Origin of the sequence: Mycobacterium sp. 360MFTsu5.1, from assembly GCF_000383495.1 — a bacterium.
GTDB classification, from domain to species: domain Bacteria; phylum Actinomycetota; class Actinomycetes; order Mycobacteriales; family Mycobacteriaceae; genus Mycobacterium; species Mycobacterium mucogenicum_B.
On sequence record NZ_KB911472.1, the window covers coordinates 172,598 to 221,300 of the forward strand.

Annotated in this window: 35 protein-coding genes and 1 pseudogene (1 of these 36 only partly in view); 17 read left to right on the forward strand and 19 right to left on the reverse strand. The window is 67.5% G+C overall.

From position 1 onward, the window contains the following. Positions 1-10,678: the 5' portion of a type I polyketide synthase gene (locus H289_RS0124580; RefSeq protein ID WP_020103502.1), read on the reverse strand. 377 nt of this gene lie to the left of the window's left edge; the window shows 10,678 of its 11,055 coding nt (coding positions 1-10,678); it begins with the start codon at positions 10,676-10,678; the stop codon falls past the left edge of the window. 344 nt (positions 10,679-11,022) lie between these two features. Here H289_RS0124580 and H289_RS0124585 point away from each other — a divergent pair, with 344 nt between their 5' ends. Genes H289_RS0124585 through pe form a run of 3 tightly spaced genes read left to right on the forward strand, consistent with a single transcriptional unit; the run spans position 11,023 to position 16,629 of the window. Continuing rightward, the gene (locus H289_RS0124585; protein ID WP_029105696.1) at positions 11,023-12,462 is read left to right on the forward strand and encodes a condensation domain-containing protein; all 1,440 of its coding nucleotides are present in this window, start codon (positions 11,023-11,025) and stop codon (positions 12,460-12,462) included. Positions 12,463-12,493: 31 nt separating this feature from the next. Further along, entirely contained in the window at positions 12,494-15,469 is a 2,976-nt protein-coding gene (locus H289_RS0124590) for an MMPL/RND family transporter (protein ID WP_029105697.1), read from the forward strand. Then, the gene (pe, locus tag H289_RS0124595; protein ID WP_020103505.1) at positions 15,466-16,629 is read left to right on the forward strand and encodes an acyltransferase PE; all 1,164 of its coding nucleotides are present in this window, start codon (positions 15,466-15,468) and stop codon (positions 16,627-16,629) included. Before H289_RS0124590 ends, pe begins: the two co-directional genes overlap by 4 nt. 3 nt (positions 16,630-16,632) lie before the next feature. On the opposite strand, the gene H289_RS0124600 is transcribed toward pe, so the two are convergent. Together H289_RS0124600 and H289_RS0124605 are read right to left on the reverse strand one after the other, a co-directional pair. Then, positions 16,633-17,274, reverse strand: a complete 642-nt coding sequence (locus tag H289_RS0124600; RefSeq protein ID WP_020103506.1) for a GAP family protein — start codon at positions 17,272-17,274, stop codon at positions 16,633-16,635. A gap of 9 nt (positions 17,275-17,283) precedes the next feature. Then, the gene (locus H289_RS0124605; protein WP_020103507.1) at positions 17,284-18,996 is read right to left on the reverse strand and encodes an AMP-binding protein; all 1,713 of its coding nucleotides are present in this window, start codon (positions 18,994-18,996) and stop codon (positions 17,284-17,286) included. A gap of 315 nt (positions 18,997-19,311) precedes the next feature. On the opposite strand from H289_RS0124605, the gene H289_RS0124610 reads away from it, so the two are divergent. The 6 genes from H289_RS0124610 (at position 19,312) to H289_RS0124635 (ending at position 25,656) form a co-directional block, all read left to right on the forward strand. Continuing rightward, positions 19,312-20,187 carry a CDP-diacylglycerol diphosphatase gene (locus H289_RS0124610; protein ID WP_020103508.1) on the forward strand — a complete coding sequence of 292 codons (876 nt, stop codon included), beginning with the start codon at positions 19,312-19,314 and terminating at the stop codon, positions 20,185-20,187. A 77-nt stretch (positions 20,188-20,264) separates the two neighbouring features. After that, positions 20,265-21,776, forward strand: a complete 1,512-nt coding sequence (locus H289_RS33935; protein ID WP_081633542.1) for a serine/threonine-protein kinase — start codon at positions 20,265-20,267, stop codon at positions 21,774-21,776. 36 nt (positions 21,777-21,812) lie between these two features. Next, positions 21,813-22,682, forward strand: a complete 870-nt coding sequence (gene rfbA / locus H289_RS0124620) for a glucose-1-phosphate thymidylyltransferase RfbA (RefSeq protein ID WP_020103509.1) — start codon at positions 21,813-21,815, stop codon at positions 22,680-22,682. Then, positions 22,682-23,680 carry a dTDP-glucose 4,6-dehydratase gene (rfbB, locus tag H289_RS0124625; protein WP_020103510.1) on the forward strand — a complete coding sequence of 333 codons (999 nt, stop codon included), beginning with the start codon at positions 22,682-22,684 and terminating at the stop codon, positions 23,678-23,680. Before rfbA ends, rfbB begins: the two co-directional genes overlap by 1 nt. A gap of 14 nt (positions 23,681-23,694) precedes the next feature. After that, the gene (gene rfbD / locus H289_RS0124630) at positions 23,695-25,101 is read left to right on the forward strand and encodes a dTDP-4-dehydrorhamnose reductase (RefSeq protein WP_029105698.1); all 1,407 of its coding nucleotides are present in this window, start codon (positions 23,695-23,697) and stop codon (positions 25,099-25,101) included. 69 nt (positions 25,102-25,170) lie between these two features. Beyond that, positions 25,171-25,656 carry a flavin reductase family protein gene (locus H289_RS0124635; RefSeq protein WP_020103512.1) on the forward strand — a complete coding sequence of 162 codons (486 nt, stop codon included), beginning with the start codon at positions 25,171-25,173 and terminating at the stop codon, positions 25,654-25,656. 1 nt (position 25,657) lies between these two features. On the opposite strand, the gene H289_RS31295 is transcribed toward H289_RS0124635, so the two are convergent. The 5 genes from H289_RS31295 to H289_RS0124660 form a co-directional block, all read right to left on the reverse strand. Continuing rightward, positions 25,658-25,837 carry a hypothetical protein gene (locus H289_RS31295; protein WP_020103513.1) on the reverse strand — a complete coding sequence of 60 codons (180 nt, stop codon included), beginning with the start codon at positions 25,835-25,837 and terminating at the stop codon, positions 25,658-25,660. 190 nt (positions 25,838-26,027) lie between these two features. Then, positions 26,028-26,780 carry a succinate dehydrogenase/fumarate reductase iron-sulfur subunit gene (locus H289_RS0124645; protein ID WP_020103514.1) on the reverse strand — a complete coding sequence of 251 codons (753 nt, stop codon included), beginning with the start codon at positions 26,778-26,780 and terminating at the stop codon, positions 26,028-26,030. Between the two features lie 2 nt (positions 26,781-26,782). Further along, positions 26,783-28,687: a fumarate reductase/succinate dehydrogenase flavoprotein subunit gene (locus H289_RS0124650; protein WP_020103515.1), complete on the reverse strand. Its 1,905-nt coding sequence runs from the start codon at positions 28,685-28,687 to the stop codon at positions 26,783-26,785. 62 nt (positions 28,688-28,749) lie between these two features. Further along, entirely contained in the window at positions 28,750-29,577 is an 828-nt protein-coding gene (gene sdhC, locus H289_RS0124655; RefSeq protein WP_020103516.1) for a succinate dehydrogenase subunit SdhC, read from the reverse strand. Between the two features lie 94 nt (positions 29,578-29,671). Then, positions 29,672-29,956 carry an Rv0250c family protein gene (locus H289_RS0124660; protein WP_020103517.1) on the reverse strand — a complete coding sequence of 95 codons (285 nt, stop codon included), beginning with the start codon at positions 29,954-29,956 and terminating at the stop codon, positions 29,672-29,674. A 145-nt stretch (positions 29,957-30,101) separates the two neighbouring features. Here H289_RS0124660 and H289_RS0124665 point away from each other — a divergent pair, with 145 nt between their 5' ends. From H289_RS0124665 to nirD, 4 genes are all read left to right on the forward strand, one after another. Beyond that, a complete protein-coding gene (locus H289_RS0124665) occupies positions 30,102-30,860 on the forward strand; it encodes an isocitrate lyase/PEP mutase family protein (protein WP_029105699.1) in 759 nt (252 codons plus the stop codon). Then, complete coding sequence (locus H289_RS0124670; protein ID WP_155944254.1) at positions 30,851-31,123, forward strand: hypothetical protein; 273 nt, start codon at positions 30,851-30,853, stop codon at positions 31,121-31,123. The genes H289_RS0124665 and H289_RS0124670 overlap by 10 nt, the downstream gene beginning before the upstream one ends. A 137-nt stretch (positions 31,124-31,260) precedes the next feature. Next, positions 31,261-33,777 carry a nitrite reductase large subunit NirB gene (nirB, locus tag H289_RS0124675; RefSeq protein WP_020103520.1) on the forward strand — a complete coding sequence of 839 codons (2,517 nt, stop codon included), beginning with the start codon at positions 31,261-31,263 and terminating at the stop codon, positions 33,775-33,777. A gap of 13 nt (positions 33,778-33,790) precedes the next feature. Continuing rightward, positions 33,791-34,180: a nitrite reductase small subunit NirD gene (gene nirD, locus H289_RS0124680; RefSeq protein WP_020103521.1), complete on the forward strand. Its 390-nt coding sequence runs from the start codon at positions 33,791-33,793 to the stop codon at positions 34,178-34,180. Between the two features lie 108 nt (positions 34,181-34,288). On the opposite strand, the gene H289_RS31300 is transcribed toward nirD, so the two are convergent. The 8 genes from H289_RS31300 to H289_RS0124720 form a co-directional block, all read right to left on the reverse strand. After that, positions 34,289-35,101 (reverse strand): hypothetical protein, encoded by an 813-nt coding sequence (locus H289_RS31300; RefSeq protein ID WP_020103522.1) that lies wholly within the window; start codon positions 35,099-35,101, stop codon positions 34,289-34,291. A gap of 65 nt (positions 35,102-35,166) precedes the next feature. Continuing rightward, on the reverse strand, positions 35,167-35,850 hold the full coding sequence (locus H289_RS0124690) for a sirohydrochlorin chelatase (protein WP_020103523.1): 684 nt from the start codon (positions 35,848-35,850) through the stop codon (positions 35,167-35,169). Continuing rightward, positions 35,847-36,995, reverse strand: a complete 1,149-nt coding sequence (locus H289_RS0124695) for a uroporphyrinogen-III synthase (RefSeq protein WP_020103524.1) — start codon at positions 36,993-36,995, stop codon at positions 35,847-35,849. Before H289_RS0124695 ends, H289_RS0124690 begins: the two co-directional genes overlap by 4 nt. 137 nt (positions 36,996-37,132) lie before the next feature. Next, positions 37,133-37,699, reverse strand: coding sequence for a GNAT family N-acetyltransferase (locus tag H289_RS0124700; RefSeq protein ID WP_020103525.1), 567 nt, complete (start codon positions 37,697-37,699; stop codon positions 37,133-37,135). Positions 37,700-37,748: 49 nt separating this feature from the next. Beyond that, positions 37,749-38,642 (reverse strand): 5-oxoprolinase/urea amidolyase family protein, encoded by an 894-nt coding sequence (locus H289_RS0124705; RefSeq protein ID WP_020103526.1) that lies wholly within the window; start codon positions 38,640-38,642, stop codon positions 37,749-37,751. Positions 38,643-38,652: 10 nt separating this feature from the next. Next, positions 38,653-39,315 carry a 5-oxoprolinase subunit B family protein gene (locus tag H289_RS0124710; RefSeq protein WP_020103527.1) on the reverse strand — a complete coding sequence of 221 codons (663 nt, stop codon included), beginning with the start codon at positions 39,313-39,315 and terminating at the stop codon, positions 38,653-38,655. A 74-nt stretch (positions 39,316-39,389) separates the two neighbouring features. Beyond that, positions 39,390-40,085, reverse strand: coding sequence for a queuosine precursor transporter (locus H289_RS0124715; RefSeq protein ID WP_020103528.1), 696 nt, complete (start codon positions 40,083-40,085; stop codon positions 39,390-39,392). A 28-nt stretch (positions 40,086-40,113) separates the two neighbouring features. Further along, on the reverse strand, positions 40,114-41,103 hold the full coding sequence (locus H289_RS0124720) for an ABC transporter substrate-binding protein (protein ID WP_020103529.1): 990 nt from the start codon (positions 41,101-41,103) through the stop codon (positions 40,114-40,116). Positions 41,104-41,579: 476 nt separating this feature from the next. On the opposite strand from H289_RS0124720, the gene H289_RS31305 reads away from it, so the two are divergent. Then, the gene (locus H289_RS31305; protein WP_155944255.1) at positions 41,580-42,251 is read left to right on the forward strand and encodes a hypothetical protein; all 672 of its coding nucleotides are present in this window, start codon (positions 41,580-41,582) and stop codon (positions 42,249-42,251) included. A gap of 164 nt (positions 42,252-42,415) precedes the next feature. Further along, the gene (locus tag H289_RS0124730) at positions 42,416-42,832 is read left to right on the forward strand and encodes a DUF732 domain-containing protein (RefSeq protein ID WP_081633538.1); all 417 of its coding nucleotides are present in this window, start codon (positions 42,416-42,418) and stop codon (positions 42,830-42,832) included. A gap of 13 nt (positions 42,833-42,845) precedes the next feature. Here the strand turns inward: H289_RS0124730 and H289_RS0124735 are convergent, their stop codons facing one another. Continuing rightward, the gene (locus H289_RS0124735) at positions 42,846-43,904 is read right to left on the reverse strand and encodes a patatin-like phospholipase family protein (RefSeq protein ID WP_020103532.1); all 1,059 of its coding nucleotides are present in this window, start codon (positions 43,902-43,904) and stop codon (positions 42,846-42,848) included. Positions 43,905-44,232: 328 nt separating this feature from the next. Here H289_RS0124735 and H289_RS0124740 point away from each other — a divergent pair. Further along, positions 44,233-44,964: pseudogene (locus tag H289_RS0124740) on the forward strand (L,D-transpeptidase); the annotation flags it as partial. Positions 44,965-45,125: 161 nt separating this feature from the next. After that, a complete protein-coding gene (locus H289_RS0124745) occupies positions 45,126-45,347 on the forward strand; it encodes a hypothetical protein (RefSeq protein ID WP_131810278.1) in 222 nt (73 codons plus the stop codon). 363 nt (positions 45,348-45,710) lie between these two features. Here H289_RS0124745 and H289_RS0124750 read toward each other — a convergent pair whose 3' ends face one another. Both H289_RS0124750 and H289_RS32640 read right to left on the reverse strand, forming a co-directional pair. Then, positions 45,711-48,605: an MMPL/RND family transporter gene (locus H289_RS0124750; RefSeq protein ID WP_020103535.1), complete on the reverse strand. Its 2,895-nt coding sequence runs from the start codon at positions 48,603-48,605 to the stop codon at positions 45,711-45,713. Then, on the reverse strand, positions 48,602-48,703 hold a 102-nt coding region (locus H289_RS32640; protein ID WP_036421349.1), incomplete at its 5' end, for an MmpS family transport accessory protein. The genes H289_RS32640 and H289_RS0124750, both read right to left, overlap by 4 nt.

Sequence of the window (48,703 nt, forward strand, 5' to 3'; positions counted from 1 at the left end):
GCTGGGCGTCCGGAATCTCCTGCAGCTGCCGCAGCAGCTCGCTGTCGCCGGCGGCCGCCGTGTCGCTGGTCGGCAACACCTGGTCGAGCAGCGGCGGACGGATGCCGCCGAGCATCTTGGCGGCCCGCTGCCAATTGGCCTTGAGGACCGTCGCCTGCGCGGCGCCGTGCCGGATCACCTCGCCGAGAGCGGCCAGCGCCGCCGACGGCTCGAGCGGCATCATGCCCTGCGCGCTCAGGTTCGCGGTGGCCGCCTGCGAGCTGGCCATGCCGCCCCGGCCCCACGGACCGAAGTTGACGGCCGTCGCCGGCAGGCCGAGGGCCCGACGGTGCGCGACGAGGCCGTCGAGCAGCGCGTTGGCCGTGGCGTAGTTGGCCTGCGCCGGTGAACCCAGCACCGCCGACGCCGACGAGTAGACGATGAAGAAGTCCAGATCGTCGTCCTGCGTCAGCTTGTGCAGGTGCAGCGCGCCGAAGGCCTTGGGGCCCAGGGTCTTCCGGAAGCGCTCCAGATCCTGCTGGGGCAGCAGCGCGTCGTCGAGCACACCCGCCAGGTGGGCCACGCCGGCCAGCGGCGGCAGTTCCGTGCGGATCCGGTCGAGCAACGCCGCAACCGAGGACTCGTCACCGACGTCGCCGGAGAAGACGTGCACCCGGCAATGGAAGCGCTCCATCATGGCGTCGATCGCGCGCTGCGCCTCGCCATCCGGCTCACGCCGGCTGGTCAGCACGATGTCGCCGGCACCCAGCTGGGCCAGGTACGCCGCCGTGTGCAGACCCAGCGCTCCGAGGCCACCGGTGACCAGGTAGGTCCGATCACCATGCGGCTGCAGCGGTTTCGGCATCTGCACCACGATCTTGCCGATGTGCCGCGCCTGCTGCATCCGGCGGAACGCGGTCTTGGCCTCGGTCAACGGGTAGACCTCGGCCGGCACCGGCGTCCACTCACCCTTGGCCAGTCCGTCGGCCACCTCTTCCATGAGGCGCTGGATGTGCGCCGGATCGGTCATCATCGTCACGTCCAGCGCGACGATCTCGTAGTTGATGTCCGGCCGTGCCTCTGCCATGCGCTCAGGGGTCCAGATGTCGCGCTTGGCGATCTCGGCGAACCGGCCACCCTGGGCGGTCGCCCGCACCGTGGCCTCGACGAAGCCCTCGTTGGTCAGGCTGTTGAGCACCACGTCCACACCCTCGCCGTTGGTGTCGGCGAGAATCTGGTCCGCGAAATCGGTTGTGCGCGAGTCGTAGACGTACTCCACACCCATCTTGCGCAGCGTCGCGCGCTTGTAGGTGCTGGCGGTGGCGAAGACGACCGCGCCCTTCTGGCGCGCCATCTGCACCGCCGCCAACCCGACACCACCACTGGCGGCGTGGATCAGCACGCGGTCGCCCGGCTTGAGCTGCGCCCAGTCGAACGCCAGCCGGACCGTCAGCGCGGCTGCGGGCAGAGTCGCCGCGTCGACCGGGTTGATGCCCTCGGGGACCACGGCGAGCAACTGCTCCGGCACGTTGAGGCGGCTGGAGAAGGCGCCCTGCATGGAGCCGAAGACGCGCTGCCCGACCTCGAATCGGGTGACCTCCGAACCCAATTCGGTGATGACACCGCACAGGTCGCCACCGATGGGCCCCGGATCGCCCGGGTAGAGCCCGAGCACGTTGAGCACGTCGCGGAAGTTGAGGCCGGCGGCCTCGATCCGGACCTGCACCTCGTGCGGCGCCGGCGGCGTCACGTCCTTCTCGGTCAGCCGCAGGTTGTCGATCGCACCGCGCTCGGTGGGAGCCAGCACGTAGTCGTCGGACCGCGGCATCGGCAGGTGGCCGCTGCGCGCCCAGTGCATCAGCCGCGGCACGAGGAACTTGCCTTGCCGCAGCGCGAATTCCGACTCGGTCGCCGGAGTGCCCAGGATGCCGGTCAGCCAGTTGGTGGCGTTGTCGTCGGCGCCGTCGAGGTCGACGAGCTTCAGACGCAGCGTCGGCTGCTCATTGATGACGGTGCGCCCCAGGCCCCACAGTGCGGCCTGTACGGGGTCGACGGGTTCACCGGGCTCGGTGGCCACGGCACGCTCGGTGACGATCCAGAGGCCGCCCGTGAGGTTCAGCTTCTCCTCGGCGAGCGCGGTCTGCATCGCGCTGAGCACGGTGCCGACCTCGGTCTCCAGGCGAGCCGCGACATCCGCGTCCTCGTACCCCGAAGCGCGCCAGACGATTCCGGTGACGGGCGCGCCGCCCTCGGCGGCCGTCGTGATCGCCTGCTGCCAGGCCGCGGCGTCCAGCGTCTGGTCAAGCTTGACGGCACCGGGCAGGCCGGCGGCCAGCTCGTCGAAGCCGGCGACGAGCCAGGTGCCCGCGGTCTTGGCTTCGGCGTCGTCCGCGGCGACCGGCGTCGCACCCTCCTGCCAGCCCAGCGTGTAGAGCAGGCGGGTGGTGTCGCCACCGAGCCCCCGCAGCAGCGCCTCACGTGGCGCCCGTTTCACGGTGAACTCGGTGATGCCGCCGAGCCGCTTGCCATCGCGATCGAGGAAGTCGATGTCGAAGACCTGCGTCTCGTTGGTCAGCTCACTGGTGTGCCAGCGGGCCCGGGCGTAGAAGCGCCGTGGCATCTTCTCGCGCAATTCGACCTGGCCGTACCGCAGCGGCAGGAACAGGTCGTGCATGCCGTGTTCGGCGGCCAGCAGCGCGGGGAAGGCCGGGAAGGCCACACCGGTGCAGAGGTCCAGTAGGACGGGGTGGATGGGCTCGCTGCTGAGGTGCTCGGCGAGCTCGTCGCCAACGGATACATCGCCGATGGCCATGCCGTCGCGGACCCACAGCGACTTGAGCGACGTGGACCACGTTGGGCCCCAGGCCAGTTCCATGTCGTTGAAGGTCTCGAACAGCTGCTGCGGGCGCAGTCGCTCCATGCGCTCGACGACGTCCTCCATCGAGCCGGCGACGTTGTCGGACGCGTCGGCCTCGTCGGCGCCGGCCAGCAGGGTGCCGTCGGCGTTCAGTGACCACTCGGCTTCCCGTACGCCGTTCGGGCGGCTGTGGACCTGGAACTTCCAGCCTTCGCCGCCCTCGAGGGCGCGGATGGTCAGCTGGGTCTCACGAGACGCCTTGTCGGGCAGGATGATCGGCTCGTAGAAGAAGACTTCCTTCACTCGCGCCGGCGCGCCGACCGAGGCCAGCGCCATCGCTGCGTACGTCGCACCCGGCACCACGACGGTGCCGTAGATGACGTGGTGCGACAGCCACGGCTGCGTCTTGACCGACAGCACATTGCTGTAGATCGTGTCGCCGGTGGCCAGATCCTTGGCGCTGCCCAGGATTCCGGACGTGGCGGCGGACCCGCCGGAGCTCATGCCCACGACGTTCGCGGTCTTGGGCCAGAAGCGGCGCCGCTGGAACGGATACGTGGGCAGCTCGACGCGGTGTCCGCGGTTCTTGACCGAGAAGTCCGGCCGGTGTCCGCAGATGTACGTCGTCGCAAGCGCTTCGGTGATCTGTCGCTGGGCGTTGGCGCCCTTGCGCAGGGACACGATGGCGCGCGGGGTCTCGGCGCCCTCGGGCCAGCACTGCAGCGCGGCTGCGGTGAGGATCGGCTGGGGGCCGATCTCCATCAGCACCGAGCAACCCAGCGCGGCCACGGTCTTGACGCTCTCGGTGAACTGCACGGGCTGACGTGAATGCCGCCGCCAGTACTGCGCGTTGATGGGCGTCTCGGCGGTGAGGACCGCGCCGGTGCGGTTGCAGATCAGCGGCAGGGTCGGCACCGCGAACTGGAACTGCGTTGCGAAAGACTCGAATTCGTCGAGCACCGGGTCCAGCAGCTCCGAATGGAAGGCGTGGCTGGTCTCGAGCCACGTGCAGCGCGTGGCGTCTTCACTGCAGGCGGCGACGATCTGCTCCAGATCCTCACCCGGACCCGACAGCACGGTGTTGCGGCCGTTGTAGGCGCCGACCGACACCCGCGGGAACGCCTCGGCGGCGCGCTCCACGTACTCGGGATCGGCGAACACCGCGACCATGCGGCCACCGGCGGGCAGGCTGCCGAACAGCCGGCCGCGCTCGGCGATCAGGCGGGCGCCGTCCTCCAGGCTGAACACCCCGGCCACACAGGCCGCTGCGTACTGGCCGACGCTGTGGCCCAGCACCGCGTCGGGCTCGATGCCCCACGACTGCCACAAGCGGGCCAGGCCCATCTCGACGGCGAAGATCGCGGGTTGCGCGAACGCGGTGTTGCGCAGGGTCTCTGCCGCTTCCCGATCGTTGCCGAACATGACCTCCAGCAGCGGGCGCGGCAGCATCGGGTCGACGGCCTGCGCGCATCGGCGCACGACGTCGGCGAAAACCGGTTCGGTGTCGAACAATTCGCGCGCCATGCCCGGGTACTGGCTGCCCTGGCCGGGGAAGAACCACGCGGTGGTCGGCGGGTCGGCGCATTCGCCCTTGAGGACGCCCGGCCGCAGCTTGTTCGCCACCAGGTCTTCCAGCAGGTTCTTGGCGTCGTGGACGGTGTTCGCGACCACCGCGGCGCGGTGCTCGAAGTGCGAACGTCCCGAGCCGGCGGTGAAGCAGACGTCGGCGATCGAGGCGTCGGGGTGCGCTTCGAGCCAGTCGCGGTACCGCTGCGCGAGCGCCGTCAGGCCCTGGGCCGAGCGGGCCGACAGCGGTAGCACGCTGATCGGTTCGGCGGCAGGGGCTTCCGGCGTGGTCTCCGAGGCGACGTCCTCGTCGGACACCACGACCGGCGCCTCTTCCAGCAGCACGTGCGCGTTGGTGCCGGTGAATCCGAAGGAGCTGACGCCCGCGCGGCGGGGCCGGCCGTCGGTGTGCCACGGCGTGGGCTTGTCGACCACCTGGACGGGCAGCGAGTCCCACGGGATGTGCGGCGACGGCTTGTTGAAATGCAGCGTCTGCGGGAGCATTTCGTGCTCGAGCGACAACACGACCTTGACCAGGCCGGCGACGCCGGCGGCGGACTCGAGGTGCCCGATGTTGGTCTTGGCGGTGCCCATGAGCAGCGGCCGGTTGGCATCACGGCCGGCGCCGTACGCGGCGGCTGCGGCCTGGACCTCGATCGGGTCGCCGAGCGGGGTGCCGGTGCCGTGGGCTTCGAGGTAGTCGACGTCGCCGCCGCTGAGACCGGCCCGGGCCAGCGCGGTGTTGATGAGTCGTTGCTGCGCACCGCCATTGGGGACGGTGAGACCGCTGGACGCGCCGTCCTGGTTGACCGCGGTGCTGCGGATGATCGCGGCGATGCGGTCGCCGTCGCGCTGCGCGTCGCTGAGCCGCTTGAGGACCAGGACACCGCAGCCTTCACCGCGGACGTAGCCGTCGGCAGCGGCGTCGAACGTCTTGCAGCGGCCGTCGGGCGCCAGCATCCGCGCACGGGACGCCGCGACGATGGACGCCGGGCTCAGCAGCACGTTGACGCCACCGGCCAGAGCCATGTCGCAGTCACCGGCGTGCAGGGCCTGCACGGCCTGGTGAACCGCGACCAGCGACGAGCTGCAGGCGGTGTCGACCGCCATGGCCGGCCCTTCCAGGCCCAGCGTGAACGACACGCGACCCGCGATGGCGTTGAGCGCGTTACCGGTGATGAAGTGCGGCTCGAGATTCTCGACCGAGCCGCCCGAGAGCAGATGCGAGTACTCGTTGGCGCCCACGCCGATGAACACGCCGGTTCGGCTGCCGCGCAACGCCGATGGGGCGTAGCCGGCCCGCTCCAGACCTTCCCAGGCGATTTCGAGCATCAGACGCTGCTGCGGGTCGATCCACACGGCCTCGCGCGGCGAGATGCCGAAGAACTCCGGATCGAAGGTGTCGACGCTGTCGAGGTAGCCACCGGAGCGGGTGTAGATCTTGCCCGGCGTCATGGCGTCGGGGTCGTAGAACTCGTCGACGTCGAAGCGGTCCTCGGGGATCTCGCTGATGGCGTCGACACCCTGAGAAAGCACCTGCCAGAACGCATCTGGATCGGGCGAGCCCGGGAAACGGCACGCCACCGAGACGATGGCGATGGGCTCGTCGGCGGCGGCGAGCGACTTGACCTCGGTGACGGCCTTCGCGCCGGCCTTCTCGCTGAGGTTGAGGATGTCGCTGAGCAGGTAGTCCGCGACGTCGGTGAGGCGCGGGTGGTCCATCGCGAGGGTCGCCGGGAGTTCCTTGCCGACACCCTGTTCCAGGCGACGACGCAGTTCGACGGCCATCAGCGAGTCCATGCCGAGGTCGAAGAACCCGGTCTCCTCGCGGATCTCGGAGGCCTCGATGCGCGTCACCTCGGCGACGGCGTCCCGCAGGTACTCCAGGACCAGCTTCTTGCGCTGCTGCACCGGCGCGGCGATCAGCTGCTCGACCAGTCGGGTGTTGCCGGACGCGCCGACGGCGCCGGCGGTCGCGGATTCGGGCACCTCGCGGGCGACCTCGGCGAGCAGGGCCCGGGACCCGGCCTGCGAGTAGATGGGCAGGAACTTGGCCCAATCCATGCGCGCCACAACGGCTTCCGCGGGGTTGCCGCCGGACACCATGACGTCGGCCATGCCGGTCAGGGCATCGGCGGGGGACAGGGTGCGGACGCCGCGGCGCTCCAGCTGGGCGCGGGCATCGGGGTCGGCCATACCGGCGGCGTGGCCGTTCCCGCCCGCCCCCCAAGGGCCGAAGTTGACGCTCATGCCGGGCACACCCTGCTCACGCAGGCGCCAGGTCAGGCCGTCCAGGAACGCGTTGGCCGCGCTGTAGGCGGTCTGGCCGTAGCTGCCCCACACCGCCGAGATCGACGAGGTCGACAGGAAGAAATCGAGCTTCAGGTCGGTGATCGCTTCGCTGAGATACCAAGCACCCCAGACCTTTCCGGAGAAGACGCGCTCCAGCTCGGCGTCTTCCAGAGTGGCCAGCGGGGTGGTGCTGTTCTCACCGGCGGCATGCACCACACCGGCCAGCGGCGGCAGTTCGGCGCGCAGGGTCGACATCAGGCGGGCGACGTCGTGCGGATTGGCGACATCGGCCGTGACGACACGCGTCTGGCAGCCGTACTGCTCGCGCAGTGCGTCAATGCGCTGCTGCGCTGCCTCACTCGGCGCGCGGCGGCTGGTCAGCACCAGGTTCCGGGCGCCGTGCGCGGCCAGGTAACCCGCGATCTCCAGGCCGAGCGAACCGAGGCCACCGGTCACCAGATACGTCGCGTCAGAGCGCAATTCCAGCTGTGTGGGGTTCGGCTGCCCGGTACGACGGACCAGCCGCGGCACGTGCACACCCTCGGCGCGCAGCGCGATCTGGTCTTCGCCACGCGGGGCGGCGATCACCTGGGTGAGCAACCGCGACCATTCGTCGGTGCTGCCCTCGGCCAGGTCGGCCAGACCGCCCCACACCTGGGGGTACTCCAGCGCCGCCGAGCGGCCGAAGCCCCATAGGCCGGTCTGCTCCGGTGCGACGGTGTCGGTATCGGTAACGCGTTGTGCGCCACGGGTGATGACCCAGATGGGCGCCCGCAGCTCGGCGGCGGCCGCCGCGCGGAACAGGCGCTGCGTGCCGCTGAGGACGCGGTGCTGCACCCGCAGCAGGGCCTGCATGGAAGCGCGATCGGCGTCGAGCCCGGCGACGTGCAGGATGCGCAGCGCCGGCTCCTCCTCGACAGCCGCGCGCAGGTCGGCTTCGAGCTGCTGCTCGTCGGCGTCGGACCCCGGCAATCCGAGAACGCGGTGCCGGTGGCCGGCCCGGGTCAGGGCCTCGGTCAGCGGCGCGAGCACGGCCGCGTCGTCACCGATGAGGACCCACGCGGAGCCTTCCCCGATCTCCGCGGACGTTCCGGCCGCGATCTTGTCCCAGCGGATTTCGTACCGGGCATCCGAGACGGATTGCGCGGTGCGCTGCCGGTTGTGCTGGGCCGCAAGCTTGTTCAGCACCGCGGTGGTCGATTCGTCGACGCCGCCGAGCAAGGTGGCGAGCTCGTCGATGCGACCGTCTTCGAGCAGGCGGACGGCCTCGGTGGTCGCCCCGCCACCCATGTGCGCAGTGGCGGTCGGGGTGACGCGCTCGTCGCGGAACCAGTAGGCCTTGCGCTGGAACGGGTACGTCGGCAGGTCTACCTTGTGCGCCGAGCCGGGCCGGACGGCGGCGAAGTCCGGCAGGTGGCCGGCGGTGTAGGTGGTGGCCAGCGCCTCGGTGATCTGCCGGTGGTCAGCGCCCTTGCGGCGCAACGACGCGATGGCTCGCGGTGCGGTCGCCGGGTCGGGCCAGGCGCGCAGGGCCGCCGCGGTCAGGATCGGCTGCGGGCCGACCTCGAGCAGCACCGCGCAACCGAGCTTCGCGAGAGTCTCGACGCCCTTGGAGAACTCGACGGGCTGACGCGCGTGCCGGCGCCAGTACTGGCCGTCGAGCTTGGCGGTGCGGCCCAGGGTGTCGCCGGTCCGGTTGCACACCAGGATGCGCTGCGGCGCGTTGAACGTGAATTGGTTTGCGTACGACTCGAATTCGTCGAGCGCCGGGTCCAGCAGCGCCGAGTGGAAGGCGTGGCTGGTCTCCAGCCAGTCGCAGCGGATGCCGTCACCGGTCAGCCCGGCGACAGCGCGTTCCAGGTCGGCGCCCGGACCGGACAGCACGGTGTTGGCGCCGTTGTATGCGGCGACCGAGAGGCTGGGGTATTCGTCGGTCAGCCGCTCGACGCGCTCGGGTGCGGCGAAGATCGCCGCCATCCGGCCGCCCGCGGGCAGGTTCCCGAACAGGCGACCGCGCTCGGCGAGCAGGCGCATGCCGTCTTCGAGGCTGAACACCCCGGCGACGCAGGCCGCGGTGTACTGGCCGACGCTGTGGCCGAGCACGACGTCGGGCTCGAAACCCCACGACTGCCACAGCCGCGCCAGGCCCATCTCGACGGCGAAGATCGCCGGCTGCGCGTAGCTGGTGAGGCGCAACGTCTCATCCGGACCTTCGAAAATGACGTCCAGCAACGGCTTTTCGAGCAGATCGGCGACTGCGGCCGCGCACTGCTTCACGGTCTCGGCGAACACCGGCTCGGTCTCGAACAGCTCCTTGGCCATGCCGGCGAACTGGCTGCCCTGACCGGGGAACAGCCAGGCGGTCTTCGGCTTGTCCGCGGACGTGCCGCGCACCAGGCCCGGTGCCGGACGGTCGTCGGCCAGCGCGCCGAGCAATTCGCGCGCGGACTCCAGGGAATTCACCACGAGCGCGGCCCGGTGCTCGAAGTGGGCGCGGCCCGCGCCCGCCGTGATGCAGACGTCCGAGAGGGTTGCCTCGGGGTGCGTGGCCAGCCAGCCGCGGTAGTCCTCGGCGGACTGCAGCAGCGCGGCCGGGGTCCGGGCCGACAGCGGCAGCACCATGAAGCGCCGGTCGTCGGGTTCCTCGGCCGGCGTCTCCGCGGGAGCGACGGCGGGCGCTTCCTCAAGCAGGACATGGGCATTGGTGCCGGAGAAGCCGAACGAGCTGATGCCGGCGACGCGCGGCCGGTCGCCCCGTTCCCACGTGGTGGCCTCGTCGACGACCTTCACCGGGATGCGGTCCCACGGGATGTGCGGCGACGGGTTCTTGAAGTGCAGGTGCTTCGGCAGTTCCTGATGCTCGAGCGACAGGATGACCTTGATGATCCCGGCGACGCCGGCGGCGGCCTCGAGGTGACCGATGTTGGTCTTCACCGAGCCGATCAGCAGCGGATCGGTCGCATCGCGTCCGGTGCCGTACGCCGCGGCGGCGGCCTGCACCTCGATGGGGTCACCCAGTGACGTGCCGGTGCCGTGCGCCTCCAGGTACCCGACGTCACCCGGCGTCAGGCCCGCGCGCTCCAGTGCTTCGGCGATAACACGTTGCTGCGCAACACCATTGGGGACGGTCAGGCCGCCCGAGGCGCCGTCCTGGTTGATGGCGCTGCCGCGGATGACGGCCCGGATCCGGTCGCCGTCGTGCACCGCGTCTTCCAGTCGCTTCACGACGATGACGCCACAGCCCTCGCCGCGCACATAACCGTCGGCGGAGGCGTCGAACGTCTTGCACTTGCCGTCCGGGGCCAGCATGCGCGACTGCGAGAAGGTGATCATGGTCGCCGGGCTCAGGATGACGTTGGCGCCACCGGCCAGCGCCAGGTCGCACTCACCGAGCTGCAGCGCCTGGCACGCCTGGTGGACGGCCACCAGCGACGAGCTGCACGCGGTGTCGACGGTGACGGCCGGACCCTGCAGGCCCAGCCGGTAGCTGATGCGGCCGGCTGCCGCGGCGCCAGAGGTACCGATGGCCATGTAGGCCTCGATCTCCGGGTAGGTCAGCTCGCCCGAGGCCATGCCCAGGTAGTCGTGCGTTGCCAGACCGATGAACACGCCCGTCTGAGTGTTGGCCAGGGCGGACGGCGCTGTGCCCGAGTGTTCGACGGCACGCCACGCCATCTCCAGCAGCAACCGCTGCTGCGGGTCCATCATCTTGGCTTCGCGGGTGGACACCCCGAAGAAGGGAGCGTCGAACCCGACGGCGTCATCGAGGAAGCCGGCGCGGCGCGTGATGATCTTGCCGCGGGCGTCCGGGTCGGCATCGAAGAACTCGTCGACGTCCCACCGGTCTTGTGGCACCTCGGATACGGCGTCCCGGCCTTCGCGCAGCATCTCCCAGAAGGATTCGGCGTCGGTGGCTCCGGGGAAGCGGGCGGCGTACCCGACGATCGCGAAGCTGGACGTTTCCGGACCTTCGATCGTTGCCATGAAAAAGCTGTCCTCCGCGTTTTGCCGGTGACGTCCGATCCCGCGCAGGAGACCGTGTTCAGCGCCAGATTTAATGTGCGAACGGCCGGCCTTGTCGGGTGCCCAGCAGACCCACCGAACGGCGTCGGCCAGTTGATCTTCCGAACGGCCACGGCCAGCTCATCTTCTGCGGGCCAGTATTACATGTAGGTTGCTGAAGCACGAGGATTATGCGCAGTGGTGCTGATTGGTCATCGACGACCGCCCCACCAGGCGTAACGGCGCCGGCAAAGGTTGCCGGGGTATGTTGATGACGCCATCAGCGTTGCCGGGCCTCAGTGTGTCCAGACCTGGGAGGAAAGTAATTGCGAATCGGGAAAATCACGATCGGAAAGATCGATGATTGGACGCCGATCCCAGGTGTTCTGACCTCTTGGCACCCGACCGAGACGGCTCGTGAAGTGGCCCGGCAGGCACCTGTGAGTTCGGTGCCGGTCAGCTACATGCAGGGCCAGCACATCCGGGGCGTCGTCGAGCGCACCGGCTCGGGCCTCGAGTACTCCCGGCAGATCATCGCAACATGCGAAGTGCCTGGTCAGTGCGATATCGCGGCCATGAACGAGGCGCTCAACTCGTATCTGCGCAGGCACGACACCTACCGCAGCTGGTTTGAGTACATCGACACCGGGGCGAGCGGAGCGACGGGAAATGGGTTCGCCGAGATCCGTCGTCGTACCATCAGCAATCCCGAAGACCTCGAATTCGAGCCTGTCAACCACGGCGAGCTGGCGGTCGAGGACGTCCGCAAGCACCTCGTGGACATCCCGACGCCGCTCGAGTGGGGCTGCTTCTCCTTCGGCATCGTCCAGAGCGAAGACAGCTTCAACTTCTACGCGGCCATCGACCACGTCCACGGCGACGCCGCGCTGATCGGCATCACCATGCTGGAGGCTCATGGCCGGTACACAGCATTGACAACAGGGGGCTCAGCGTTTGCTCTGCCCGACGCCGGAAGCTTCGACGAGTGGTGCGTCCAGGAGCACGAGCGGACCTCGGCGCTGACCGTCGATTCGCCCGAGGTTCAGGCCTGGATCGAGTTTGCTGAGAACAACAACAACAGCATGCCGGAATTCCCGTTGCCGCTGGGGAACGCGATGGAGCCGTCGGTCGGCGACATGGTCGGCGAATCGCTCTTGGACCCGGAGCAGACGGCGCGGTTCGAGGCTGCCTGTGAGGCGGCCGGCGCGCGCTTCGTCGGTGGCCTGTTCGCCTGCATGGCGCAGGTCGAGCACGAATTGACCGGTGCGGCAACGTATTACGGCCTCACGCCGCGCGACACCCGGCGTACGTCGGACAACTTCATGACGCAGGGCTGGTTCACCGGCCTGGTGCCCATCACCGTGCCGATCGCCGCGGCGACGTTCAATGAAGCCGCTTGGGCGGCGCAGGAGTCGTTCGACGGCAACCTCAACATGGCGCGGGTTCCGTACTACCGCGTCCTGGAGCTCGCGCCTTGGCTGGACTGGCCGCGGCCCAACTTCCCGGTGTCGAACTTCCTGCACGGCGGTGCGGCGCCGCTCAACACCATCCTCGCGGCCACCGAGATGGGGTACGCCAACAACATCGGCATCTACTCCGACGGCCGGTACTCCTACCAGCTGACCATCTACATCTTCCGCTACGAAGGTGGCACGGTCATGGAGGTCATGTACCCCGACAACCCCATCGCCAAGAAGTCCGTCACCCGGTATCTCGAGGCAATGAAGTCGGTCTGCACGCGGATCGCCGACGGCGGGAACTGGTGACCCGTCGGGCGGGCTCGACAAGGGGCCTCAGTTGCGACGGCTAGCCGATTTTGTCGTGCGGTGGCCGTGGGCGGTGATCGGCCTGTGGATCACGCTGGCCGTGGCGCTGCCGCTGGCCGTGCCGAGTCTCAACGAGATGGCCCAGAAGCATCCGCTGGCGATGTTGCCCGCCGATGCGCCGTCGAACGTCGCCGCCCGGCACATGACCGAGGCGTTCAAGGAACCCGGCACCGACGACCTCCTGCTCGTCGTGCTCATCAACGACCGCGGCCTCGACCGCAATGACGAAGCCACCTACCGCAAGCTGGTGGACGCCCTGCGCGAAGACCAGCACGACGTCGTCATGATGCAGGACTTCGTCAGCACGCCGCCCCTGCGCAACTTCATGACCAGCAAGGACAAGAAGGCCTGGGTGTTGCCGGTCGGCCTGGCCGGTGCGCTGGGCACGCCGCAGTCGTACGCCGCCTACAACCGCGTGGCCGACATCGTCCGGCACAGCACCGCCGGCAGCCCGCTCAAGATCCATCTGTCCGGACCCGCGGCCACCGTCGCCGACCTCACCGTCGCCGGTGAGAAAGACCGGATGCCCATCGAGATCGCCATCGCGGTCCTCGTGCTCCTGGTCCTGCTGATCGTCTACCGCAATCCGGTGACGATGATGCTGCCGCTCGCCGGCATCGGTATGTCGCTGGTGATCGCGCAGGCGACGGTCGCCGGGCTGTCCCAGCTGACCGGGCTGGGCGTGTCGAACCAGGCCATAATCCTGTTGAGCGCCATGATCTTCGGTGCCGGCACCGACTACGCGGTGTTCCTGATCAGCCGCTACCACGACTATGTGCGGCAGGGCCTGGAATCCGCGGATGCCGTCCGGCGGGCATTGGGTTCCGTCGGCAAGGTCATCACCGCCTCGGCCGCGACCGTCGGCGTCACGTTCCTCGGCATCAGCTTCGCCAAGATGGGCGTCTTCTCCACCGTCGGCGTCTCGTCGGCCATCGGCATCCTCGTGGCGTTCCTCGCCGCGATCACGCTGCTGCCGGCGATCATCACGCTCGTCGGGCCGAAGGGCTGGATCAAGCCGCGCAACGAGATCACCGCACAGCTGTGGCGCCGGTCCGGCGCGCGCATCGTGCGCCGGCCGCGGCTGCACCTGGTGGCCAGCCTGCTGGTGCTGCTCCTGCTGGCCAGCGCCGCGGTCTTCGCGAAGTTCAACTACGACGACCGCAAGGCCGTCGCCGCATCGGCCCCCAGCTCCATCGGGTACGCCGCGCTCGAGAGCCACTTCAACGTCAACCAGTCGGTGCCGTCGTACGTCCTCGTCCAGTCGCCGCGCGACCTGCGCTCCCCGCAAGCTCTCGCTGACCTCGAGCAGATGGCATCGCGCATCAGCCAACTGCCGGACGTCGCCATGGTCAGCGGCATCACCCGTCCCCTCGGCGAGGTGCCGCCCGAGTTCCGGGCCACCTTCCAGGCGGGCCTGGTCGGTGACCGGCTGACCGAGGGCGCCGGAATGATCGGCGAGCGCACGGGCGACATCAACCGGCTCGCAAAGGGTGCCGACACCCTCGCGACCAACCTCGCCGACGTGCGCGGCCAGGTTGGCCAGATCGCCACGCAACTGCAGACGACGCTGGATGCTTTCACCGCGATCCGCAGCCAGTACGGCGGCAACAAGCTGGTGCAGAACGTGGAAGTCGCGGCCAAGCTCGTCAACAGTGTCAGCAAGCTGGGCAACACGCTCGGGCTGAATTACACGGCGGCCAAAGACATGTTCGGCTGGGTGGGCCCGGTGCTGGCGGCGCTGCAGAACAACGCGGTGTGCGACCTCGACGTGTCCTGCGCCGAAACCCGCGGCCATTTCCAGCGGCTCGAACAGGCGCGCCAGGACGGCACCATCGACGAGATCAACAAGCTCGCCGGGCAGTTGCAGACCATGCAGGATCAGAAGACGCTCAACGCGTCGGTGCAGCAGCTCCAGAGCGCGATGACCAACCTGACCAAGGTGATGCGCAGCATGGGGATGGACAGCCCGGCCGGCGCGCAGGCCAATCTGACCAAGTTGCGCCAGGGCGCCGACCGTTCGGCGACCGGCAGCCGGGAGGTCGCCAACGGCGTCGACGAGGTCGTCGAGCAGATCAAGCTGATGCGTTCGGGCCTCGACCAGGCCGGGGCCTTCCTGCTGTCGATGAAACAGAACGCGGCCGGCCCGACGCAGGCGGGCTTCAACATCCCGCCCGAGGTACTGCAGCTCGAAGCCTTCAAGTCGGCGTCCAAGATGTTCATCTCGCCCGACGGGCACTCGGTGCGGTACCTCGTGCTCACCAAACTCGACCCGTTCAGCTCCGCCGCCATGGATCAGGTCAACACCATCCGCGACACCGCCCGCGGCGCCCAGCCCAACACGTCGCTGTCGGACGCCACGGTGTCGATGGGCGGATACCCGGTGGCGCTCAAGGACACTCGCGACTACTACCAGAACGACATCCGGTTCATCATCATCGTCACCGTCGCGGTGGTGCTGCTGATTCTCATGCTGTTGCTGCGGTCGCTGATCGCACCGCTGTATCTGGTTGGCTCCGTGGTGCTTTCGTACTTCGCGGCGCTCGGCATCGGCGTCGTGGTGTTCCAGTACCTGTTCCACCAGCCGCTGCACTGGACCGTGCCACCACTGGCATTCGTGGTGCTGGTCGCGGTCGGCGCCGACTACAACATGCTGTTCGTCTCACGCATGCGTGACGAGTCACCACATGGCATGCGCTACGGCATCATTCGCACGCTGTCGTCGACCGGCGGCGTCATCACCGCAGCCGGCCTGATCTTCGCGGCCTCGATGTGGGGTCTGCTGTTCTCCAGCATCGGTACCGTGATCCAGGGCGGCTTCGTCATCGGCGCCGGCATCCTGCTGGACACCTTCCTGGTGCGGACCATCACCGTGCCCGCCATGGCCACGCTCGTCGGAGACGCGAACTGGTGGCCGTCCCGCCCGAAACCGCAAGGGAGCGACGTATGAACAAGCGACTTGCCAGCTCGTTGGCGATTGCCACCACGCTGTTGACGGTCGGTGCCTCTGGGCCCCTTGCGAATTGGATCGCGACGGCCGACGAGCCGTGGGCGGGTCCCGGGTCCGGCTCGGGCTCCGGCGAGCCGATCGTCCCCGCCATCCCGCCGATCGGTACGCCCGGCCGCGGGTACGCACTCGGCGGCGCACACGTCATGGGCATCCCGTACGACGAGTACATCCGCCGCACCGGCGCCGACTGGTTCCCGGGCCTCAAGCGCGAGATCGTCGACTATCCCGCCGGCCAGGTGCAGGGCCACGTGCTGAGCTTCATCCCGGGCATCGAAGAACTGCACGAGAAGATGCCCGAGATCGGACTGAACGGCCCCAGCATCGGCGAGTCGGTCGAGGTCGGCAAGAACAACGTCGTCAACCGCGTCCGCGAGGGCGGCCCCGGCACCGTGATCGGCCTGTCCGAAGGCGCCATGGTCGTGCACGCCGTGCAGGACCGGCTGGCCTACGACCCGGCGGCGCCGCCACCGAACGAGCTGTCGTTCGCCACCTACGGCGACCCGCTCGCCATCAACCCGTGGACGCAGAGCTTCCTGCGGCAGACGTACCCGGTCGGCAGCACGGTGCCCGCGCTCGACTTCCTGATGCCGCCGGTGGTCGACAGTCAGTACGACACTTACCAATTCATCTCCGCATACGACAGCATCGCCGACTGGCCGGACCGGCCCGACAACCTGATGGCGCTCGCGAACGCGGTCGTCGGCCTCGCCACCGGCCACACCGCGGTGGCGTTCACCAACCCCAAGAACGTGCCGCCGCAGAACATCATCAAGACCGTCAACTCCCGCGGCGCGACGACCACGACGTACATGATCCCCGAGCAGCACCTGCCGCTCGTCGTGCCGTTCAAGTACCTCGGGATGTCCGAAGCGGACATGAATCACCTTGACGCCGTGATGAAACCCATGGTGGATGCGGGATATTCACGCAATGACGACCCGGCGACCGCACCCGTCACCGTCGATCCCGTCAACGGCTACGACCCCGCCGCCGCCACCGCCCCGGCCACGCAGGCCGCCTTCGGTGGTGCCGCCGACCCGGTGTCACAGCTGATGTCGGGTATCAACTACGTGCTGAGCCACGGGCCGAGCGCGCACTAGGGGTCAGATCCCCACCGCGCCCGCGGCGACGAGCACAACACCCACCGCCGCCAGCAGGCCCGCGACTTCGTGGCGCTGGCGGGCACGAATCCAGTTGTGCAGGTTGCTCATCGCGGTCCGGGTTCGTTGCGGCGCGATGAGGTAGGCCAGCAGCGGGATTTCGACCAACGAGAACGCCACCACGTTGAAGGTCACCAGCGCGCCCATCCGCACCCCGGCCTCGAGGTGCGCGGCGGCGATGACGGCCAGTGCCGCGAGGTAGTCGACCGAGGGCAGCGCGATGCCCAGGCCCGCGACACCGGCGATCCACAGCGACCGGCCGGTGAGCAGCCGGGTCAGCCAGTCCGGGACGGTTCGCTCGCGACCCTTCGTGACGGCCAGCAGCACCGCGGCCACCAAGGCCAGCACGCCGATCACGATCTGGACCGTCGGCAGGTTGAAATGCGCTGAGGCCCAAGCGGGTAACCGTGACTCGAGGAAAAACAGGACGACGGCGCCGACGGACAGCCCCATCAGGAAACCGCCGCACAGGAATGCCGCCAACTGCAGGTGTGGGCGCGGCCGGTTCAGCATGACGACGGACATGCCGATCCGGAACGGCTCCAGGCTCACCGCGACCGCCATCACCAGCAGGGTGATCCACATGCGATGCGGTTACGCGTCCAACCGGACGAACTGCCCCTGCCGATACTGCTCGGCGCACGCCGACCGGCGCATCTTGCCGCTCGTGGTGGTCGGGATGGACCCGGCTTCCACCAGCACGACGTCGGCGACCTGTAGTCCATGCGCCCGCGAAATCGCCGCCACCACATCGTTTTTCAGCCCATCGAGCGCAGCGGCGTCGGCCCGCGACTTGAGCTCGATGATTGTTACCAGCTGGTCGGTGTGGTCGTCGGTCACGGCGATCGCCGCCACCCGGCCACGGCTGATCTTCTGGACTGTCGCTTCGATGTCGTCGGAGTAGTGGTTGCGGCCACGCACGATCAGCATGTCCTTGATGCGGCCCACGATGAAGAGGTCGCCGTCGGAGATGAAGCCCTGGTCGCCGGTCCGCAGCCAGCCCGTCTCGGGCGTGCCCTCGGGGGCGCCCACCAGGGTCGCGTCGAAAGCGGACCCCGTCTGTTCCGGCTTGCGCCAGTACCCGGCGGACACATTGTCGCCGCGGACCCAGATTTCGCCGACGACGCCGTCGGGGCACACCTGGCAGGTGTCGGCGTCGACGATTTCCAGCAGCGGCGACGGCGCCCGCCCGTACCGCATGAGCGGCGTCCCGCCGGGTTTGCGCAACGCGATGCCCTGGGTCAGTTCGTCGGCGGCGAACTCGACGACCTCCGGCGGCCGGCCGTGGGCGCCGCTGGCCACGTAAAGCGTCGCCTCGGCCAGGCCGTAGGACGGCACCATCATCTCGGGCCGGAAGCCGACGGCGGCGAAGCGTTCGTCGAACTTGATCAGGGTGGGCGGGTGAATGCGTTCGGCACCGTTGTTGATGCCGATGACGCCGCTCAGATCGAGCTCGCCCATCTCGTCGTCGGTGACGCGCCGGGTCGCGAGGTCGAACGCGAAGTTCGGGGCGGCCGACCACGCAGGGTTGTTCCGGGACAGCGCCTGCAACCAGCGGACGGGACGGGTCAGGAACGCGATGGGGCTCATGAGGTCGGCCTTGTGGCCGGAGAAGACCGGCACCGCGATCCCGAGCACCAGGCCCATGTCGTGATAGAAGGGCAGCCACGAGACGAGCGTCGACCCCGGCGGCAGCTCGCCACCGTGCTGCGACAACAGGTCGGCGAGCAATTGCTCGACGTTCACGCGCAGGTTCTTGTGCGAGATCATCACGCCGGCCGGCAGCCGCGTCGACCCGGAGGTGTACTGCAGGTAGGCGATGTCCGGGCCGGCCGGCACCTCTTCATCGAAGTCCCGGTCCGCGTCCAGATCGAGGGTGTCGACGGCGATCACCGCGACCATCGAGGCACCGTCGTCCACGTTCTGCGCGGCGATGTCGAACGCGGCCGCGGTGGTCAGCACGACCGTCGGCGACGTGTCGGTGATGACGGCGCTCACCCGCTCGTCGTGCGAACCCGGCAGCGGGACCGACAGCGGCACCGCGATGAAACCCGCCTGCATGGCGCCCAGAAACCCGACGATGTAGGCCAGCCCCTGCGGCGCGATGATCAGCGCGCGGTCGCCGGGGACGCCGTGCATGCGGAGCTCGTGCGCCACGTTGAGGGTGCGACGGTACAGCTGGGCCCAGGTCAGGCTCTCGGTGACGCCGTCCCAGTCGTGGTCGTAGTCGGTGAAGGTGTAGGCCACGTCGTCGGGAGTCGCGCCGGCGCGCTCGCGCAGGACGGACAGGATCGACGCATCGGACATGGCGCCAGGTTACTCAACTCACATGTGACCGGTGGTACCTGGTTTGCCGGCGCGGGCTACACCGGTCACCGAGGCCGGGCTCTCCACAGACACCTTCCGTCGGGAGCCGTCAACTTTCGTTGACGGTCAAGGAAAGTTGACGGCTCCAAATCGAATGTGCCGAAGGAGAGCCGATCAACGGAAACCGGCGTGTGTCCCCCAATCGGGGGACGCCGATTTCGTCCGGTCGGGGGCCCGATCAGCGGACTGACCTGGGCCGTCGATTCCGCGAAGGTTGTTTCAACGCCAAAACGGCCCCAACCTTCAGGAGACGATATGACCACCACGACCGTGACCACCCGCCCCCGCTTCACCCGCCGTATCGCGGCCGCCGCCCTGGTGGTAGCGCCGGCGCTGGCGTTCGGTCTCTCGCCCGCCGCCCACGCAGAGACGGGCACGCAGCATTTCCAGGGCTGCGACAACGGCAAGGACGACCCGATCTGGGACGGCGTCCGGCCGCCGACCCACTCGCACCCGCTGGAGCACTCGCCGAAGCACCCGGGCGGGAACTTCGACATCCAGTGGCCGGGCAACGACTCGACGCGCGGATGGGCAGTGCATCCGGGTGTGGACATGACGAAGACCCAGGATCTGCTGGTGGTTCCCACCGTCCGTGAGACCGGGATCGAATGCGACAACCTGCTGCGCGGCGACGCCCCGAACTACTTCAAGCACGCCTACGAGTCGGTTCACTTCATGACGGGCGGCCCGGACTGGGCACTCGGGCTCAACTCGGCGGACGGCCGCCGGCTGAACCAGCTGCACATCCACCTGACCCGGCTGTACGGTCCGGCAGTCGCCGACATCGCGCAGGCGGTCAAGGCCGGCAAGGTGAGCAACAACGAGCACAAGTGGGTCGATCAGGTCATCGAGGTCACCGGGCACAAGGACGACAAGTTCATCAAGTCCGAGGACAGCAAGCACCAGTACCGGGCCTGGATCACGGACAGCGTCGACGCCAACTTCTTCAAGAAGCTGAACGACGACATCGTCACGCCGCTGCACAAGCAGGGCAAGCCGGTCGGCATGTCGCACGAGGCGATGCTGATCACGCGCAACCCAGCGGGCAAAGGGTTCGTGGTCCTGGAAAGCGACACGAACAGTGGCATCCACGGTGTCCCCAACATCGAAGGGATTCTGGACAAGAGGTAGGTCCACGTCGAAAAGGCGGTCACCCGAGCGAGTCTCGAGTGGCCGCCGATTCGCGTTCTGGCAGTTACGATCCGACCATGTCGCTGCCCGATGGATCGGTTTTCGCCGGATTCACCGTGGTCCGAAAGCTGGGCGCCGGCGGCATGGGCGAGGTGTATCTGGTCCAGCATCCGCGACTGCCCCGCACCGATGCGCTGAAGGTCCTGCCGGCGTCGTTGTCCGCCGACGCCGAATACCGCCGGCGCTTCGAGCGCGAGGCCGACGCCGCGGCGACGCTGTGGCATCAGCACATCGTCGGAGTGCACGACCGCGGCGAGTACGACGGGCGCCTGTGGATCTCGATGGACTACGTCGACGGTTCCGATGCCGGCAACGTGCTCCGGACGCAGTGCCCCGGCGGCATGCCGCGGGACCAGGTGATCGCGATCGTCACCGCGATCGCCGACGCGCTGGATCATGCGCACAGTCGCGGGCTGCTGCACCGGGACGTCAAACCCGCGAACATCCTGTTGAGCGGACGGGGCCCGGGCCGCGGCCGGGTGATGTTGGCCGATTTCGGGATCGCCCGGCGCGTCGACGATTTCGACGGACTGACGTCGACGAACATGACGCTCGGTACGCCGAACTACGCGGCGCCGGAGCAATTGCTCGGTGAGGCGCTCGACGGCCGCACGGACCAATACGCCTTGGCCGCCACCGCTTTTCAGCTGCTGACCGGCCAGCCTCCGGGTGGCGATTCGACGCCCGTCGTGCTCATCAGCCAACGCGTCAGTGGCGTGGTGCCACGACTGGCCGACGTCCGCCCGGACCTCGCCGACCTGGACCCCGTGCTGGCCATCGCGATGGCCCGCCGGCCCGCTGACCGCTTCCGTTCGTGCGGGGATTTCGCCGCGGCGCTGGCGCGTGGTGCGGCGGCGACGCTGCCGCCGGTCGCCGCACCCGCGGTACCCGGAGTGCCGACAGTCGCAGCCGCGCCGCCTCCCGCACCCATGGGCCTTGTGCGCCAAGCTGATCCGTCGCCCACGGCACGGTCCGGAATGAGTCCGACGGCCTGGGCGCTGATCGGCGTGGGGATCCTGCTGGTGGTGACGTTGGTCTTCGTCGGCGTCGTGCTGATGCGCGGGCATGACGGACGCAGCGGCCCAACGACTTCGGCGGAGGCCACGACAACCATGTCCGAGCCGACGGGCGTGACCGTGACGTCGGTCGAGTCCACCGAGCCGGAGCCCCCGACCTCGCTGGTGCCCACCACCGCGCGAATGGTGCTGCCCGACGCCGACACCCGCGGCTTCACCACCTACAACGGCGCCGCCCGGTGCACCGGAGCGGACGAGGCCGCGATGATCCTGCGCACCGCGCAATCGGCGGTCGTGATCTGCCGCAGCAGCGTCGGGGTGCTGTATTACCTGGGCTATCGAATCTCCGACGGCGCCACGATCCGATTGGGAACCGTGAACGAGTCCGGCGACGGCTTCGTCGCGTTCAACGATCCCGATGCCGCTGAGTACCACGTCTCGTCGTCAGGCCTGGAAATCGTGCAGAACGGCAAGACGCTGGCGTCCGAGCCTGCGGTTGAGTCCGCTCGGTGAGCACCTGACGCGGTGCGCGTATGTCAGGATGGCCGGGTGAAAGGCATCATCCTGGCCGGGGGCGCGGGCACGCGACTACACCCCGTCACCGCCGGGGTGTCCAAGCAGCTGATCCCGGTCTACGACAAGCCGATGATCTACTACCCGCTGTCCACGTTGATGCTGGCGGGGATCACCGACATCCTCGTCATCACGACGCCGCTCGACGCGCCGAGTTTCGAACGGCTGCTCGGCGACGGATCGCAGTACGGCGTCTCGATCAGCTATGCCCAGCAGCCGTCGCCCGATGGGTTGGCGCAGGCCTTCACCATCGGTGCTGACTTCCTCGGCGGTGACAGCGTGGCGCTGGTCCTCGGCGACAACCTGCTGTACGGCCCGGGCCTGGGCACGCAGCTGCAGCGGTTCAACAACGTCGACGGCGGCGCGATCTTCGGCTACTGGGTCGCCGAACCCTCGGCCTACGGCGTCATCGAATTCGACGATGCCGGGCATGCGGTTTCGCTCGAGGAAAAGCCGGCAGTGCCGAAGAGCAACTACGCCGTGCCGGGGCTGTACTTCTACAGCAACGACGTGGTGTCGATCGCCCGCGAGTTGAAACCCAGTGCCCGCGGCGAGTACGAGATCACCGACATCAACCGAACGTACTTGGCGCAGAACCGGTTACGCGTGCAGGTGCTGCCGCGCGGCACGGCGTGGCTCGACACGGGGACGTTCGATCAGATGACCGACGCCGCCGAGTTCGTGCGGACCATCGAGCGCCGCACCGGCCTGAAAATCGGCGTTCCCGAGGAAATCGCCTGGCGGCGTGGCTATCTCAGCGGCGACGAGCTGCGCGAGCGCGCCGAGCCGTTGGTGAAGTCGGGCTACGGCACGTACCTGCTGGACCTGTTGAGCAGGGGGTACTGATGGCGCGGCTGCTGGTCACCGGGGGCGCCGGATTCATCGGCGCCAACTTCGTCCGATACGTCCTGGACCACACCGACCATCACGTCACGGTGCTGGACAAGCTGACCTACGCGGGCAACCGGGAGTCGCTTGCCGGCCTGCCCGAACAGCGGATGACGTTCGTCCTGGGTGACGTGGCCGACGCCGCGCTGGTCGACGAGCTGATGGCGACGACAGACGTCGTGGTGCACTTCGCCGCCGAATCGCACAACGACAACTCGCTGCGCGATCCGGAACCGTTCCTGCATACCAACGTGGTCGGGACGTTCACGCTGCTGGAGTCGGTCCGCAAGCACGGCACCCGGCTGCACCACATCTCGACCGACGAGGTCTACGGCGACCTCGAACTCGACGACCCCGCCAAGTTCACCGAACGCACGGCCTACAACCCGTCGTCGCCCTATTCGTCGACCAAGGCCGGCAGTGATCTGTTGGTCCGGGCGTGGGTGCGTTCGTTCGGCGTGCGCGCCACAATCTCCAACTGCTCCAACAACTATGGGTCCTACCAGCACGTCGAGAAGTTCATTCCACGGCAGATCACCAACGTGCTGCGCGGCATCCGGCCGAAGCTCTACGGCGCGGGCCGCAACGTGCGGGACTGGATCCACGTGGACGACCACTCGTCCGCCGTGCTGACGATCATCGAGAAGGGGCGCCTCGGCGATACCTATCTGATCGGCGCCAACGGCGAAAAGGACAACAAGACCGTCATCGAGATGATCCTGACGGAGATGGGCCAGCCGGCCGACGGCTACGACCACGTGACGGACCGCGCCGGCCACGACCTGCGCTACGCCATCGATTCGACCAAGCTGCGCACCGAACTCGGTTGGCAGCCAACGTATGTCGACTTCGCCGACGGGCTGCGCGCCACCATCGCCTGGTATCGCGACAACGAGGCATGGTGGCGCCCGGTCAAGGACGCCACCGAAGCGCGCTACGCCAGCCAGGGCCAGTGAGTGATGGGCAACCCGTGACCGAATACGGAAAACCGTTGTCCGCCACTGCCACACCGATTCCCGGCCTGACCATCTGGGACCTGCCGGTGCACGGCGACAACCGTGGCTGGTTCAAGGAGAACTGGCAGCGCGAGAAGATGACGGCGCTCGGGCTGCCGGACTTCGGGCCCGTGCAGAACAACATCTCGTTCAACGACGCCGCGGGCACCACCCGCGGCATCCACGCCGAACCGTGGGACAAGTTCGTCTCGGTGGCGACGGGCCGGATCTTCGGCGCCTGGGTCGACCTGCGCGACGGCCCGACGTTCGGGGCGGTGTTCACCGCCGAGCTCGATCCGTCGCGAGCGGTGTTCGTGCCCCGTGGGGTCGGCAACGCGTTCCAGACGCTGGCGCCCGACACCGCGTACGTCTACCTGGTCAACGACCACTATTCGCCTGACGCGCAATATGTTTCGGTGAACCTGGCCGACGAGACGCTGGCCATCGAATGGCCGATTCCGCTCGAGCGCGCCGAGCTCTCGGCCAAGGACCGGACGCATCCCCGGCTGGCGGACATCCAGCCGGTCGCACCGCGAAAGACGTTGGTACTGGGCGCCAATGGCCAAGTCGGCCGGGCCCTGCGCGCTGAATACGGTGATGATCCCAGCGTCGAGTTCGTCACCCGCGACGACGTGGACCTGACCGGCGACCTGGACAGCGCCCGTCGGTGGCAGGACTACGACACCGTGATCAACGCCGCCGCGTACACCGCCGTGGATGCGGCCGAGACCCCGAGTGGGCGAGCCGACGCCTGGGCAGTCAACGTCACCGCCGTTGCGGCGCTGGCCCGTATCGCGACGGCCCGCGGCCTCACACTGGTGCACATCTCCAGCGACTACGTCTTCGACGGGACCTCCGACTCGCCGTACCGGGAGGACGACCCGATCGCCCCGCTCGGGGTGTACGGCCAGACCAAGGCGGCCGGCGACCAGATCGTCGCGACGGTGCCGCGGCACTATGTCCTGCGGACGTCGTGGGTTATCGGGGACGGCCGCAACTTCGTCCGGACCATGGCGTCGCTGGCCGAGCGCGGCGTGGACCCGTCCGTGGTCGACGACCAGGTCGGGCGGCTGACGTTCACCTCCGAGCTGGCCCGGGCGATCCGCCACCTGACGACGACCGGTGCGCCGTACGGAACGTACAACGTCACCGGTTCGGGCCCGGCGACGTCATGGGCGGACATCGCCCGCCGGGTATTCGAGCTCACCGGCCACGATCCGGCGCGGGTGACGGGCGTCAGCACCGACGCCTATTTCGCCTCGGCGACCAGCGCGGTGGCCCCTCGCCCGCGCAACAGCGTGCTCGACAACCAGAAGCTGGAATCAACGGGATTCATACCCCGGCCGGCCGAAGACTCGCTGGCGCGCTACCTGAGCTGCTAGCAGCGCGTTCCCGCCAAGCGGACGCTTGCTCGGGTGGCTCGGGGAGCGTCATGTGAAGATGGACGGACTATGAGCTCTACAGATCTCAGCCCGGCATCCCTGCGCGCGGCGTTCGGCCACTTCCCGATCGGCGTCGTCGCCATCGCAGCCCACGTCAACGGCGAGAAGGTCGGCCTGGCCGCCAGCACCTTCGTGCCCGTGTCGCTCGAGCCGCCGCTGGTGTCGTTCTGTGTGCAGAACACGTCGACCACCTGGCCGAAGCTCAAGGACCTGCCGGCTCTGGGCATCAGCGTGCTGGGCCAGCAGCACGACGCCGCGGCGCGCACCCTGGCCGCCAAGACCGGCGACCGGTTCGCGGGCATGGAAACCGAGTTGCGCGACAACGGCGCACTGTTCATCCACGGCACCAGCGTGTGGCTGGAGACGTCGATCGATCAGCTGGTCCCCGCCGGCGATCACACCATCGTGGTGCTGGCGATCAGCGACATCGTCATCAACCCCGACGTCGAGCCGATGGTCTTCCACCGCAGCGCATTCCGGCGCTTGGAGGCGTGAGTCAGGGCTTGGCGGCCAATTCCTGCCGATACGCCGCGACCCGCGCCTCGAGTTCAGCGGCGTCGTCAGGCCGCCCTTCCTTGCGGGCCAGTTCGGCGCGCAGGGAGAGTTCGCGGATCGCGGTCCGAATGTCGTTGACGCTGTGCGTTTCTGATTGGCCCATCTGGCTGCCTTTCGTCACGGATTGGCTGCCCTTCCGAGCGTACGCCGAAACATCGCCGTCCCCGCCGGATCGGCAATCTGGCGGGACCGGCTGCTCTCCTGTGACATGTTCGGGCCAGAGGCGTCAACTTTCCTTGACCGTCAAGGCAAGTTGACGGCCTCAGATCGAACATCTACCAAGGCGGGCGTCACGCCCGGCGTCGCGCGCCCTAACGGCGGAAGAGCTTGTTCCCCAGCCAGACGATGGGGTCGTACTTGCGGTCGGCGACGCGCTCCTTCATCGGAATCAGCGCGTTGTCGGTGATCTTGATGTGCTCGGGGCAGACCTCGGTGCAGCACTTGGTGATGTTGCAGTAGCCCAGGCCGAACTCGTCCTGCGCCATGTCCTTGCGGTCGAGCGTGTCCAAAGGATGCATGTCCAACTCGGCCACCCGCATCAGGAAGCGCGGCCCGGCGAACGCCTGCTTGTTCTCCTCGTGATCGCGCACGACGTGGCAGGTGTTCTGGCACAGGAAGCACTCGATGCACTTGCGGAACTCCTGCGATCGCTCGACGTCTTCCTGCTGCATCCGGTACTCGCCGGGCTCGAGGTCCTTCGGCGGCGCGAAAGACGGGATCTGGCGCGCCTTTTCGTAGTTGAACGACACATCGGTCACCAGGTCGCGCATGATCGGGAACGCCCGCAGCGGCGTGATGGTGACGGTCTCGGCCGGATCGAACGTCGACATCCGCGTCATGCACATCAGCCGGGGACGGCCGTTGACCTCCGCCGAACACGACCCGCACTTGCCGGCCTTGCAGTTCCACCGCACCGCCAGGTCCGGGGCCTGCGTGGCCTGGATGCGGTGGATGATGTCGAGCACCACCTCACCGTCGTTGACCTCGACCTTGAAGTCGTCGAGACCACCGCCGGTGTCGTCCCCGCGCCAGACCCGCAGATTGGCTTGGTAGCTGTTGCTCATCGCTAGCTCCGTTCCGGATGGGCTGCCAATTCGGCGTCGGTGTAGTACTTCTCCAGCTCGGACAGCTCGAAGCAGGCGAGCAGCTCGGCGGGCATCGGCACCTGCTGTTCCGGGGTGACGGTGACGTCGGGGACGATCGGGTCGCCGCCGCCGGCACTGCACACCAGCAGGATGTTGCGCCAGTCGGCACTCATCTCCGGGTAGTCGTCGCGGGTGTGGCCGCCGCGGCTCTCGGTGCGGGCCAGCGCGGCCTTGGCCACACACTCGCTGACCAGCAGCATGTTCCGCATGTCGACGGCCAGGTGCCATCCCGGGTTGAACTGCCGGTGGCCCTCGACGGTGATGTTGTGCATCCGGCGCTTGAGCTCGTCGAGCTTGAGCAGTGCCTGCTCGATCTCTTCCTTGGTGCGGATGATGCCGACAAGGTCGTTCATCGCCTGTTGCAACTCGGTGTGCAGGGTGTAGGGGTTCTCCGCGCCGACGTGTTCGTCGAACGGCTCCAAGGCTTCCCGCGCCGCGGTGGTCAGTGCGTCATCGGAGACGACGGGCCGCGCCGACAGGGCCTTCACGTACTGCGCCGCCCCGAGGCCGGCCCGCCGGCCGAACACCAGCAGGTCGCTCAGCGAGTTACCGCCGAGCCGGTTCGAGCCGTGCATACCGCCCGAGCACTCGCCGGCCGCGAATAGGCCGGGCGTCCGCGCCGCGCCGGTGTCGGGATCGACCTCGATGCCGCCCATGACGTAGTGACAGGTCGGGCCGACCTCCATCTCGTCCTTGGTGATGTCGACCTCGGCCAGCTCCATGAACTGGTGGTACATCGACGGCAGGCGCTTCTTGATCTCCTCGGTGGGGATGCGCGAGGCGATGTCGAGGTAGACGCCGCCGTGCGGGGTGCCGCGACCGGCCTTGACCTCGGAGTTGATGGCGCGCGCCACCTCGTCACGCGGCAGCAGGTCAGGAGTGCGGCGTGCGGAGTCGTTGTCCTTGAGCCACTGGTCGGCTTCTTCCTCGGTCTCGGCGTACTGGCCCTTGAACACCGAGGGGATGTAGTCGAACATGAAGCGCTTGCCCTCGGAGTTCTTGAGGACTCCGCCGTCGCCGCGCACACCCTCGGTGACGAGGATGCCCTTCACCGACGGCGGCCAGACCATGCCCGTCGGGTGGAACTGGATGAACTCCATGTTGATCAGCGTCGCGCCGGCCCGCAGTGCCAGGGCGTGCCCGTCGCCGGTGTACTCCCAGGAGTTCGACGACACCTTGAACGACTTGCCGATGCCGCCGGTCGCCAGCACCACGGCGGGCGCCTCGAACAGCACGAACCGGCCCGACTCACGCCAGTAGCCGAACGCACCGGCGATGCGGTCGCCGTCCTTCACCAGCTCGGTGATGGTGCACTCGTGGAAGACCTTGATACGGGCCTCGTAGTCGCCGGTCTCCTTGAAGTCCTCCTGCTGCAGCGAGACGATCTTCTGCTGCATGGTGCGGATGATCTCCAGGCCGGTGCGGTCACCGACGTGCGCCAGACGCGGGTAGGTGTGGCCACCGAAGTTCCGCTGGCTGATGCGGCCGTCCTTGGTGCGGTCGAACAACGCGCCGTAGGTCTCCAGCTCCCACACGCGGTCCGGTGCCTCACGCGCGTGCAGCTCGGCCATGCGCCAGTTGTTCAGGAACTTGCCGCCGCGCATGGTGTCACCGAAGTGCACCTGCCAGCTGTCCTTGGAGTTCGCGTTGCGCATCGAGGCGGCGCAGCCGCCCTCGGCCATGACGGTGTGGGCCTTGCCGAACAACGACTTACACACCACCGCCACGCGCAGGCCCTGCTCCCGGGCTTCGATGACCGCACGCAACCCCGCCCCGCCGGCTCCGATTACGACGACGTCGTACTCGTGCCGTTCGAGTTCAGCCATGAAATAACTCCAAATTGTTGTGAACAGCGTTGAAAATCAAAAAGTTTCGTTGCCGACAAAACTCATCCGACAAACCTCGGGTCGCTGAACCACCCGGCCGACACCGCCATGACGTAGAAGTCGGTGAACATCAGGGTGCCGAGGGTGATCCACGCGTACAGCTTGTGGCGAGTATTGAGCTTGCTGACCTGGGTCCAGATCCAGTAGCGCACAGGGTGTTTCGAGAAGTGCTTGAGCCGGCCGCCGGTGACGTGCCGGCAGGAGTGGCAGGACACCGTGTAGACCCACAGCATGATGACGTTGCCCAGCAGGATGATGTTGCCGAGCCCGAAGCCGAAACCGCTGGGCGAGTGGAACGCGACGATGGCGTCGTAGGTGTTGATCACCGAGATGATGACCGCGATGTAGAAGAAGTACCGGTGGGTGTTCTGGATGATCAGCGGGAACCGCGTCTCACCGGTGTACTTGGCATGCGGTTCGGCGACGGCGCAGGCCGTCGGGGACTGCCACACCGTGCGGTAGTAGGCGCCGCGGTAGTAGTAGCAGGTCAGCCGGAACAGCAGCAGGAACGGCAAGGACAGCGCCGCGAACGGAATCAGCGACAGCGGTCCGTCGGCCGGCAGAATCTGGGGCCAGAACTCGCTGGCCGCACCGCACTTGACGCTCAGACACGGTGAGTAGAACGGCGTCAGATAGTGATAGTCCGCGACGTAGAAGTGGTCCCGTTGGAAGGCGCGCACCGTCGCGTAGATGACGAACGCGGCGAAACCCAGGTCGATGAGAATCGGGGATTTGAGCCAGTTATCGGTCCGCAGGGTGCGCTGCGGTATCTGCGCACGCGTGGGGGAGAAGACGCCGGTCCCGGGGCGGTTGGCGGCGGGTGCGCTCACGAAAGCATCCTCGATTTCGGTTGGGGGCAGGGCCTACCTATGAAGTTGTGGGACGGGCCGGTGATGGGCACGACGACCGTCGTGCCCAAGTCGGTCAGCCGCCGACGCCACCGTCGTGGTCGTTCCAGAATTCGCTGGAGTAGTCGTGGTCAGGGATCACGATCTTTTCCTTGGCGTGCTGGGTCTTGATGCCGCGGCTGAATTCCAGCTCTTCGATGTCGATGTCCAGCCGCTCGATGTCGACGGCCAGGCGCTCGGCGTCATTCGCGATGCGGCGGGTGGCGGGGGAGTCCCCGTATTTGGCGGCCAGCGAGCTGACGGACCGACGCAAATTGCCGATCAACTCGTGCAGTTCGGTGAGCTCAGTGGTGGTGGACATCGGGCGACCTCCTTGGGCTGAAGGGTGTCATAAATCACAGTACGACACCGGATGCTAGTCAGATCCGGAGATGAAAGTGAGACAGGTCACGTTTGTGGGCACGGTGTCGGCATGTCGTCGCAGTGGTGGTCGGTACGGTATGACCATGTCCGACGCGGTTCTGGCGCAGCGCGCCGAAGCACTATTGGCCCTGCACCAGCCGGGGAACCCGGTCGTCCTGCCGACCGTGTGGGACGCCTGGTCGGCGAAGCTGGCGGTGTCCGCCGGGTTCGTCGCGCTGACGGTCGGCAGCCACCCGGTCGCCGACTCGGTGGGCAAGCCCGACGGCGAAGGCATGTCGTTCGACGACCTCACCACGCGCGTCAGCCAGATCACCGCGGCAGTCGACGTGCCGGTGTCGGTCGACATCGAATCCGGTTACGGCGAGGCCCCGAGCCGCCTCATCTCCGGCCTGCTGGCCGCGGGCGCGGTGGGTCTCAACATCGAGGACACCGTGCACAAGGACGGCGGCCGCATCCGCGACGCCCAGGAGCACGCCGACCTGGTCGGTGAATTGCGCAGGGCGGCAGACGCTTCCGGGGTCCACGTCGTGATCAACGCGCGTACCGACCTGTTCCTGCGCCAGATCGGCGACGAGGCCGACCGCTACGAGCGCGCGGTGCAGCGGCTGAAGCTGTGCGCAGCGGCCGGCGCGGACTCCCTGTACCCGGTGGGCCGCCATGACGACGACACCTATCGCCGCCTGGCCGCCGACCTGCCGTTGCCGATCAACGCCATCGCGATCCCGGAGTCCGACGATCCCGCGTCCTTCGGCCCGTTGGGCGTCGGCCGCATCAGCTTCGGGCCGTTCCTGCAGCGCGCTCTCGGGACGGTGGCCGCCGATATTCTGGCGCGGTGGCAGTGAGCGACCCCGACGGCGCCGAGGAGAACTACGGGTTGTGGTGGGCCGCCGGCGTTGCCGCCGCGATCCTGCTGATCATCCTGATCTACCAGGTGATTCAGACGTCCGACGAGTCCGAGCAGCCGTCCGGTCCCGTCGGTGACTCCACAGTGCTGACGACGTATCCGACCAGCACCAAGCGGACGACGACGCGGACCACCACCACGACGACGATCTACAACCCGTACACCACCCCGACCACCGTCCCGCCCGCCGGCGTCGGCTAGTTCGGCGGACGTCAGCCCAGGTATATGACCGGGGTCACGCACTTCACCGGCGTTTGCCGACTGGTGTGAGAAGAGCGTGACGGTCGATTCACACGCGGCAACACAATTCGCAATATCGCCTCCCTACCTTTTGGGGCATGGACGCGAAGAACCTTGTGGTCGTTGGCCACGGAATGGTCGGGCACCGCCTGGTCGAGGCGCTGCGCTCGCGGGATGCCGCGGGCCAATGGCGCATCACCGTGCTGTCCGAAGAAGCGGACGCCGCGTATGACCGGGTGGGGCTGACGGGTTACACCGAGCACTGGGACCGGTCGAAGCTGGCGTTGCCTGGCAACGGGTATGACGGCGACGGCCTCGTCGACCTCGTGCTGGCCGACAAGGTCGGCGGTATCGACCGCGCCACCAAGACGGTGGTGACCGAGTCGGGTCGCGGCATCGCCTACGACAAGCTGGTGTTGGCCACGGGCTCTTACGCTTTCGTGCCGCCGGTGCCCGGTCACCAGCTCGACGGCTGCTTCGTCTACCGCACCCTGGACGACCTCGACGGCATCCGCGCCGCCATGCAGCGCTCGGCCGAACACGGCAACAACACCGGTGTGGTCATCGGTGGTGGCCTGCTGGGTCTGGAAGCGGCGAATGCGTTGCGCCAGTTCGGCATGCAGGCCCACATCGTCGAGCGGGCGCCCCGTCCGATGAACCAGCAGCTCGACGACGCCGGTGGTGCGCTGCTGGCCCGCATGATCGGCAAGCTGGGCATCTCGGTGCACCTGGACGTCGGCACAGACGCCATCGAGCCGCTCGACGAGGGCGTGCGCGTGCTGCTCAGCGACGGCACGCTGATCGACGCCGGCCTGGTCATCTTCGCCGCCGGTGTGCGTCCGCGCGACGAGCTGGCCCGTGACGCCGGTCTGGACATGGCCGAGCGTGGTGGCGTCCTGACGGACTTGTCCTGCGTGACAAGCGATCCTGACATCTACGCCGTCGGTGAGGTGGCCGCGGTCGAGGGCCGGTGCTACGGCCTGGTCGGTCCCGGTTACACCACCGCCGAGGTGGTCGCCGACCGCCTGCTCGGTGGCGCCGCCGAGTTCCCCGAGGCCGACATGTCGACCAAGCTGAAGCTGCTCGGCGTCGACGTCGCGAGTTTCGGTGACGCGCAGGGCGTTACGCCCGACTGCCTGGAGGTCGTCGTCAACGACCCGGTGAAGGAGACCTACGCCAAGCTGGTGCTGTCCGACGATGCCCAGACCCTGCTGGGTGGCATCCTGGTCGGCGACGCGTCGGCATACGGCGTGCTGCGCCCGATGGTCGGCGAGGCACTGCCCGGTGACCCACTGGCGCTCATCGCCCCGGCCGGATCCGGTGACGGCGCAGGAGCTCTCGGTGTGGGCGCCCTGCCGGACGCTGCGCAGATCTGCTCCTGCAACAACGTCACCAAGGGCGACCTGTGCGGTGCGATCGAAGGAGGTTGCTCCGACGTCGCCGGCCTGAAGGCCTGCACCAAGGCCGGCACCTCCTGTGGCTCCTGCGTTCCGCTGCTCAAACAGCTGCTGGAAGCGCAGGGCGTCGAGCAGTCCAAGGCGCTGTGCGAGCATTTCCCGCAGTCGCGGGCCGAACTCTTCGAGATCATCTCGGCCACCGAGATCCGGAAGTTCTCCGGGCTGATCGAGAAGTTCGGCACCGGAAAGGGTTGCGACATCTGCAAACCCGCCATCGCCTCGATCCTGGCGTCGACCAGCAGTGGCCACATCCTCGACGGCGAGCAGGCCGCGCTGCAGGACTCCAACGACCACTTCCTGGCCAACATCCAGAAGAACGGCAGCTACTCGGTGGTGCCGCGCGTCCCGGGTGGTGACATCACCCCGGAGCAGCTGATCCTGATCGGTGAGATCGCCAGGGACTTCGGGCTTTACACCAAGATCACCGGTGGCCAGCGGATCGACATGTTCGGTGCGCGCGTGGACCAGTTGCCGGAGATCTGGCGGCGTCTGGTCGACGGCGGCATGGAGTCCGGGCAGGCGTACGGCAAGTCGTTGCGCACCGTCAAGAGCTGCGTCGGCAGCGACTGGTGCCGCTACGGGCAACAGGATTCGGTACAGATGGCTATCGATCTGGAGCTGCGTTACCGCGGCCTGCGGTCGCCGCACAAGATCAAGATGGGCGTCTCCGGCTGTGCCCGGGAATGCGCCGAGGCCCGCGGCAAGGACGTCGGCGTCATCGCCACCGAGACCGGCTGGAACCTGTACGTCGGCGGCAACGGCGGCATGACGCCCGCCCACGCGCAGCTGCTGGCCGGTGACCTCGACGACGAGACCCTGGTTCGCTACATCGACCGGTTCCTGATGTTCTACATCCGCACCGCGGACCGGCTGCAGCGCACGGCGCCGTGGGTCGACCAGATGGGCCTGGACCACGTCCGTGACGTCGTGTGCAACGACTCTCTCGGTCTGGCAAGCGAATTCGAAGCCGCCATGGAACGGCACGTCGACGGCTACTCCTGCGAGTGGAAGGGCGTGCTGGACGACAAGGCCAAGCTGACCCAGTTCGTCTCGTTCGTCAACGCGCCTGACGTCGCCGACCCGACCATCGCGTTCACCGAGCGCAACGGCCGCAAGGTGCCGATCGGCATGCCCACCGTCCCGCCCGCCAAGAGCTGATCAGGAGGCCACGATGACTCTCAACGACCTGTCCGAAGTTGCTCAGTACCAAGACCGTTCGGAGTGGACCGCGGTCTGCTCGTACCACCGGCTGGTGCCCGGCCGCGGTGCCGGTGTGCTGCTGCCCGACGGCTCCCAGGCGGCGCTGTTCCGCCTGCATGATGGATCGCTCTACGCCGTCGGCAACATCGACCCGTTCTCCGGCGCTGCGGTGATGTCACGGGGCCTCGTCGGTGACCGGGCCGGCCGGGCCTGCGTGCAGAGCCCCATCAAGAAGCAGGCGTTCGCCCTGGATGACGGTGTCTGCCTTGATGATCCCTCGGTGCGCTTGCCTGTCTACCCCATCCGGGTGTGGGCCGGGCTGGTCGAGATCGGTCCGCTGGGCGTCGACGCAGCGGCTTAGCCGGGCTCGTTCTCCCCCGACAGTCTTCGTCCGGAGCCGTCAACAGAGCCACGAAAGTTGACGGCTCGGAATCGCATGTGGTGCAGACAGCGCCGACACGGCCGGCCGTCAGCGCGCGCAACTGTTGTCCTCGATGGTCTGCAACACCCAGTACGCCGTGAACTCGATGATCAGTGCGATCTCCGCGATCAGCACTGCGTGATTGAAGCCGTCGAGGCTCAGGTGCAGCACCACCACGGTCAGCAAGGTGGCGGCCATCAACAGTGAGATCGTCTGGTAGGCGCCGCGGTAACGACTTCCGCACGCCGGGGCGGTGCCGAACGCCGAGCTGAACACCGTCAGTACGATGGCGCCGAACATGACGGCCGCGGCAATGCCGTGGGCGTTGATCCGGAACCAGTCCGGTGCCACGATCAGCACCACGACGCCGGTCCCGAGCGCCGCGCGCTGTAGCCACCTCGCGGCGGAACCGACCATGGTGCCGGCCCGGTTGGGCCGGAACAACAACCACGACGCGGCACGTGAACCGGCAAGGATGACCGTGACCGTCCAGGCGTTGAACAGTACGGCCGAGCCGGTCTGTACTGCCACGGGATCAGCTGTGCCGCACTGCAGTACGGGTCGCGTGGTGGGGACGACGGCGATCACGAAGGCCAGTACCCCGGCCAGGTTGAGCAGGGTGTTCTCGGTGTCGCTGGCGCCCTGGTAAACGATGAGCATGGCGCCGATCGCGAACAGTGCGCCGATGAACACCGCGTGCGTGGTGGTGAAGTAGTAGGCGCTGATCGACGTCTGCCAACACGTGGCGTGCGCGCGCTCGACAGCCAGTGCCGCACCCAGCAGGACGGCCATGACCACCATGCCGCCACGGAGAAATCGGTAGGTGTCCAGCGCCACGTCATTGCCCGTCCGCTTGGCCATGCCTCCAGTATGGGCCGCGATGTCCCCCACAAATGGGCGGTACCCCTTGAGTTTCGGCCGAAAACCTAGGCGGCCAGTGACAACCGGGCCGTCCGGAACCGGTGCGCCACCAGCTTCGGGACACCGGGGTGCCGGCCCAGCGGGTCGGTCACGATATCGGCACCGCAGGTGTACAGCCGGTCCTGGAAGAGTCCGTCGGCCAAGAGGTATGACGCCACGGCGATGCGCTCGGCGCCACGCTTCCGCAGCCGGGCCACCACGTCGCCGACCCAGTGCGTGCCATTGATCGCGAACGCGAGCTCGACGCGGCTGCCCAGCGTCGCCGACAGCATGGCGCACGTCCGGCGCAGGTCGCCGGCAGCGCGCGGGTCTGAGGTGCCGGCAGCGGCCAGTACCACGGAATCCGATGGCCGCCAGCCTGATTCGATGAGCCGGTCGGCGAGCACCCGGACCATCGCGGTCGAGGGCCCGAGCGCCGGCGCCACTGTGACGTCCCGGTGGCCGCTTTCGGCGATACCTGCGGGAATGTCGTTGTGGACGTGGTAGCCCGACGACAGGAAGGCCGGAACGACGACGGCCGGGCCGGGCGGCAGCGCCGACAGCACCTCGGCCGGTGTGGGCCCGAGGACGTCGACGAACGCGGTGTGCACGCGGCGGTCCAACAGTCCGCTGACCTGCTCGGCCAGCTTGCCGATCATCGCGACACCCGAGCCCTTGCGGGTGCCGTGGGCAACGAGGACGGGGTTCATCGCGCACCTGCCGAGTAGTCGTCGACCGCCAGCCGGTAGCCGCGCTTCACCACGGTCGCGACGATCTCCTTGTCGCCCAACGTGGTTCGCAGGCGCAGCACCGCGGTCTCGACGGCATGGGTGTCCGACCCGCTGCCCGGCAACGCGGCCAGCAGTTCCTGCCGTGACACCACCGCACCCGGCCGCAGCGCCAGCGCCCGCACGATGGACATCCCGGCCGGCGAAAGGTCCTTGACGACACCGTCGACCACGACGCAGGTGCCGCGGATCTCGAGATCGTGTCCGGCTGCCCGCAGCTTCCGGGTCTGCAGCACGGGCAGCTCATCGGCGATGTGGCGCGCCAGCGCTCCCAGGCGCATGCGCTCGGGAGCGGATGTCGGCACCCCGAGCCGGGCCAGCGGCCGCGCTGTCACCGGCCCGACGCACATGGCGTGCACCGGGCCCCGAAACGCGTCCAGCACTTGCTCATTGACGCCGAGTTCGGTCGCGCGCATCAGCGTCGCCGCGACTGCGGGCGCCGAGGTGAAGCTGACGGCGTCGAGCCGGCGCTCGGCGATATCGCCGACCAGCGAGTCGAACGCACCGCCGGACGGCACCGGCTGCCACCGGTACACCCTGATGGGGACGACGTCGGCGCCGGCGCGGCGCAGCTCGTCGAGAAACTCGGGGAACGGGTCCCATTCATCGGTGGCGCCGTGCAGCTGAACGGCGATCCGCATGCCGGAGATGCCACCCTGCAGCAGGTAGCCCAGCACCTCGCGGGACGACTCGGAATCGGGCGACCATTCCTCGGGCAGGCCGGCCGCCCGCAGCGCGCCGGTGGCTTTGGGTCCGCGTGAGACGATCCGGGCGCGGCTGAGGGCATCGGTCAGTTCACTTGACAGGCCCCAGTCGTCGGCGGCGGACATCCAGCCGCGGAATCCGATGCCGGTCGTGGCGATCAGGACGTCGGGCGGCACTTCGAGTAGCGCCTGGGTATTCGTGCGGAGCTCGTCGTCGTCGGGCAGCGGGACCATCGAGATGGCGGGGGCAGCGATCACCGTCGCGCCGCGGCGGCGCAGCAGGGTGCACAGCTCATCGGCACGTCGTGCGGAAGTCACCGCCACCCGAAATCCGGTGAGCGGGGCCCGTTCGGGATCACTCATGCGTTCAGTGAAGGGACAGCGTGTTTCCGGCTGGTTACCCAGCCATTGCTCAGCGGTGTCGCCGCTCCGGAAAGGGTGACGTTTGTGTCACATGCAGGGCTGAACTGGGGTTTTGCGCGCAAAAACCTCACAAGCCTTCACCAGACGTCGCCGTCGCGCCAGTCACAGGTGATGTCGGCGGTGGTGTCGACCTCGACCGAAACCGGCAGCACGAACAGCGAATGGTCGTCTTCGGGCGTGCGATTGACACCGGCCGGCGCCAGCACGGACGTCGTGCCCCGCCACGGCAGCCAACCCCGCGCGGTGTAGATCGGCCGACCCGCGTCCGAGGAACTGAGTGCCCCGATCTCGTAGGCGCCGCGGACCACCTGCTCGACGGCGTCGAGGACCGCCGTCGCCAGCCCCTGGCCCCGCCAGTCCTCGCGGACCGCAACGGCTTCGACGTAACCGCACCGCAGGGCGGAGTTGCGGTAGATCAGCCGGCGCTGGACGACAGCGCCGTGCGCGATGATCGCGCCGTGCCGGCAGATCAACGCATGCATGCCACCCAGGCAGTGCTCCCAGTCGGCATCCGAGAAATCGCCGTCGTAGGCGTCGATGACCATCTGCCGCGCACCCTCGCGGGTCTCGGCATCGAGATCAGCGGTGTGGACCAACCGCGCCGTGTGAACGTTGTGTACGCGGGAGAGATCCGTGGGGTGCACCCCCTCGTTCTACCAGGATTGCGCAGCCCGCGCTGGTGCCTGCGCGGGTTCAGGCACCGAACGGTTGACGCGGCTTGGACCAGTGCATCCGCACGTGCTGTCCGGGCCGGATCTGCCCCACCTTGTCGATGTCGTGGTCGGCGACGACACCGATCACCGGGTACCCGCCGGTGACCGGATGGTCGGGGCCGAGAATCACCGGTAAACCGTTGGGCGGCACCTGGATTGCCCCCCGCGTGGCGCCCTCGCTGGGCAGCTGGCGGTCCGGCCAGCGGTGCTGCAGTGGCCGCCCGTTGAGGCGCATGCCGACGCGGTCGCTGCGATCGGTCACGACCCACTCGGTGTGCACCAGAGCGTCGGGGTCGACGAACCAGTCATCCCGCGGACCGGGGACCACCAGCAGTTCCAGCAGGTCCTCGGCGATGGCCGCCACGGGCGCCTGATCCAGCTCGGGGAACTCCGCGGGGTGCGCACCGATGGTCAGCAGGTCTCCGGCCTGCAGCGGCCGCGGGCCGATCGCCGACATGACGTCGTAGCTGCGGGAGCCGAGCACGGGGTCGACGACGAAGCCGCCGCGGACCGCGACGTAACTACGCAGACCGGTGCGGGGTGCACCCAGGGAGATCACCTCACCGTCGTGTGCGTAGTGGATGCTGTTGGTGCCGAACGGGATTCCGTTCGCGGAGGGGTCGGCGTCGGCGCCGGTGACGGCCACCGCCACGCCCTCTTTGCCGCCGCCGTGAACCCGGGCGGAGAAGCCGCCGAACGTCACCTCGATGGTGGCGCGGTCGTTCGGGTTGGCCACCAGCCGGTTGGCCAGCGTATGCGAGCGGCGATCGGCCGCGCCCGAGCGGCTGACACCCATGTGGGCCAGGCCGGGCCGGCCCAGATCCTCGACGAGCGCGAGCGGGCCGGTCTTCAGGATTTCGAGTGTTGCGGTCATGGTCGCGCTCCTAACCGATCGCCCGGAATTGCACGTGCATGCCCGGAACCAGCAACGCCGGCTGTTCCCGTTCGAGGTCCCACAGCGTGGCGTCGGTCCGGCCGATCAACTGCCAGCCGCCCGGGGTCTCGCGGGGGTAGACGCCGCCGAACTCCCCGGCGAGGGCCACCGAGCCCGCCGGCACGCGCGTGCGCGGCTCGCTGCGGCGCGGGACCTGGAGTCGCTCGTCGCCACCGACCAGATAGGCGAAGCCCGGCGTGAAGCCGCCGAACGCGACGCGCCACAGCGACCCGGTGTGTGCGGCGACCACCTCGTCCGGGGTCAGCCCGGTCAGCTTGGCGACCTCGTCGAGATCCATGCCGTCGTACACGACGTCGATGATCAAGTCGGGCTGCTGCGGGGCGCTGGCCTCGGCGTTGTCGATCTCCCCGAGGCGGAGCTTGGACAGCCGCTGCTCGGTGGGGATGCGATATCGCGGTGCGGCGAGCTTGACCAGGATGGTCCGCGATGCCGGGACGATGTCCAGGACACCGGGCAGGTTCGCCGCTTTCAGCGTGTCGGTCCACGCCAGGACCTCGGCGGTGCTGTTCAATTCCAGGAGCAGCGCCTGGTCGCCATAGTCGCGGACGGTGCCGAGCATCGTCGTGTCAACTTTGTCCACTGTGACGGTCATCACCCCAACCTACCCGCGGGTAGCCCGTAATTAACGCGTCCTTACGCACTCGCCAGAAGAGCCTTAATGAGCGCTCAGACAGCAAATTCGTACGTCGGTTCGCGGCGCTTGATGTAGCTGATCACCCGGTACGTCACCGGCAGGAAAACGATCTCGACGGCGGTCTTGTACAGCCAGCCCTGGCCGGTGTAGACGGCGAAGTCGTGGAAGGTGCTGATGCCGATGGCATTGGCGGCGATGGCGCAGAACACCAGCGTGTCACCGAGTTGCCCGGCGAACGTCGAGCCGACCAGGCGCGCCCACAGGTGCTTCTCCTTGGTGCGTTCCTTGATGGCCACCACGACCCACGCATTGATCGTCTGCCCGACGATGAAGCCGGCGAGCCCGGCGATGATCAGCTGCGTGTAGGAGTGCACGACGTTCTCGAAGTGCGCCTGGTTCGGGTAGAAGTCGGCGGCCGGCAGGTAGATCGTCGCCCAGAAGGTCAGGGCGGCAAGGATATTCATGGCGAAGCCGAGATAGATGGCCCGCCGCGCGGCCTTGAAGCCGTACACCTCCGACAACACGTCGCCGATGATGTAGGTGAGCGGGAAGACGATGAAGCCGCCGTCGGTGATGATCGGGCCGAAGGCCACGCCCTTGGTGGCGGTGACGTTGGAAATGATCACCAGGGCCGTGAACACCGCGATCAGGATCGGATAGTAGGCCGATCCGACTTGCGCGAAGCGGGCGTGCTGTTCGGGGCGCTCGGCGACGGTCACGTCGAACATCTTGGCAGGCAGGGCGGCGAGTGCAACCTCAGGCCAGCGCCGCGGTCAGCAGGGGTGGCAGCTGGTCGGCCACGGCGGGGTAGGACAGCACGGAGGCGAACGTGATGGCCGCGGACAGATCCTTGTTGGGGAAGACGATCCGGTTGGACTTGGCCTGGCTCAGTTGCGCGACGGTCGGGTCGGCCAGCACCGCGGGCCGCTGATCGTCGGCGTCGAGCGTCCAGATCAGCACGTCGGCGTCGCGGAAGGCCGTGGCGATCTGGTCGCGGGGCACGAAACCGTGTTGTCCCTTGGTGAACGAGTCCAGCCCGGCCGGGAGGGCGATGCCCATCTCGGTGAGGAAGTCGGTGCGCCAGCCCGCCGGTGTGATCTCGACGCCCGCGGCAGTCGGAAGACCGTTGACGATCAACATCTTTCGGCCCCCGAGCCGCGGGTTGGCCTGGCCGGCGCCGGCGAACTTGGCGTCGACACCGTCGATGAGTCGCTTCATGTCGTCGGCCTTGAAGACGGCCTGCCCGATGACGGTCGCCTGTTCCTTCCAGGGCTCGAAGAAGGCGTCCTGGCCGGACTGGGCGATCGTCGGGGCAATCGCCGACAGCTTCTTGTAGGTGTCGGCGTCCAATCCGGCGTTGGTGGCGATGATGAGGTCGGGCTTCAGCGCGGAAATCTTGTCCACCTGGATGCCGTCATTGAGGTTCAGGACGGCCGGCTGGGCCGGGCCGAGCGCGGGTAGGGCCCATGGCCACACGGCGAACGGCTGGTTTCCGAACCACTCGGTCACGGCGATCGGTACGACGCCGACGGCCAGCAGTTCGTCCTGCCCGGTGAGGCCGGCGCACACCACACTCTTCGGTGGTCCCGGAATGCGCGTGGATCCGAATGCGTGATTGATCGTGACCGACCCGTCGCCGGCGACGGTGCCCGAGGCCGGCGGCTTGGAGCATGCGGCGACCACCGCGGCACCGGCTGCACCGGCGGCCAGTGCCAGGAAACTACGGCGCGAGCGGATCGGGTGCACGTCGTGAGTCTTGCATCTGCCCCGCGAAATGGCGCTGCTAACACGCGACGCAACCGTGGTCGCGCGGGTGCGCCGCGCCTCGAAGCGGTGTGCGTCAGTGCCCGTGAGGCAGTTTGCCGACAACGTAAATATTGATGACGGGTGGCCGACGGGGTGACCGGAAACGAGAAGCATACCTTAGGTATGTACTTTATCTGACTATTAGCTGGATGTCGGTGTGTCATTAACCGGCCCACTTTTGGTGGCTGGGCCGTTTCGCCGGTTGGTGTCCAAAAAATAGCAGGTAAATACCAATATGTAACCGACGTTTCACGTGGGGCGCGTGGTCCAGACGTTACCTGTGAGTCGGCTCGCGACATTAGCGAGAACTGTCCAATGTCAGTCGTTTGACGTATCGTCGGGCCGCCCATTGCCGTGCTCTAATGAGGGTGTACGCCGGTCTTTGGCGGACAAGAGGGCTTTGCTGGGAGGCTGTAATGACGATCGATTCCAGTGGACTGCCCGTCCCGCGGCGACATACTCGGACCGAGGCGCGTCAGGGGGGCGGTTCGAAGCGGCCGGAACGCGTCGTGACCCGGCACCTCCCGGAATTGCTCGTCGGCATGCGGTGGTTGTTCGACACGGCCCAACCGGACGGCGCGATGGTGAGCGCGGGCGGTCAGATCGTGCGGTCCGGCCGGCGGACGCTGCGCTTCCGGCCCGCGGACTGGCAAGGCCACGCGGTAATCGAAATCGTCGGCCCGGCCGCCCCCGGCGACCCGTCACCGCGCGCCGAACTGGAGGCTTACGTCCAGGCCCTCGACGACATGGGTGAAGACGTGGTGGCCAGCTGGATCGGGCGCCGAGGCCAGGTGCGCAGCATCGCGCTGGCCCGCGCCGTGCATCCGACGCTTCGTGCCGCCGTCGAACGTTATGTGGCCGGCTGCGCCGAGCACCCCGGCCAGCAGTGCTCGTGTGGCCGCCGGGCCCGTGACTGCAGTGTGTCGCTGCGCGCGGTGGAGCGCTCAGTGGGCCGTCACCAGGTGGAGTTCGACGCGCTGGCCGGGCCGTGGCCCGACGCGCTCGACCCGTCAGGAGAGCTGGGTCTGGTCGCCGCCGGGGTGGTGCCGCAGCTCGCCGAACAAAATGTGGCCGGTAGCGCGGTCTGAGCGTTTCGCCGGTATTACGGCCATAGGTCGTTAAAGCTTCATTTCCCGTTCGGTTATCGCAATGCCCGAACAATCTTTATTATTCCGTTACGGACACTGCGGGGGCGGTGCCGGGCATTAATTGACGGAAGCGTCTTATATGGCGGTCGGGAGGTGTCGTTGCGATGACTGCGCGTGTGATCACCGGTCAGTTGTTGGCGGCTCTGGCGGTGGCTGCTCTAGGCATTTCTGCCCCCGCATCGGCTGATGTCGGAACGGGCCAGATGGCGGCCTGCGCCGAACGGGGTAATCCGCTCGACTGCGTGCCGACGAATGCCGCCGCCAATGCCGCGGAACTCGCCTATCTCACCGAGCTGCACGGCCGGATGCAGAGCAGCGATGCCGACCTACTCAAAACTGGGCGTCTGACCTGCAATATGTTCGTGTACGCCGGTCAGCCGACGGGTGATGCCGTGAACGACATCTCCAAATCCCTGAAGGTGAACAAGGCCTCCGCGACTTTCGTGATGGATATGGCGATGGTGCATCTGTGCCCGGGTCTGAACATCGGCGCCGACGGAGTACCGCGTCCCCGCTATTGAGGTGGCAGTGAATTCACGCCGAACCCGCGTGAAATCGATGTAGGTAAGCAGGCCAGTCCCAGGTATTCAGGAATTCGTTTGCGGCCGAGTAGCCGTTGTCATATAGCCTCTTCCGGTCAGCCTGGGAAATGTCGAAATTCAGGTAACCGATGCCGGCCGCGTCGACCACTATCGTGCGCGCCGCGACGGACGGCTGCCGCAGATAAGTCTGGTCATGACCGAGCAATGCGGTGTTGATGAGGTTCTCCAGGAGGTGCGGGGCACCGGGCAGATCAACGACCGGTGCCAGACCCGGGCCCGGGTCGCCGTCACCCTGGGCGGGTCGCTGGGCCGTCACGGTGATGCCGAAGCTGGGCCAGCGCGGGACCTTGCCGTCGGTGCGATCCAGCGAGTACATCGGAAAGTTCGACAGCAGGCCGCCGTCGATCAGCGTCGACGTCGTGCCCGAGGCGCTCGTGATCGTCACTGGCCGGAAGAAGAACGGGATGGCCATGGACGCGCTGACCGCGTCCGCGACGGACTGTTCGTCGGGGTCGAGGCCGTACATCCGGCGGTAGTCCCACGGCAGCCGGACCAGCGTGCCGCGCGTGATGTCGGCGACCGTGACGACCAGGCGGTAGCGCTGCTCCGGCGGCAGCTCGCGGTCGTCGAGCGCCAGATCGCCGAAAGTGCGGACGCCCAGATTGCGCAGCTCGCCGTCGACCCAGTCGTGAATGGCGTCGCCGCGGTACATCCCCTGGCCGCGGAAGGCCGTCCAGTACTTGCCGACCACCGGGATTCGGCTGGTGCCAACGGGATCCAGGAATTTGCGGTAGGGCAGCGACATCGCCAGCTCCCGGAGTTGGTCACCGCTGAGCTGGCACCCGGCCGGCTGGCGACGGTTCGCGGCGGCGATGACGGCGCCCACCAGGGACCCGGCCGACGTCCCGGAGACCCGGCTGACGCGGTAGCCCGCATCGCCGAGAGCGACGACGGAGCCGACCAATCCGATGGCCTTGACACCGCCGCCCGACAGCACCAGATCGGCGGTCTTGACCGGGACCGCGGGGGAGTCGTCGGGCCTGTGCACCATCGGTGACGATGCTAGGTGAACGCCTGCTATTCGCCTTGGACCGCAACGGATTGTGACGGCGGCGCGGGCTCTGGCGGCGGTGTGGCGCGCGTTACTCGGCCACTCAGCCGATTCTTAGGCGCAGACTAAGCCGCCCTCAGTACCCGTCCCTAATGTTGCTGGCACAACGAGGGATTCACCGGAGAGGGGGTGGCGAATGGAGCATCGGTACTGTGACCGCATGTTGGCGGCACGCGCGTTCGTAATAGCAATGTCCACGGTCCTTCTCGTCCCCACCGCGGTGGCATCCGCAGACGACGATGCGCCCCCGCCGGGGCCGCCGGTCTCGTTCACCATGACCTCCGGGGCGCCGATCCGAGACGGCGCCACCTACGGCGTCGGCACGGTGATCGTCGCGCACTTCGCCGGTCCGGTCGATGAGGCCGCCGCCGCGCGGGATCTGGTGGTAACCGCCAACCCGCCGGTGACCGGGTCGTGGCACTGGGTCAACAACACCACCGCGCACTGGCGTCCGCCGCAGTACTGGGCACCGGGCACCGTGGTGTCGGTGGCCGGGGGCCCGACGTTCAGCATCGGTGCATCCCACGTATCGATCGCCGACGACGCGACCAAGAAGGTCAGCGTGTACGACGGCGGCGCACTGGTGAAGACCATGCCGACGTCGATGGGTCGCGGCGGCACCGAGACCGTCAACGGCAAGACGCTCAGTTTCTGGACCCAACCTGGGGTTTACACCGTGCTCGACAAGAGCAATCCGGTGGTCATGGATTCGTCGACGTACGGCCTGCCGATCAACAACCACCTCGGGTACAAGGAGACCATCCCCTACGCGGTGCGCGTCAGTACCGATGGTGTGTACCTGCATCAGCTCGACGCGACGGTGTGGGCCCAGGGCAACACCAACACCAGTCATGGCTGTCTGAACCTGAACCACGACAACGCGCAGTGGTTCTACAACTTCTCCGTTCCCGGCGACGTGGTCGAGGTGCGGAACACCGGCGGCAAGCCTTTGCAGCTGTGGCAGAACGGCGACTGGAGTGTGCCGTGGGACCAATGGTGATAACGATGCGATCAAAGTTGAATCTCGGTCGCGTCGATGTGACGCACACCACAATGCATTAGGTACACTGGTCAGTGTCACGGCAAAAGGCCTAGTCACGACCGGTACTTAGCCGATAAAATTAGATAGCTGAAAATATCAGTTTGAGGTCAGGAGTGGTCGTGGGAGCAGTAGCGCATTTGCCGAACCAGTTCGAGTCGGCACAGCCGGCGGCGGACGCATCGTTGATGGACTTGCTGTCGACGTGTTCGGGCATCATCGAGTCGACCTTCGCCGACCGCATCCGCGAACTCGGTGGCACGGAGGCCGAAATCCACCAGCTGTCAGGTTCTGCGGCCTACGCGGTGTTCGCGTGGTCCACGGGCCGCGGCTTCGGCGCCTGATCCGGTAGACCGGTAGCGCCGCCGCGGTGCTACCAGGGGCCCGGCCGGCCCCGCCATTCCAACCCCTACTCACGCAGTGCCCGCCTCTGTGCGACAACCCCGTCGCGCAGAGGCGGGCATTTTGCGTCCATGGGTGATCCGGGCGCGTGGCACAGTGCGTGCGTTCGATCGCGAAGCAATCTGTCCCCGGTGATTGAACCCAGGGACCGCCGGCGGCCGGAACAGGTCCCTGGCTTCAGTCGGGGTGGCTGTCAGTGCCTCGTGGTTGAAACGATGTATCCGGGCCGGACGCGCAGAAGAGTCCGTAAACCAAAAACGCCGCGCTGAGAGGCGATCTCAGCGCGGCGCTTCGGGTACGACGGGTCAGACGGTCGCGTCGACCTTCTCGGCGGGGGTCGGCCACGGCACCGGTTTCGGGCGCTGACGCACGATCTGCGGCCACCAGAACCACTTGCCCATGAGGGCCGCGATCGACGGCATCATGAACGACCGGACGACCAGCGTGTCGAACAGCAGACCGAGGCCGATCGTGGTGCCCACCTGGCCGATGATGCGCAGCTCGCTGATGATCATCGACGACATGGTGAAGGCGAAGACCAGGCCGGCGTTGGTGACCACGGAACCGGTGCTGCCCATGGCCCGGATGATGCCGGTGTTCAGGCCGGCATGGATCTCTTCCTTGAACCGCGCCGCCAGCAGCAGGTTGTAGTCCGCGCCCACGGCCAACAGGATGATCACCGACATCGGTATCACCATCCAGTGCAACGGTAGGCCGATCAGGTACTGCCAGATCAGGATCGACATACCCAGCGACGCGCCCAGCGAGATCGCCACCGTCGCGACGATCACCGCGGCGGCCACCACGGCTCGCGTGATGATCAGCATGATGACGAAAATCAGTGCGAGAGCGGAGATTCCGGCGATCATCAGGTCGTAGTCGGAGCCCTCGGCCATGTCGCGGAAGGTTGCCGCGCTACCGGCCAGGTAGATCTTGGAACCCTCCAGCGGCGTGCCCTTGATGGCCTCCTTGGCGGCCAGCTTGATGGAGTCGATGTTCGAGATGCCTTCGGGCGTAAGCGGATTGCCCTCATGCTGCACGATGAACCGCACCGACTTGCCGTCCGGCGAGATGAAGTTCTTCATGCCCCGCTTGAAGTCGGCACTGTCGAAGGCCTCCGGCGGCAGGTAGAACGAGTCGTCGTTCTTCGACTTGTCGAAGGCCTCACCCATGGCGCTGGAGTTCTTCTGGCCCTCGGCCTGCTGATCCAGCTGCCCCTTCTGGGTGGCGTACATCATCTGCATGTACTTCTTCATGTTCTTCATGGTCTCGATCTGCGGGGGCATGACCGTGACCATCTGCTTCGTCAGCGCGGACATCTTGTCCATGTCCGGAACGACGGTCTGGAAGTCGTCCGTCATGGTGTCGATGCCGTCGAGGGTGTCGAACACCGAACGCATGGACCAGCAGACCGGGATGTCGTAGCAGTGCGGTTCCCAGTACAGGTAGTTGCGGATCGGCCGGAGGAAGTCGTCGAAATCGGAGATGTGATTGCGCAGATCTTCGATGTCGTACAGCATCCCGTGCATCTTGCCGACCATGCTGTCCATGACGGTCGACATCTGGACCGTGATGCCCTGCATCTTGGTCATGGTGTCGATGCTCACCTGGATGTCACCGATCTGCTTCTGCATATCGTTCATCATGTCCTGCTGGTACTTCTGGTTCATCACCTGCGTGGTGCTCTGCATGCCCAGCTGGAACGGGATGGTCGAGTGCTCGATGGGCGTGCCCTCGGGCCGGGTGATGGCCTGCACCTGAGCGATACCGGGAACGGCCACAACGGCTTTCGCGATCTTGTTGATCACGAGGAAGTCGGCCGGGTTACGCAGGTCGTGGTCGGTCTGGACCAGCAGGAGGTCAGGATTCATGCGGGCCGGGGAGAAGTGCCGGGTGGCGGCCGCATAACCCTCGTTGGACGTGAGGTCCGCGGGCATGTACTGACGGTCGTCGTAACTCGTCTTGTACCCGGGGATGGCGACGAGGCCGACCAACGCGATCGCGATCGTGGCGACCAGGATCGGGCCCGGCCAGCGGGTGATCGCGGCGCCGATCTTGCGCCAGCCGCGGACCCGCATCTCACGCTTGGGTTCGAGCGTCCGCCCCCACTTGGTGACGACGGTGATGAGGGCCGGCCCGAGGGACAGCGCGGCGAACACCACGGTGACCATGCCGATGGCCAGCGGGATGCCCAGCGTCTGGAAGTACGGCAGCCGGGTGAAGTGCAGGCAGTATGTCGCGCCGGCGATCGTCAGACCCGAACCGAGAATGACGTGCGCCGTGCCGTGATACATGTCGTAGTAGGCGTCCTCTTTGGACATCCCGGCGGTGCGCGCCTCTTGATATCGGCCGATCAGGAAGATGGCGTAGTCGGTCGCCGCCGCGATGGCCAGCATCGGCAGCAGGTTGGTGGCGAACGTCGAGAGGCCGATGATCTTGTAGTAGCCGAGCACGGCCACCAGGCCGCGCGCCGCGCCCACCAGTACCATCACGATGAACAGCTCGATCAGCACCGTCACGATCGAGCGGTACACCAGCAGCAGCATGATGATGATGACCGCGAACGAGACGGCCTCCATGACCTTCAAACTGCGGTCACCGGCGACGTTCATGTCGGAGGCCTGGGCGGCCGCACCGGTGATGTAGCTCTTCACGCCCGGGGGCGCGGGGACGCTCTTGAGGATCTTGTCGACGGTCTCGACGGACTCGTTGGCGAGCGATTCGCCCTGGTTACCGCGCAGGTAGACCTGCACGTAAGCGGACTTGCCGTCGGCGCTCTGGGAGCCCGACGCGGTCAGCGGGTCGCTCCAGAAATCCTGGACGTGCTCGACGTGCGCGGTGTCGGCCTGGAGCTTGGCGACGATCTGGTCGTAGTACGCGTGGGCGGCGGCATCCAGCGGCTGGTCGCCCTCGAGCACCACCATCGCCGAGCTGTCGGAGTCGAATTCCTTGAAGTCGGAGCCGACCTGCTTCATCGCGATCATCGAGGGCGCGTCGTGCGGCGACATCGAGACCGAGCGCATCTTGCCGACCTCGTCGAGCCCGGGGACGATCGTGCTGAGCATGACGACGATGCCGATCCACGCCAGGATGACGGGGATCGCGAGCGTGCGGATCACCCGCGGGATCAGCGGCCGGTGCGGGGCCTGTCCCGCCTTGGGAAACGAGTCGGTCGGGGTATCGAGGCTGTGGTTGCTCATGCAGATTTCACCAGGCAGAAGGTCTGGGCGTGCACGCCGGTGGAGGTTCGGGTGTCTTTGAGTTCGTCGTCGACGTGGACGGTGCAGGTGATGGAGTC

Bases quoted from the DNA above. Each gene is read 5' to 3' on its own strand.
- pe (WP_020103505.1), top strand. From the start codon at position 15,466: ATGAACAAGCGACTTGCCAGCTCGTTGGCGATTGCCACCACGCTGTTG.
- H289_RS0124600 (WP_020103506.1), bottom strand. From the start codon at position 17,274: ATGTGGATCACCCTGCTGGTGATGGCGGTCGCGGTGAGCCTGGAGCCG.
- H289_RS0124605 (WP_020103507.1), bottom strand. From the start codon at position 18,996: ATGTCCGATGCGTCGATCCTGTCCGTCCTGCGCGAGCGCGCCGGCGCG.
- H289_RS0124610 (WP_020103508.1), top strand. From the start codon at position 19,312: ATGACCACCACGACCGTGACCACCCGCCCCCGCTTCACCCGCCGTATC.
- H289_RS33935 (WP_081633542.1), top strand. From the start codon at position 20,265: ATGTCGCTGCCCGATGGATCGGTTTTCGCCGGATTCACCGTGGTCCGA.
- rfbB (WP_020103510.1), top strand. From the start codon at position 22,682: ATGGCGCGGCTGCTGGTCACCGGGGGCGCCGGATTCATCGGCGCCAAC.
- H289_RS0124635 (WP_020103512.1), top strand. From the start codon at position 25,171: ATGAGCTCTACAGATCTCAGCCCGGCATCCCTGCGCGCGGCGTTCGGC.
- H289_RS0124645 (WP_020103514.1), bottom strand. From the start codon at position 26,780: ATGAGCAACAGCTACCAAGCCAATCTGCGGGTCTGGCGCGGGGACGAC.
- H289_RS0124650 (WP_020103515.1), bottom strand. From the start codon at position 28,687: ATGGCTGAACTCGAACGGCACGAGTACGACGTCGTCGTAATCGGAGCC.
- H289_RS0124660 (WP_020103517.1), bottom strand. From the start codon at position 29,956: ATGTCCACCACCACTGAGCTCACCGAACTGCACGAGTTGATCGGCAAT.
- H289_RS0124665 (WP_029105699.1), top strand. From the start codon at position 30,102: ATGTCCGACGCGGTTCTGGCGCAGCGCGCCGAAGCACTATTGGCCCTG.
- nirB (WP_020103520.1), top strand. From the start codon at position 31,261: ATGGACGCGAAGAACCTTGTGGTCGTTGGCCACGGAATGGTCGGGCAC.
- nirD (WP_020103521.1), top strand. From the start codon at position 33,791: ATGACTCTCAACGACCTGTCCGAAGTTGCTCAGTACCAAGACCGTTCG.
- H289_RS31300 (WP_020103522.1), bottom strand. From the start codon at position 35,101: ATGGCCAAGCGGACGGGCAATGACGTGGCGCTGGACACCTACCGATTT.
- H289_RS0124690 (WP_020103523.1), bottom strand. From the start codon at position 35,850: ATGAACCCCGTCCTCGTTGCCCACGGCACCCGCAAGGGCTCGGGTGTC.
- H289_RS0124695 (WP_020103524.1), bottom strand. From the start codon at position 36,995: ATGAGTGATCCCGAACGGGCCCCGCTCACCGGATTTCGGGTGGCGGTG.
- H289_RS0124705 (WP_020103526.1), bottom strand. From the start codon at position 38,642: ATGACCGCAACACTCGAAATCCTGAAGACCGGCCCGCTCGCGCTCGTC.
- H289_RS0124710 (WP_020103527.1), bottom strand. From the start codon at position 39,315: ATGACCGTCACAGTGGACAAAGTTGACACGACGATGCTCGGCACCGTC.
- H289_RS0124715 (WP_020103528.1), bottom strand. From the start codon at position 40,085: ATGTTCGACGTGACCGTCGCCGAGCGCCCCGAACAGCACGCCCGCTTC.
- H289_RS31305 (WP_155944255.1), top strand. From the start codon at position 41,580: ATGACGATCGATTCCAGTGGACTGCCCGTCCCGCGGCGACATACTCGG.
- H289_RS0124730 (WP_081633538.1), top strand. From the start codon at position 42,416: ATGACTGCGCGTGTGATCACCGGTCAGTTGTTGGCGGCTCTGGCGGTG.
- H289_RS0124735 (WP_020103532.1), bottom strand. From the start codon at position 43,904: ATGGTGCACAGGCCCGACGACTCCCCCGCGGTCCCGGTCAAGACCGCC.
- H289_RS0124750 (WP_020103535.1), bottom strand. From the start codon at position 48,605: ATGAGCAACCACAGCCTCGATACCCCGACCGACTCGTTTCCCAAGGCG.